We start from the raw sequence: 57,671 nt of genomic DNA on the forward strand, positions 1-57,671 counted from the left end.
CCCAACCACTGACCGCATTGACCGCTTCATCGAGGGAAAGCCCCGTTTCCCGCCTGGCGGTAATCGCTTCACCGAAGCCCACGAAGAAATCCAGCGCCGATGTCGCCGATGATTTCCAGCAGTTGCTTGTCGCGCTCGGCCTCGGCCTGCCGGAACGCCTTGCCGATCAGTGCCTCGAACATGGCGATCGCCGCATCCGTAAGGGCGATTTCCATCTCCAGAAGAAAGGCTGCGAGCGTGGCATATCGGCGTCCTGGCCGCATTTGCTCGAAATTCTGGGCTGTCAGGCGGCGGCCCTCCTGGGCCATGCGGCTCACACGATGGAGCGGGACAGCCTGAAGTACATCGCTGGTAAGGCCGACATGGCGCACGGCCTCAAGCCGATCGATCAAACCCCGCATGGCTGCTTCCCCGGCTTTTCCGGGCGGCTCACGTAACCAGGAGACCCCACTTTGGCGGACGCGTGGTCCGATACCGAGCAGCGCTTCCATTCTGACGATGATGTCCGGCGTCAGTCTTCCGGCAATATCCGCAAGCAGTGCTTCCTCAGCCTCGGTGCATGCCTGCCCGGCCATCCGTTCGATCACGGTGATGCCGGGAATGACGATACGCCGCCGGCGCATCTCATCTGCGAGAGCGGCGACGACGAATTTGTCCTTGGTCGAGGCGATCGCCACGCCGCGCGCGAAGGCAAGCAGATCGGCGCGCAAAGGATGGCTTAGCTCGCTGAACCCGTAATTCTGGCGAAGGATGGCCAGTTGCTCGTAGCGGGTGGGGGCTCGTCGTGCGAAGGTGGCGAGGGCCTCCGGGTCGATGTCGATCTGCTCGGCCAGAAACGCGAGCGCGGTTTCCGGGATGACCTCTCCGCGCTGGATGAGACGGCCGGGATAACGGAGCGCGCAAAGCTGAAGGGCGAGGCCAAGACGGGTGTCGTCGCGCCGGCGTGTTTCGAGAAGACGATGGTCCTCATCATCGAGGCTCCAATGGCGGATCAGAGTGTCGTCGTCTGTGGGCAGGGCGAGGAAATCCTGCCGCTCGGTATCTGTCAAAATCATGCGGCGAGGCATCGGCGCTCCATATGTCACAAAAAGACTGGAGATAACCGTTTGTGGAGCTTACTTTGCAAGACGGGTTATGTGACAATCTACAGGCTTTGGCGCGGCCAAATTGAAATTGTCACGCAGACGGACGTATAAATGACAGCTCTGATCGGATATGCGCGGGTGTCGAAAGCTGATGGCAGCCAGGTTCATGACCTTCAGCGCGATGCGCTGGCTCAGGTTGGCGTTGAGGCCGGCAATATTTATGAGGACGCCGCGTCTGGAAAAAGAGAGGATCGCCCCGGTCTGGCTGCCTGCCTGAAGGCGCTTCGCCGCGGCGACACGCTCGTTGTCTGGAAACTCGACCGCCTCGGTCGCGATCTGCGCCACTTAGTCAACCTCGTCGATGATCTGACGAAACGGAACATCGGTCTGAAGGTGCTGGCCGGCGAAGGCGCATCAATCGACACGACGACTGCCAACGGCCGACTTGTGTTCGGGATATTTGCAGCGCTGGCCGAGTTCGAGCGGGCGCTGATCGTGGAACGGACGAAAGCCGGACTGGAAGCGGCTCGTGCCCGTGGTCGCAATGGCGGGCGCCCCTTTAAGATGACGCCGGCGAAACTGCGCCTCGCCCGCGCTGCCATGGGCCAGCCCGAAACGAGGGTTGCCGATCTTTGCGCCGAGCTCGGCGTCACCAGGCAGACCCTATATCGATTTGTTGGCCCTAAAGGCGAACTGCGAGCCGACGGTGAAAAATTGCTCGCCCGTCACAAGCGCGGAATCTGAGTTATGCGGGTAGAGAGCTTCGCGCATTCTCCGGCCGCTCTCGACCCGTTGCTGTCGTCGCGAGTGCGCATGGCCGCAGCGGCGCTAAGGTATTCCGAGGGTGTAGCGCCCGGGGGGAGCCCTTCCCCCGAAGGGAAAGGGGTACAGGTTCATTTCATCAAGACAGTATCAGCCCTCGGAAGCCACCCCGCTGGCGATCCCGTCGAGAGTGGCTACCTGCGCGGGCGACAGCACCAAATCAGCTGCCGCAAAATTCTGCCGCAAATGATCCACGGACGATGTGCCAGCGATCACCAGGATATTCGGCGACCGCTGCAACAGCCAGGCCAATGCCACCTGCTTGGGGCTGGCTCCGAGCTCGTCGGCAACGCTCGACAAGAGCGAAGATTGCAGCGGTGTAAATCCTCCCAGCGGGAAATACGGGACGTAAGCCACGCCTTTTGCAGCCAATTCGTCGATAAAGGCGTCATCGCCGCGACGTACCAGGTTGTACTCGTTCTGCACGCAGACGATCGGGGCCATTTTTTCCGCCTCTGCAAACTGCGCAGGCGAAACAGTGCTCAAGCCGATGTGGCGGACCAGACCCTTTCGTTGCAGTTCGACCAGAACACCCAAGGGCTCGGCGACCGAGTTCTCATCGGGCCCATGCGGGCCCCCCAAGCGAAGGTTGACCACATCAAGCGCTTCCAGGCCGAGGCTTGACAAGTTTTCGTGCACCGCGCGCCTGAGGGTCTCCGGTGTGCGATCCGGAAACCACGAGCCGTCCTCTCCGCGCTCGAATCCAATCTTGGTGACAAGGGCCAAGTCGCTTGGATATGGCGCGAGGGCTTCGCGGATGAGCTGGTTTGATACGTGCGGGCCATAGAACTCGGCAGTATCGATATGGTTGGCCCCAAGCGCAATCGCTTCGCGCAGCACTGCCAACGCGGCATCCTTGTCGCGCGGCGGGCCCCATACGTGCGGGCCCGGAAGCTGCATCGTGCCATAGCTCATGCGCTTGATCTGTAACGACGTACCGGGAAGAGTGAACGTGCCGCCAAGGCGAGATGTTGTCATGATCTTTTCTCCTTATCTTGCGGAGCACAGATAAGCGTTGCCGAAATGCGTGATAAGCCGGTACAATCCGCACAGGCTGTACGAATTGGCGAACGATGAAGGTTGACCTAAGTGATCTGAATGCTTTTGTAGCGGTGGCGCGTACCCGCGGGTTCCGCGACGCCGCGCGCCAAAGCGACGCAAGCGCGTCAGGCTTGAGCGAAGCGGTACGGCGTCTGGAAAGCCAGCTCGGGGTCAGGCTGCTGCACCGAACTACACGCAGCGTCGTGCCGACCGAGGCCGGAGCGCGCCTGCTCGAACAGCTTGGCCCCGCCCTGCGCGAAATGGAATCGGCGCTCGACGTGGTGAACGGCTTTCGTGACAGGCCGGCGGGGACGCTGAAACTCAATGTGGCGGTCAGTGCAGCGCGGCTGGTGCTGCCGCAGATCGTCCCGGCATTCCTCGCCGCCTATCCCGACATCCGCCTGGAGGTGATCACTGAGGATAGCTTTGTCGACGTGCTCGCGACCGGGTGCGATGCCGGGATACGTTACGAGGAGCGGCTGGAGCAGGACATGATCGCGGTGCCAATCGGCCGCGCGTACAGCGGTTTGCCACCGCTGCCTCTCCCGCCTATCTCGACCGGCACGGCCGCCCCGAGCATCCGCGTAATCTGCTTGACCATGCCTGTTTGCGCCAACGTTTTCCCAGCGGCGTGATGCCACCATGGGAATTCGAGCGCGACGGCGAGAAGGTGCAGATCGATCCGACTGGTCCCTTGGTCGTGACGGCCGGCGGAGCAAGCGACCTCGCCGTTGATGCGGCGATCGCCGGTCTCGGCATCGTCCGCCTGTTCGAAGACTGGCTGCGTCCGCATTTTGACAGCGGCGCCCTCGAGCCCGTTCTCAAGCCCTGGTCGGAGCGCTTCTCGGGACCGTTCCTCTATTATCCGGGACGACGCCTGGTACCCACCCCGCTGAGGGCGTTCATCGACTTCATCAAAGCGTCGGTTGGCCAATCCTGACGTTCGGTGGATGAACAGAGAGTGAACGCCCACCCTAGGGCCATCATAGTCCTGAATGTCGCCGGACCCAAAAGGTGGCTGTCAGCTACTACACATTGAGCGTCGGCCGCAACACCCAGAAGATGTCGTTCAGCACGCGACGGTCATCGACACGCTGCACACTCCTTGGCTTGTTGGGAAGCCGCGACTTGATCACGCGCCACTCGAAGTCGGCCAGGTCATATTGGCTAATGCCAGAGCTGAATCAGAATTTGGCATCTGCCAGTCACGTCACACTGGGTGGGAACGCGCGACGAACGGTCAGGCCGTTCGTCGCGATGGTGATTTAAGCGGCCGACGTGTCGAGGCGGAAATTCTCCGCTGCCCATGCAGCAAACGTCGTCGGTGTCTTGCCCGCCACGCGATTTGCAAGCGCGATTTCATGGTCAAACGAGTGTGGGCCGAGGTAGGTATAGTTCTCGTAATAGGTCAGGTTCTCGGCAACCGCAGCAGCTCCCGGGAAGAAGCCCGCAAAGACCTCTGTCGGTACCTGCGTGAAGGAAAACTGATGACCCTGCTGGTTCAGCGTGTTCACGATGTCGCCAAAGCTCAGAAAATCACCGACGAGCGGGAGATACACGCCTTTGCCGGTTTCCTCGGGGTGAGCGAACGCACCGGCCACAATGCGGCCGAGCTCGCCAATGTCACCCATGTGGAAGCAGCGTACGCTCGGGTCGATTGGCAAAACCCAGCCATATCCGCCGTCCTGCTGCTTTTGTGGGCGGACCGGTCCCGAAAAGTTCTGATAATAGGCAGGGGGTACAACAAAGGTGTGGTGCGTAAATCCGGCCGCTTCCACGATCAGATCGATTTTCGCCTTGCCCGTGAATTGTGGAAGGCTGATCTTACCTCCGCTTATCGCTTCCACATTGGGGAGGGTGGACCAAACCATGTGGTCGACACCCGCCGCCTTGGCGGCATCGATCGCGGACGTCGCCTGCTTCATCTCGTCGGTGCCATCCTGCCAGTAATTGGTGACCAGGAAAACGCCGTGCGCGCCTGCCAGCGCCGCCGCCAAGGTTTCTGGCCTGTCCATATCTGCGGCGATCACTTCGTCAGCAGGGCCTTGGTACGTGTCGGGCTGACGGGTAAGGGCTCGCACCTTGAACTGGCCATTTGCCTTGAGGGCTCGCACCACACCGGCGCCTTGATGGCCGGTTGCACCAAACACGGCGATCGTCTTCTTGTCGCTGGAATTCATCTTACTCTCTTTCAGGTTTTGCCGGGCCACGCGCACGCGAACCCAGTCATTCTCAAGCGCATCTTGCACTTGAACGAAATCCGGTACAATTCATCAGATTGTGGCATCACCTGCTAGGATTTGATCCAAATGTCCGAACCCGTAGAAACATCCGAGATGGTGGCGTTCACCAAGACCGTCGAGGCGAAATCCCTCTCACGCGCCGCTGCCGGACTGCGCGTTCCCAGGGCAACATTGAGCCGTCGCCTTGCCCGCCTCGAGGATCGGCTGGGCATGCGTCTGCTTCGTCGCACAACACGTAGCCTGGCGCTGACCGATGCGGGTGAGTTGTTTTACCGCCATGCGTGCATTGCGCTGGAGGCGGTTCGGCAGGCCGAGCAAAGTGTGCGAATGACGAACGACGTGGTGCGCGGCGATCTGCGTGTGTCCGTACCGCCGATCATGAGCGCCAGTTTTAACGCTGCCGTGTGTGATTTTGCTGCCTCCTATCCAGAGCTGCGCGTCCACATCCACACCTCCAATCAGAGGGCAGATCTTCTCAACGGCAACTACGACGTTGCATTACGTGCCAGCAGCCAAATCGAGCCGGGCCTTGTCGCGCGCACTCTCTTGCGCGATCCGATGATTACTGTTGCCTCACCGGACTACCTCATAGCTCGTGGTACTCCCCAATCACATCTCGATCTGAAAAACCATCGATGTCTTCTTGGATTTGCCAGAGGAGAATTGGCAGAAACGCACTGGCCTCTCACGTCTGGAGGCAAGTTTAAGGTCGAGGGCGCATTCTACGCGAATGGCATCGAACTTTTGTGTGACGCAGCCCTGCGCGGCCTCGGTATCGCGCTCCTGCCGCAGGGGTTGGTCTCAGCGCACCTTAAGAGCAGCGCGTTGGTGCAGGTGCTCGACGGCGCAATCGGTTCAGAGATGCAGATCGCGCTCGTTTATCCCGAACGCACGTATATGAAGCCGCAAGTGAGAGCCTTCATCGATGCGATCGCCGCTTGGGTCAAGGGCGAAGTCGATGTAGATGCGGAGTGACAGGGAATGGGTGTCGCCACCCTTAGCTGGTGCAATCCATTGGAAGTCGGCTCCATTTTGCGGTTTGCCAAATGCTGCCTGTCAGGAAACCACCCATGCCGATCATTCCCTTTTATCGGTTCACGACCTAGCTAGGCGTTCATCCTTTGCCCTCTACCGTATATCTGTGCCCCTTTAATGTTCGGGGGCCATGTATGCAATCGAGACACGACCCCAGCGTCCGGCCCCTTGGGTCGCTATATAGTTGTCGATGTCTTCTGCCTTCAAATCCTTGAGCCGGTGGCTCGACTGTTCGCACCACAGCAAGAATCTGCCGGCTATGCGCCCCCATTGTTCCACCGTCGACGGTGTCAATCCGCGTTCGTCGCGCATCCAGCCAACATACCGGTCGAGTTGCGCCTGGTACGACAATATGACAGTGGGCTCACGCCACCAGCCAAGGAACTTCAGCCAGGGGCGCCCGATATCGACGACGCGACGTGCAGCGGTAGCCGCACCGTGAACATTCTGCCGAGCCTGCGCGATCGGCAACAACTCCGCCATGCCGACGCCGGCCGCAGCCTCTGGACCGAGATGTCGCGCGATCCACAGGAGTTCGTTGCGTTTGACCCTGAGAACTTCGGGTCTCGCTCCGAGTGTGGCGCAGTGATGCAAATAGCGGTTCCGCTCGTCAGCAAATGGCACTTCGGTAAATAGGGCATCAGCGGCTTGGTCGGAAAAGGAAGGGTGATCCATGTCGAACCTCCAAACGAGAAAAGGTCCGGCAGCCAAACTTGCGATTTATGTTGCGTCAAATCGGGCCCAAATACTCAGATGACAAAGGGTATAGGTCAGCAGGGCCACATATGGACGGCCGCAACATAGCCCCCGATATGTTCGGCAGAACATATTGGCGGCTACAATCCGCTGTTCAAGGTAGACCGCGATCCGGGGCCGCTGACGCAGGCGCTCTGCTGGTCGCACGCGAGGCGCAAGTTCTTCGTGCTGGCCGACATCGCCACGAATGCCAAACGCGGCAGCCGCGCCGCACCGATCTCGCCTATGGCGTTGGAGGCCGTCAAACGGATCGATGCCCTGTTCGACATCGAGCGGCAGATCAACGGGCTTGCCGCAGCGGAACGCCTGGAGCGCCGTCGCAAGGACAGCCTGCCGCTTGTCGGCGAACTGCACTGCTGGCTTCAAACCGAACGGGCAAAACTGTCGCGCAGTTCTCCAGTCGCCGAGCCGATCGACTACATGCTGAAGCGCTGGAACGGCTTCACGTCTTTCCTCGACGACGGCAGGATTTGTCTCACGAACAACGCGGCCGAACGAGCGCTGAGAGGCTTTGCTCTCGGGAGGAAGTCATGGCTCTTCGCCGGATCGGATCGAGGTGCCGATCGCGCCGCCTTCATGGCGACACTGATCATGAGTGCCAAGCTCAACGACGTCGATCCGCAGGCCTGGCTTGCTGACCTCCTGGCCCGCATCGCCGACACGCCAATCAGTAAGCTCGAGCAATTGCTTCCGTGGAATTGGCAGCCGCACGGATTGAAAGCTAAAGCAGCCTAACCTGCGGCCTTCACCGGATGCTTACCCTACAGTAAACTGACTCGTAGCATTGCACCAGGTTGGGTCCGCCGGGTGGCGTTCAACGCGGCACATACCCCTCCAAATCCGGCAACAGGACGACGCTTTCCTGCTCCTTCGGGTCGGTGCGGGCGATGACCGCTGTCGCCGGCCGGTCGCTGAGATTGGCGGGAAGATGCGGAACGCCAGCCGGAATATAGAACATCCCACCTTCGCGAACGATGACGTGTTCTTCCAGCTGGTCGCCGAACCAGCAATGCGTCTCTCCGGAAATCGCATAGATCGCTGTCTCATGCGAGGCGTGCAAATGCGGCCTTGGCGCGGGCGCCCGGCGGTATGGTTAAAAGATGCATGCAGATCCCCGTCGAGCCCACTGTCTCTGCCGCAATCCCTTCGAAATAATTGAGACCCTGTTTTCCGGCATAGGTGCTGCCGGGCCGCACGACACGGCAGGTGGGCTTCGATGAGACACTCGTGGTAGTTATTTTCGGGGATGGCACGGATTTCTCAGTGATCATTTTGACGCGAAACGTTGGTAGTTTGGGAATATGGCAGCAGGGATGAGCTCATTTGCCCGGGGGGCGACTTGACAACTCGGTGTGTGCCCCCCTAGTTTAGCTATCATCGCGACAAAGTACCTGAGCCGGTGCGATCCCGATTCATCGAACGGTCGCAAATTTCGGCTCTCGGCGAACTAAGGTTTTCCCTATCATTCGACGATCGCGATTCGTGCAATTCATTCAACCTGGATCCACCGCCATCATGAACGTGGCGATCGTCGCCGACGAACCCGGATCCGGCTTGATGGACGACGGTCATATCCGATTCGAGCGGCCCATCAAGTTCGTTTCCAAGATGACTGTTGGTATTTTCCCGCTGCGACCGCGAGGGGTTAGCTGAAGGGTGCTGCCAAGCCTGTTTATGGAGGGCACGTTCCGCTGCACGTAATACTTGAGCCTCGAGTTCGCGTCCACTTAATGTCTTCAATTCTTTACCGACCGTAACTCCGAGGATTTTTTTGGAGACCTCTTTGATTTCGGCGTTCAGGTATGTCGCTTCCGCTTTGTATATCTTCCCAAACGTGTGCTTGCTGCTCTTTAGCTCCCCTGTAGCGTCATCGTAGACGGCTGAACGCTTGTTGAGGAGGCTTCGATGTGCGGAGACATCCCGACCTAACTCGTGGCCGTCCTTATCCAGCCGGGATCTATATGATTCACTGAAAGCTCCGCCAAGCTTGCGGATACTTGTTCTAGATGTTTGTCGATCCGGTGCCTTTTGTGAAGACATCGAATAGCCCATCCGTTTGCTTTCAATGAGCTCCAGATTACCCTTGTCATCGCGTTCGAAAGTCTTTTGTTGGGAGCCCTCCCGACGCGTTAAAACGCGATAAAGCCTCTTCTCCAGGCCACTCTCATAAGGACGTCCGATTTCCTCGGAAATGGGATGCAACGCCCGTCCAGTAAGTCTGCGCCGATCGATGTATCGGGTGCGCATCAGTTCACCGTTTTCGTCCCGCTCCCATTTTTCTTCGAAGGCACCGGCTTTGCTTTTGATATGTTTCTCGCTCAACACGCCGTTCTGGTCGTAGTCATAGCGACGGACACTATTCCAGTCAGACCTCTCGTAGTGAATAAGCCGAAGGGAGCCAGTTGTTTGATCTCGAATGAAAACCTTCTTCTTCTTTTTTATGAGACCCCGACTATGGGTCAATTCTCCATTGCTATCGACCCGCAGTTGCTCGCTGCGAAACGGCTTGTGAGCGATCACACCACGGAAATCTGCATCGAGCTTATTGAGGAGTTGCAGTTTGGAGGCATATTTTTTCAACGCCGGCGGCGCTTCAAGTCGCGCGCGCCTTTCCTGCGCCTCGCGTTCCACAAGGTACGCCTGCCCTAACTGATCAACCAGGCGTTCATCAGAATTGCGCGTGGTCGCTGTAGAAGATTTCTGCGGGGCTTTTTTATTTATACTGACCATTAGGTGGGCCTTCCCTGTGCACGCTTTATCGATGCTCGTTTAAAAATTCGCTCGTCAACCAAGTGCTTTCTTCGGAGAAATAATCGAATATTCAGACCAAGTTCTACCGGCTGAGATCAGAATTTGACCTCCCTCGCGGTGCCCGGGTTAAGTTCGCGCGAGCATCGCGGTAAGCCTTCTCAATCGATCCAGCGATTCCTTCCGCTTTTACCATCTGGTCGTGAGCACTGAGAGTTTCGGGAAGGAGCTCAGTGCGGATTTTTTGTTCGATCTGAAGAATGTCCGTGGCCAGTTGTTTATTGCTCCGCTCGTGCGGACCTTCGGATGTCGACGCAAGCCCCAAATGCTCCTGCGCATGGATGCGTTCGTCGGCGTAGAGTCTCGCAAGCTGGGGTCTCTTCGCCATTGCATCGAAGATTTGTGACTTGTGTTCGAGTTCCAACTGGTTGTGCGCCGCTGCAATCGCGTAGGCTGCATAATGGCGACTGTCGTAGTTGATAGGCCCGTCTACCTTGAAGTATTCAATTGCTCTGTCGATAAGGCGTCTCTTGTCGGCCCTCTCGAGGTCACTCAAATGGGACGTCATCGACATAATCGCCTCCGCCTGCTCACCGCCTTCCGACATATTGAGAATGTGATTGCCTATCGCTGTTTTCCTGGCGGGCGATTGGAACTTCAAAGTTGGACCAATTGCCCTGATGCGCTGGCTCGCCAGCGCAAACTCGCCAGCAGGGTCCGGTTCCGGATAGTTCGGATACTCGGCAAAGCCGTTCCGGGGTACAGCCAGGTCATACAATGCCTTGCTTGAGGCACCCAGTCGATTTACGCTTCGGTGGAACGTTCCGACATCGCTCTGATCGACCGATGCCCGAACCGACGGGCTCGCAAGTTTAAAGCTTGTGAGGTTGGCTGCCGTTTCGACTGGATCGTCGGTCGGCAGATGTTTGGCAACTTCCACCAAAATGTCATTCGGTAAGGTGGCTGCACTTTCGGTCTTATCACCACCGAGGACCGAAAGCTCGCGTTCCTGCATTTTCTGGCCGTCTTCGAGCATAACTCACACTCCAACGCGGATCAAGGATATGCGAAGTCTAACACCTGCGCTTAAGGCGTTGAATGGACATCGTGTTTCAACTGAAATTCAGGCCCTGGCGATCGATTGCACTACGGCGCGTTTTTTGCGGGGGATTTCAAAGAGTAGCAGTACAGCCTGCGGTTCAAATGCTGAACCATCATTTTTAAGCATCGATACAAAGTCCGCTAACGATGGTCATCTCCAGCTTTGTCACCGTTGTAATGCTTTGTCCCGACCGCGATCGCGCGGATCATAAACCCGTCGTTCATCAAACTCGTGAGTTGCTTTTTCAACTTCTGCGCTCGACGATTGGGCTTTCAAGGGTGAAGTGCCTATTGAGGCGGCAGTCCGGTTCAACGCGGAAACAAGCGCAGCTTTTTTCTTCCGCAACCCAAGTGTCTTGGCCTCCAGGTCCTTCTTGACGTCATAAAGGGCTAAAAACTCTCGATAGACTTGCTGCTCACGCTCGCGTGTTGGCCATCTTCCTGTCAATGCTGTTTCGCGAGCGAGTACAGCTTCTGTCTGGCCACGTGGCCCAAGGTGCAACAATTCCGGAGCTTGCTCTTTACTGGGCGGAGAAAGTACCGGATCGCGGCTTACCGTATAGTTGTAGCTAGTAGTCGCGACCTGAAGCGGCATGATAACCCCATCTGGCGTTTCGCTCTGCAGCCCGTCGTTAGCGAGCTGGTGTGCGTAGCCTAGCTGGTTTAATTGATACCCGTTTGACGCCGTTGCACCTTCCGTGGACGCAACAGGGTCCGATAGAGTTGCCCTTTGATCCGAGCGGTAACTTGCGTCATCTGGCCAGCCGCGCCCCACCAGTCGGGTCCGCCCCCTTCCCGTACCAACATGTTGTCGATGAAGTTCCTTGCATTCGAGATAGGCGGGCATAGGCCTTTCCAGCCGCCGGCCCTCTTTGGTCGAGCGCAGGGTATCGTGGACAACCTTGAACCCGAAAATATGCTCCGACTCGTATTTCCCGGTCTCGGTCGCAAGCCGAGCTCGTTCGTTTTTTCGACTTCCATAAGTGCCGATATTGTCGCTTCTCGAGCAAGCGGCTTTTTCTGGCTGAGTGGACTGAACCGTCAAACAACCCTCGTGAGACGACAGTCTTTCCGCACTTGAAATTACGTCATAGGCCGTTGCTTTAGCGCCTCGACGGCTCTTGGCACCCAGCCGTTTAACTTTGCTTACCTCGTCAAGGCGATTACTGTCGGCGATGCTGGCGGTTTGGTCTGCATCCCTCCCAGAGGGCCCGAAATATAGAGCACGTCTTGCTTCCAATTGTGCGCATGTCAGGTTTTGCACGTGAGTCGGCTGTTGTGCTGGCTCACGTGCGAGACTAGGCGAGCGCGCTTCCGGTTGATCACCTAAACTGAGGCGGGACTTATTGGTCGTGCTTGCTTGCGACAGAAGACCAGTCGCCCCGCCATGCTCAGACGGATCATGTTCATCGGGAATCCAGGCCGCCGGGTCGAGCTCTGCCAGGCGCGCGTTCACCACCAGATTTTGCCACCGCGGCTGGGCTAGCTGCCTCCACCGTCCGTACGCCTGACGCTCCGCATCCCCAAGCAACATTCCCTCGTATAAAAAGACTGAGGAAGATGTCTTCCCGATCATCCCATTCGAAACGGCATCGCCTTCGATAGCAGCTTGGCGCGCGACTATGATAAGATCTTCCCAGGTGGGCCGGTCCGGCCTGTTCCAGCGATCATGCGCAGCGCGCTCGGCTGCTCCGAGCGCCACTCCATCGTACACAAAGAACGCACGCGACACCTGCTCGGCGTTAATTGGGACGCCCGAGATGCGCCCGGACTCGTTGGAAGAAACGTCGTTGCCTGGTTGGTGTTCGCACCACGTCGGAGCAGACTGGTGCAATTCCGCAACGCGTGCGTCCACAACCAGGTCTTCCCATCCTGGTTGCGCGGGCTCGAGCCATTTTTCATATGCTAGCCGTTCCCCCTCCCCAAGCGGGACGCCTTCGTACTCGAAGACCGAGGTGTCATTTGATTCGTTGAGCCAGGTGGAGGTGTCGATTGCGTGAAGACGGGCGTCAACTATCAGGTCTTTCCAGGATGGCGGTTGCGGTTTGCTCCAATTCTCATATGCTTCGCGCTCAGGCGAGCCGAGTCTCATCCCATCAAATTCGAATGGTTCAGGGAAACCGTTCTTTTGACCAATGGAGCTTGTCCGCTTACGCTTAGGTGCCTCCGATCGGAATTCCTCTTGAAGGGGACTACACTCATTCGGAATTGCAGCAGAGGTGTTTAGCTCTTCAATACGCGCGTTCACAACGAGTTGTTGCCAACTGGGCTGTCCCGGCTCCACCCATTCCTCGTAGGCACGCCGTTCCCCTTCCGCCAGAGGAACACCCTCATAAACAAAAGTTGAAGAGGTACTTTCTCCGACATCGACATTCCAAGCGAAACTGTCAATCGCATTCAGGCGAGCGCTCAGTATCAGGTCTTTCCAACTCGGCCGGTCCGCTCTATCCCATGTCTCGTACGCGGACCGCTCGGCTGCGCCCAGTCTCATTCCATCGTAAGCGAATTGCGCAGATAAATTTTGCCGGTGATCCATTTGGCCGTCAATTGGGGAGCAAGCAAAACCGTTCCAAGGCTCTTTGGGATGAAGGACAGGCGTAACCCCGGCGCGAACCTGGGGCGAGGATCTAGCCGACCCGGCGTATCCAGTTTTTGAGCTTCCCGACGGTTTCATGGCGATGTCTCATCAATTGGCAACCTTCAACGTTGGAAATGCATTCCCGAAACGGGACATCTGACGGCGCTAACAAGACTCGATCCGAAGCGGTATCACATCGAGCTTCAAGTGCCGGAAGCTGTTCTACCTCGCAGCTGGAGCGAAATGATCTGGTCGAGGAGTTCGCGCTGCGCCAAAAGAGCCGGAGCAATTTCCGGAAGCTTCTCAGAGGTTGCGGCGTCCGCGCCTTGGTATTCCCGCTCGTCATCAACTTCGTTTGAACGGGGACGAACTTCTATTGGCATTACTCCATCAGCCACAGTTCTGTTTTGGGGGGAAACGACTTCCCCATGGTCGTTCTCTTCAATCTGCACCGGCTTTTGCGAAGTTGTATCGGCTGTTCCCTGGTCGAGCTTGCCTTCAACGAGGTTTGTGTCTCCCGGCAACATCAAAGATGCGGGCTCGGGAAGGGAACCGTGTTGGCTTTCGAAAATTCGCTTCAATATGAGATCCGAATAATATCGCACTTTTCTCAGTTTGAGGGGAGGTTGGCCTTTGATAAGGACTATTTCATAATCGTCGTCGAGTAGGCGGACTTGTTCGGCGCGCAAAAGCGGTGCTCCTTGGTCGGAGATTTGGATGTTATGATCAAACATGCGCGCTTGGCTGTACGACGTTGAGCGAGCCTGGAATGTGTAGTCGCCGATAGCTTTGGAAATGTAGTTGGGCGTCTCGTCATCAGCAGTCGCCATGAATACCTGCACACCCGTATTGCTGAGAAAATTTTGCTTACCAGCTTCATCATAAGTTCCTGTCAAAGCCGAAAGACTCTGAATAATAAACATGAAGCGGCCCTTGTAGCCGGCGATCGTCGTAATTGCCGTCTCCACAGCTTCCAGCTTGCCCAAGTGCTTGAACTCATCGAGGAGAAACAGAACTTCGTGCCGTTCATCTCCAAGTGGCAGCGATCGCTGCAGGATTGATACAACCTGCTGGAAGAGAAGACGCATCAAGGGCGCTATGACTTCGAGATCGTTCGGGCTGACACAAAGATAAATACAAGTCCTCTTCCGCCGCAGATCGTAGACGGAAAAATCCGAGGTGCTTGTAGCCGCTTTAACGAGTGGATCGGCCCAAAGATTGAGTCCGCCGTCGCCGAGCACCGATGTGTAGGATGTCAGGATTTTGGTGTCATTCCCCGCCATATTGTCGAAGATACGCTGAGCCTCTTTGTTTTGTGTTTCCTCCGCGAGTTGCGCAAATAGTTTGTACTTTTCACCCGGCTGAGCAAACAGATCGTAAACGGCACCGATCGTTGGTGTGCCGCGCTCAATGCAACTCAATATGCCTGCTACGAAAAGATCCCGTGCCCCGTCGATGAAACCTTCGGCTCCCTTGCCTTTGGCGGTGATGAGATTCGCAGCGAGGCGGCGCGTTTCTGTAAAGCGCCGTTCGGGCGGCAACGCGGCAATATCCAGCACGGGATTGTAACAATGCGTTCGCCGCTCTGGATCTAAGGGCGAGAACTTGAAAACCGCGTCACCACTTGATTTACGCGCCCTCGATGTGAGTTCAAATAGCTCGCCTTTCACATCCAGAGCAATTACTGAGCCCTTGAAGGTTAGCAACGTCGGGATAACGACGCCGACACCCTTACCAGCGCGAGTTGGCGCGACAACAAGGCTGTGAGGTTGTTCTCCGTTACTTAGGTAGCTGCCAAACCAACGTGGTCCACATGTCTTGCCGAAGATGGGACCCGTGACGTGACTGTAGCGCCGGAGGTACCCGGCGTGCCGCATCTCGCCGGAGCCGGCCCAGCGAGCAGTGCCGTGATGTTCGCGCTCGCGCATCGATAACAGTAGTTGGCATAGCAACACGAGCGTTGACGTCGCAACGATGATGGCTAGTCCGCGATAGAACGTAGGACTTGCGTATCCCAAATAAGGCGGTGTCTCGTACAGGAACGCAAAAACGTTGAAAGTCATCATCGTTTCGCCCGTAAAGCCATGGCGAAATGTGACATAGAGACTGGCCGCACAAAACCCCACGGCCAGTGAACATGCTATGCTCGCAGCCAGGCCTATTGGCGTGTACTTGCCTGAATTCATCACGTGACCACGCTCCGTTTATCCTATTGGACGGCTGTTTGCTTTACGGGCAGCTGGATCTACAGCCCATACCTTTCGCGCACGCGCGGTTCCAAGGTTCTCTTACCACCCTGCGCGTCACGGCCGTCCCCGTTCCGGCCCATCGACTGATCTGCTAACCGGTCGGCCTGTTGCGCGCGATCTTCGTTTCGGCCGTCAACAGTTTTTGCGTTTGAAGTTCCAGGTTCCCGCAGGTGGTCGTGGACAGGAGCGGGACGTAGGAACTCGATGAAAAGGTTTTCGGCGCCGTTCGCAACCTTGGAATTATAGGTTTTCGGCGTCATGTAAGCATTGGCTGGCGATTTGAGCCAAACATTTTCCGCGCCATACGTATTCGTTACTGTCGCAAGCTTTTCCAGCCTGAGAAGTTTTGGCCAAAACGCGAAGAAGGTTCCGCTATGATGCTGAACCATCACCTCTGGATTATGCACGCCTGCCTGCCGCGGGAACTCATAATCATGTTCACTTACCCGTGGTCCAGCAGGTGTATCATAAAAATATTTGCTATCGGACTTCAATCCGCTGAAGGTATTATCGGATAGACCGAGCGCTTTCATTCGTTCGTAATACTTTTCGGATCCGAGATGCAAGAGCAGCTGATTTCGGGGCATATAGGATCGTTGCGCGCTATCCGTTTTGACGAGGATCACACTGTTTTCCAACTCCTCCGCAGTCGGCCACTTCTGCAATCTTTCGAAGAGCTGCTTGCCTGTTTCAAAACGAACAACGTGCTCCCAGGGGTAAGGCCACCGCGGAACTGGCTCATTCCCGATGAGCACTTCGTCACCAAGCCGTTCAGCATCGAAAATCGCTTCCGTCGGCATGCGTCGCGGCTGGTAAGCATAGGACGCGCCAGGACCTTGCTGAATCTGATAATCTGACGAGACTTTTCGTTTCCCTTTATCCGAAACATCTCGCCGTATATCGGCACACGACGCCTTCCCGATCCGCAGTGGACCCGCAACGTCCGAGCCAAGAAGTTCCGTATGGGTAGCCTGCGGCAACCTAGGTACTCCGCTTTCGAGCGTGATAGGTGCCGCCCTGGCGGCGCTTGTTCCCGAAACGGTAGTGGGCGAGCCCGCCTCCTCGATAGCCTCGTTCAGTTTGAGCCTATGAGATTTTCCCCCGACAACCTGCTCGGAGCGAGATCTCTTCGAGCGCGGTTCAGAGATTGCGTCAATCCTTACCAGATCCTCGTCGGTCAACTCCGGCAAGCCATCGAACTTCATCTCTGATGGGCTCGGGTCCTGCCGAGAAGCTTCCTCATGGAACGCAGGATTCGTATGCCGGCCGCCGCGGCCCACGGTATAATCTTCGGCTGAGAAAGCATCGTCCAACCTGACTCGCTGAATAGTGTTCGCACCTTCCCGCCCCGTAGTCGGGCGGGGTCCAGAGAGTGCGTCGATCCGGGCTAAGTCCTCTTTGGTCAATTCGGGGAAGTCGTCGGACTTCATTTCTGATGGGCTCGGGTCCTGCCGAGAGGCCTCCAACCTGACCGCATGAATAGTGCGTGCAACATCCAGCCTCGAAGTTGAGCGGGCTTCGGAGAGTGCGTCGATCCGTGCCAGGTCCTCGTCGGTTAATTCCGGGAAGTCGTCGGACTTCGTTTCTGATGGGCTCGATTCCTGCAGAGAAGCCTCCTGACGGAACGCAGGATTCGTAAGCCGGCCGTCGTGGCCCGCGGCAAGATCCTTGCGTGAGAAGGCATCATCCAAGCTGACCGCATGAATAGCGTGCGCAGCATCTCGCCTCGAAGGAGAGCGGGCTCGCGAGAATGCGTCAATCTGCGCCAAGTCCTCGTCGGTCAACTCGGGAAAGGCGTCGAAGCGTTCCTCCGGTGAGCCAAGCGAACGAACTGAACCTTCATGGATCGATCCTGAAGCTGTTTGGCCACCGGTTTCGGTCGCGTCGTCGGAATAGGCACTGTCGGCGAGGATTTGGGTGCTTTCGACGCTGGCGGACCCTGCCTCAGTGCTTAAATTCGTAGCGGCTACGTCAGGAGGAACAACCTGAGTACTGAGCGGTGAACTGCTGTCGGCGAGCAAATCAAGGTCATCTAACCCTGGCCAAGATAAGCCTTGTTGGATCGACGGAAGGCTATTGGTCTCGCTATCCCCGCTGTCTACCATCCAATATGGTGCGCCGTCGAATGTTTCTTCAGGCTGGCCCTCTCCAGGAATGATCACATCATGACCTGAACCAAAAGCGCTTGTGGCAATAGGTTGTGTCGCAATTTCGTGCTGAGATTGCGTACGGCTCTCTCCAGTCCCTTCGATATTATCCAGCTCCATCCCAGACCGGTGCGGCCCTTGCGAAGCCGGCGTCGCGGTCGAGCTATCTTTCATAGCCAAAGACGCGGCAATAGTTCCCACCTGCATTCCCGAGCTGGTACTCCGCTTCGCCATTGATTCACTTTGATCACCGGTTTGCTCGTGTTCGCTCAGCTGCTTTCTTTCCCCCTTGCCAAAACGTGACGACGACGTCGCCTCGTGGTCCGCCCTGGCAGTGGACTGCATTTCAATCTCCCGCAGGTATTGCATGGCCGTACGAAAATACCCTTTGCTCCTCGGTAAGACCGCTGATTGGCCTGCCGGAGCTTCGGCTGATCTCGCCGGGAGCATCTCTGCGGTATTCTGGGCATGGGTTGCAGGCCGTTGATTTCCGGTGGAAGTATCTGCAAGGTCGCGGGTCCCACCAGGAACTAACGGTCGTAAGAAACCAGTCCTTATCGAGGGTTCTCTTCGGTTGTGTCGGATAGCGGTCGATAGCGGTGTGGCCGGGATTGGGACGCTTCTGGCCACTTCGTTATTCGAGTTCGCCGAAGCGGAGCGGCTGAAGTCTCGACGGGTTTCTTCGTCTGCCATAATCGATCCTTTTCTACCTTCTGTTTCCCTCATCCCCTTGGCTGCGCCCGTCCCTTGACCGCTTGCGAATGCTCGGCTCGGCGTCATCATCACGAGCACGCTTAGAATTTGGCTCTCCCTGCTGCGGGCGATCGGCTGTCGGAGGCAATGCGTCCGTAGCGATGCTGGTCTGTCCCGGGTCATGCAACGGATTTGGTCCAGGGGGCTGGATCGGCGATGTAATCGGATCGTCCTGGGCAACCGGTACGTCGCTGATTGTCACTCCCGTCCGAACTCCGTTTACCCTGGTCAGTTTTGCGCCGCTCTGCTCTTCCTCATCACCGCGAGGCCGCTTTCGATGGGGCCGTTGCCGAACGTCATCTTCGCTTGTTGTGTGCGTGACGGGTTCGGTTGCCAAACGATGAATGCCGGAACGGCCTTCAAGATCCTGGCCGTCTCCGGCGATGGTGAGAGGGCCGTTCCTCAAATTGTCATCGTCCATAAAGGCTTCACCGCTACCGGATTGAGAACGGGAATCGTTTTCTGATGGTACACGATCCGGCGTCACGCCGTTGCCGTTCGATCCGATTGGTGCCCGGGAACGCGCTTCAGACACCGGTTGCAGACACTCGTTTCGTTCCGAACTTACTGACACGTTTTGAGGCGGCTCACCGTGCGAAGAATTGAAAGATTGATCCGGTTCTCGGTCGTTTCCCCCAGGCGAGAATTCTTCGAACTCAGGATCCTCGAAACGAATTTGATTGGCCTGTTGTCGCTCAAGGCGTCGATACTGGGCAAAAGTCATCGGCCGCTCGGTGATGCCGCGCTCAGCTCGCCTGGTCGCCTCGAGGACGACGCCATGGCGAAGTGAAATCTCGGACATTTTAATGCGCAAGGCGTCGTAATTCAGTTGGGGGTGGCGCCGGGATATTTTCAGCCAGCCGTGCCCCAAAAGTTCGCGACGGTTGACGACCACATGCAGATGTGGGTGATCGCGATCGATGTGAAAGGCTGTAAGATAGTTGTATCGGCCTCCCCCTGCGCCTGACCCAAACATCTCGGCTGCCCACTCCCGGCTCGCTGCATAAGCTGCTACCTGACTTGTACCGGCAGGGAAGCTTACAATAATGTGGGTGGTCAAATCCTGTTGCCTTTCCTCGTCTGGCTGACTTTCGTGATAAGTCCCGGTTTCTTGAAGCCAGCTTCGGGCGAGCTCGCGGATTTCATCCGGTGGTACGAAAATATCGAGATGCCGGGCCGAGCGCTGCAGCTCCAACTTGCCCTTCCGGGATAGATACTCAAACTGATTGATAATCTGTTGGAGGGTCTTCGTCCCACCTCCCGGCACAATGCGGATGATGACTTGAGACCGATCGGGCATCCAACAGATTCCCCCAAGTGCTACGTTAATGCTGCAAGGCGTCCGCCAGCATGGAGCAACCGTCGATCCGTCGCCGTGATACGGACAAAATGGAACGGAGCAAACCGTCGAGGTCAGCGAACGATTTACCGAAAGCGTTTCGTTCAGCTTGCAGAGCGCCCAAATCCGTTGTCGGATTTTCAGCATAGGCGCACAGCAGCGCGGCGATGTTGTTTGAGAGTGCTCCTATTGAATGAAGAATGGCTTCCATCATCTGACGAGTCTCTGCATCGATTTCGAGAAAGCCGGCAATGCGGCGAACCGCAACTCTTATGGCCATGCTGTCGGAGAGCCCTAGCAGACGGGCTTGGCGAGAGAAGCTCTCATATTCCGCCGATCGCAAACGAGTGCTAACGACCTTGAAACCTTCAATCTTCGGGCCTTCACGCCGGTCGACAATGTCACTTGAAGTGGATTTTTCGCTTTGCGACATGGCTTGCTCCATAGAAAACGGAATGATCTGGATTTGTTCCGGAGTGGAATTCTCCAGTTGAGACTGAGGGAGCCTAGCCGCCAACAGAATAAATTCAAGAATATACTGTTCATATTCGGATCTATATAGTTACATTTGCAACTATCCTTCAATGCAAATGAAATATACTCCTGATAATTTCGCTATACAGACAGTCACACATACAAACAATGATACAGACGCACTTTCGTTCACAACGTCGCCAGGATAAACTCATGAGACTTCTGACATTTTGCTCATTTAAAGGAGGCGCCGGCAAAACCACGGCGCTCATGGGCCTTTGCGCTGCGTTTGCAAGAGACGGCAAAAGAGTGGCTCTCTTCGATGCGGACGAGAACCGGCCGTTAACGCGATGGAAAGAAAACGCGATGCGTAGCAACACCTGGGATACATCCTGCGAGGTGTACGCTGCAGAAGAAATGTCGCTTCTTGAAGCGGCTTATGAGGACGCCGAGCTTCAGGAATTTGATTATGCGTTGGCCGATACGCATGGTGGTTCGAGCGAGCTCAATAACACAATCATCGCTAGCTCAAACCTGCTTCTGATCCCGACAATGTTAACGCCGCTGGATATCGATGAGGCACTTTCGACATATCGTTATGTTGTCGAGCTGCTGCTGAGCGAGAACTTAGTGATTCCGACCGCCGTGTTACGCCAGCGAGTCCCGGTTGGCCGATTAACCACGTCACAACGCGCGATGTCAGACATGCTGGTGAATCTGCCTGTCGTACAATCTCCAATGCATGAACGAGACGCGTTCGCTGCAATGAAAGAGCGTGGCATGTTGCATCTCACATTGCTGAACACGACAAATGATCCGACGATGCGCCTCCTTGAGCGGAACCTCAGAATTGCGATGGAGGAACTCGTAACAATTTCAGAATTGATTGGCGATACCTTGGGGAATTGAAGATGGGGATCCGCAAACCTGCTTTGTCTGTCGGTGAAGCAAGACGGCTTGCTGCCGCGCGACCGATCGTTCACCCAATCCCAGCTCTTTCCTCGCAAAACTTGGCGCCTTCGCAATTACCTGAAAGAGCCGGAAAGGAAAAACGACCAGCGCCTCCTATCGCCGCCAAACGTCGTGACAACTTCGATCGGCAATCAATGCTAACGGCGGACGCCTTGAGTTCGACTGCGCCGCCGGAAAAAGTCCAGGTCTTTCTTTCGGCACGCCCCCCCGCTCCTGAGGTATCGAAGATATATGACAACTTGATTCTGCAGTACAGCGCTACCAAGGCGCTGCAGATGATCTTGCGCCGTGCGCTCGCCGATTTTGAGAACATGTTGGCGGACGGATCATTTAGCACGGGGCCTCAAAGCTACCCGATCTCAAAAGTAGTCGAAAAACCTATCGTTGTCCTGACTTCTCGCATGTTCCCGGTATCGCTGTTAGAAGTCGCACGCAATCACTTTGATCCATTGAGATTGGAGACCGCCAGGGCTTTTGGCCACAAACTGGCTACGGCCGCACTTGCATCTTTCTTTGCCGAAGAGAAGATAAGAAAAGAACGCTAATATGATGAGGCCGGTCACTTGACGGCGGTATTGTATTCGACAGCAGGCAATGAGGCAGCCCCTACCCAGCTACAACACAGCCAGCTCACTCTAGGCTGTGTCCCCATAACGGGGTTCATGTTGATGACGTTGTGTGATTCAATTTCCTGGAAAGGAGATTGTTATGCGCCGTCACGAACTGACCGACGAGGAATGGGCGGTTATCGCCCCTTTGCTGCCGACCAACAGCCGTGGAGTTGAGCGCGTGGATGACCGCCGGGTGATCAATGGTATCCTATGGCGTTTCCGGACAGGTTCATCCTGGCGTGATGTACCGGAGCGCTATGGTCCGCGCACGACGCTCTACAATCGCTTCTCGCGCTGGCGCAAGGCAGGCGTCTGGGATCGCCTTCCCGGCGCTGTTTCAAGGCATTATGCCGGAGAGATCGTCATGATCGATTCTTCCTGCGTCCGCGTTCACCAGCATGGTGCAAACGAAAAAAAGGGGGATCTGCCGATCCTTGCATGGGACGTTCGCGTGGCGGCCTGACGACAAAGATCCACGCGCTCGTCGATGCTGATGGTTTGCCGGTTCGACTGGCATTGACCGCCGGTCAGGCCGCCGATGCTCCTATGGCCGAAAAGCTGCTGAGTGACATTCGGCCCGGAACGACACTGCTTGCCGACAAGGCCTATGACACCGACGCGATCCGTAACTTCGCCAAGCAACGCAAATGCTGGGCAAACATCCCCGCCAAGGCCAACCGAAAACAGACCTTCAGTTTCAGCCGTTGGGTCTATCGCCAGCGCAATCTGATCGAGCGTTTCTTCAACCATCAAACAGATGCGTGGTCTGGCAACACGATACGACAGACGTGCTGACAACTACCTTGCCGGGCTCAAACTTGCCGCGACGAGAATCTGGATCGCTTCAATTAACGAGTCCGCGTCCTAGGATCAGATCGAAAAAGGCATATGCGTCGCTGCTTCAGGCCGCCATCAGACCTCCATAGGAAACATCCACATCAGCGTCGAAGAAATAGCCGGCACCCCTGGCAGTTTTGATCAAGTTTGGGCTCGCTGCATCCTGCTCAAGCTTTCGGCGGAGCCTCAAAATGAGAACATCAATGCTTCTGTCATATACTTCCTCCTCACGCACTCGGCTCGCGATGAGGAGCTGTTCTCGGGAAAGCACGTCGCGTGGCTTTTCCAGGAAAGCGACGAGCAGATTGAATTCCCCTGCCGTAAGCTTCACCTCGCCATTTTGTGCGGATACCAATCGCCGCTGTCTGAGACTAAGTGTCCAGCCGGCGAAACAAAATGAACGCCGGTCTTTGGTTCGCATGACATTCGGTCGCACGCGTAATGCGACACGGATGCGTGCTAGGAACTCGCGCGTTCCGAAAGGTTTCGCGATAAAATCCGTTGCTCCCAGCTCGAGCGCCACCACTTTATCCGCCTCATCAAGGCGATCACCGCTGATGATTATAATTGGAACATCGGATTTTGTGGCGAGACTGCGAACGATCTCAAGTCCGTCTTCACGCCCTAAATTGAGATCCACGACGACGACATCGACCGTCTCTGATGCAAGTACCCGGTTGAATTGCTGGCTATCTGATACCGCGGTGACCCTTAAGGCATGAATCGTTAAATACTCGGTAATAAGATGGCGCATCGCGGCATCGTCATCGATGACAAGAACATGTTTCACCAGTTCGCCTCCGTATGGGATTCTGCAGAATCGATAGATTCGTGCAAGCAGAGGATGTACGTCTCAGCCTCAACCTGATCATTTTCTCTCACTATGAGGGTAGTTCGGCAAAATTTCGGCCAAGCCGTGCATGACAAAAATGCTAACGGAAGGTTTCAGATTGATGACAGGAGTTGCTGCAGCGCGCTACACTTGTAACGCTTTAAAATCTGCGCGAGCAGACCTCCGTGCGGCTCTATTGCTGGTTTAGAAGATCCCCTATCGTCTCACCGCGTCGGCGGGCATCGGCGGCGAGCCATACTTCGCCCACTTCGTAAACATCGCCGTAAGCACGGAAGGGAACAATGACATCGATTGCCGTTGCCAACATGTCAATCAGTGTGCGATCTTCCAAGCTTGCCCCCTGCACACTGCTCTTCACAAGTGAGAACAGCTTTTTGAAGCCTTGGACGGGATTCGCCCCATGTATGGTTGAAATCGATCCGGGGTGGCCTGAGACCACCTCACTCAGGTACGCCCACGCCGCGTCGTCGCGCATCTCACCGAGCAATATTCGGTCAGGCCGCATCCGAAGGCTTGCCTGGAGCAGCTGTTCCGCAGTCACTGCACCTAGCCCTGCCCCACTCTTGGAGTAGAGCAGTCTGACGTGGTTCTCATGTGGAATGACGAGTTCGAGCGTATCTTCAATGGTTATCAGCCTTTCTTCCCGCGGAATAGCACTGATCAAGGTCTTGCTCATCGTGGTCTTGCCGCTTCCGGTCGGCCCACAAAGCAACATCGTCCGCTTACCGATAACACATGCACGTAAAAATGATTCCAGATCGCCATTGTCGTAGTCGCGCAGAATCGCTTCGTCTAGTTGATCTCGTCGCTGCGTCCGGATTTGCCACTGATTCCATCGACGAACATCGTAGCGAGCCGAGACTTCCCCCAATTCAGAGACACGATTGCTCGGTCGTCGAATTGTCAAGCTCACGGTGCCAGAGGGTACCGTTGGCGGCAAGCAGATTTGCATCCGCTCGCCACCTGGGAGCTCGGTAGCGCAAAGAGGGTTGCGGGGGCCGACATCTTGTTTTCGCAATGCCCCTGCTAGAATGGCGATGTCTTCGAGATCATCATAAGAGAACGGTGCGGCGAACCTCGTGAAGACGCCACTTTGGCGTACAAAGGCTTCTCCCGGTCCGTTTATGGCAACTTCTTCAGTCCTCGGGTCATCGAGCCATTGCAAGACTGGGTTAAGAAGGGCGCGCAATTGCGGATTTACTTCCATTGGATGCATCTCGCAGCTTTGGCTATCTGTGCATTAGCGCAGATGCCGACGTTTCACCGATCCACCAGTCATATGAAGCTGGTAGATTCCTGAGAAATCCAAATCCCGCGCGACGAAGATCGAGACCGTGTCACCCTGATTTTTTTTCAAGGTTGGGGGAATGTTTATGGCCGCCCTTAGGGCCGTATCGGCCGCTTGTTCGCCATTGTTTTGGAAACTATTGAAGCTGGTCCCGCCGGTCGAATTCCCTGCGTAGCTACTTGCCGCCTGGACTGCGCCCTGGACGACACTCAGGAGCATGGCCCCGCTAAAGCGTTTCCAGAAATGATTGTCGACCGTACCCGGCAGTCCGGAACGGCCGAGTTCGTCGGCCCCCGGGGAGGAAAGAGAGACGACGGCGTGTGAGGGCGTCTCCGCGCGATTCCAGAGAACGAAAACGCGGGCGTCTCCCTGCTGCAGTCCACGCTGGATTTCGCCGACAACTGTCGTTCCGCGATCCAGAAGCACAACATTTCCGGTTGCTCCGCGTATGTCTTGAGGAAGTACACATTTCACATACCCTGCCAGATTTGTATCAATGGCGGTTTGCAGTATGCAGGGAATGATCGTTCCTTGCGTAACAGTGAAATCTGGGTGCGGCAAAAGTATAGCGAGGCTAGGCTGCAACACTGTCGGTTTCAAGCGCACAGAGAGATCGTTCTCAGCAGAATCCTCCGACGCGGCTAGGGAGTTGGCGTTTATATTGTCTTGGCCACCGTTCTGAATATCAGCGTGTGGGGCGGATTTGACACCATTCTGATCACCTCCGCTGTAGGCAAAGATCGGTGTTTCTTCGGGCCTCAGTTCGTTGTGTTCTCGCTGATGTTGATCCGACGGCAAAACCGTTGCTTCCGCAGCTGGCGGTGTCATTGCAGGTTTGGCGGGAATATCAATCGGGGCCGGCCGAAAGGGCTTCGTGTTGGCATCGATCATTGTGTTTGGTGGAGACGGCTCGGTCCTTTTCTTTGAACGCGCCCCGAGCCAAATGAGGCTCAACGACAGTACCAGGACTAAACCCGCAACAAGGAGCTTTTGCGACCCCGAGAGGCGCCGGCCATGAGGATCGGTGACGAGGGATCCGGGCGCGTCGATACCTTCTCTGGATTGGGCATTCACGTCCTCCATCACCTCGTCTCCTTCAGCACGCGCACTACATCGGGTCTGACTGTGCCAGTGCCCGGCTTCCGTCCGACGGCGTCATATGCCTTATTCCAGATGCAAAGTACTGTATGGCCGTCCCGCAGACGCCATTCCCTGGAAACTGATGCTACTTCAACGTAATCTCCCTTAACTGAATAGTTGGCCGTGGCTTCCTTGCCATCTGGGTTAATCACGTAGATTGAAGGTACACGCACGTTTCCGGGAAAGCGAAATGTCGTGGAATACCCGTTGTCGAAAACCTCGAGCGGTAATAGCGAGCGGTCTCCTTGCGCGACATAGCTCCAATTTTTCGCATCTGTGCTGCCACCTGCTGGCGGACGCTCGAGCAAGTCCTCGGCTCGACGCTGATATTGTGCTTGCGCCCGCATCCGATCCGCAAGATCTCTCTGCTCCGCTTCTTTTCGGCGAGCAGCGGCAACGTCGGCAGGATAAGTGAACTGTACGCTGTAGTAGAGGTCAGGCTGCTCTTTATCGAGCCGAGACATCGTTCTGGTCGCGAGGCTGAAAACATAGCGCCGCATTCCTGCGTCGCTTGCGGTAAGGACGATCACAGGCTGCGGCTGCAGCACTTTGCTGGCCTTGAAAAACAGATAATTGCCGCGTGGGAGCGCAGCGAGATCTTTGCTGTTGGAAACGGCGACGGCTGTCACCGCTTCATTGGGCCCAAATGTTACGACCAATGTGGCTCCAACAGCGGTTGAAAGGTGCACAACCTCATCGGGATTGTAGGCGAGATAGCGCATACGTGGATCCAGTTTGCCTGCCGCTGGCGTGTCTTCCGCGTTCGCGCCGCTGGTTACAAAGAGGATACAAACCAGGCCCAGAAACAAATTCTTGATCATTGCTGGCTCCGCGTCGTGTTCGAAACGGTATCTTCCGAAGTTTGATAGGAGGTAACGATTAAGCCGCCTGGATTTGTCAGCCTCAATCGGCCGGGCAAGTTAGTTACCGTTTCATAATGTACCGTTGCGGTCCAGGTGGTTACTATTGGAGCTTGCCCTTCCATGATGAGAGTGCGTTTGTAGCGGATCTGCTGGACGCCAGGCATAAGTTCGTTTGAGCCGATGTGCTCGGCTTCCAGCTTTCCGCGCTTACCAATGATGGTTTGGGGGGAGCTAGGACTGGGGTAATTGAAGAACTGCTGATAATCTTGACGCACCGTTGGGGCACTGAAGCTCGAGACCAGATCATAGGCGTATTGGGCTGTATCCGCCGAGTAGCTCTCCCGCAGACGAACATACTCCCATAGAGACGCATTCACGACCGCTTGCTCCTGCGTCGCCGGCAACCGCGAAATAGATACCTCACTGTCAACTGTACCGTCTGGGCGCACCCACAGATATACTGGAACAAGTTTGTTCAGCGGAAGCATGACGGCGATAGCGAAGGCCTGCGCCACGTTTCCTGCGACTGCAATGACAGCCAAAGCAGCCAAGGCTCTAGAGATTCGCCGAGCTGATCTAGCACGTGCAGACTGAAATGCTTCTACTTCCTTATAGTGGTCCGCCAATGCTTCCCGCTCTACTAACAGCGCGTATTCAGAGCCGTTCATTAGCCTCTCCTGCGTTGGTAGGCTGAAGGTCCGACTGAGCAGGCTGCCATCGCCCGACGTTCAGCGGAAAAATAGGCCCCTTACAAGTCGCCAACTGATCGCTTGTCTGACAAGACGCCAAGCCGATGATCAAAAACAATAGAAAGTACTTCAAGGAAATCCTCCATTTGTGAAGCTGGGACTAACGGCGGATTGTCCGGGCGAAATGGCGATTTAAGCTACCGGCCGTTTGCGTCGCACCGCTCCAATAGCTCCCTCCAATATTCCCGGCGATTGCCGGAAGAGCGACGATCAAGGCGTCGCCGGTCAGAAAGAACATGTCGAGTTCATAGAGGCCTATTATCTTGGCCGCCGTTGTGCCAGCAGAAGTGATAACCCCGAGCATTAGCACGAGTGCCGTCGCTTCCGTCAGAACCACGATAGTTGCCACTATGTTTAGAAGAAGCAGAAGTATGCCATAAGTGACGAGCTGGCCGATCCATTTCGCGGCCATGTCTCTAGTGCGATCGAAGAGATAGCCAACGAGCATCAATGGACCGATCGCCAATAGCACCTTGGTGAGGATTCCGACGGCATCGTAGATTCCAAACGCAGTCCAAAGCGTTCCATAGAAAATCCATTGTGCGCCTTGAAAGGCGAGGATGTCTTGGTCGTTCATCGGCCCAATTTCAGAAGCAATCTTCTGAAAGGCTACTTGCGTGAGTGAAAACATCGTGTCGAGCTGAGCAGGAATCGTCTGCAAAGGAAGCCCACTGATACCGAACTGTTGAATGAAATTCGGAATCGTATCCTCGAAAACCGAGACAACGTAATCATGATATTCCGCCTGCTCAACGATAAGAGCAACAACTACCGATACCATGATTACCCGGGTGATTCCGCCCCGTGCGTCCATTTCCCCACGCATTACGAGGATGCCCTGGACAATGATCCATAGCGTCACGCAGGCCACGAGAGGAGCGCTGACTGCCCGTTGAATGTCCCCAAGCAACGTGTCCAGCCCGACGGTGAAGGCGAGGTCGAATATCGTATGTATCGCCGTAAAAGGCGCAGGAATGCTAAAATTCATTGCCCTTACCTGGATTTAGCTTCGATTTTCTACGGAGAAAGAGGGCCCTGAATGAACAGTAGCGGATCAGTGCAGTTGAGCGGCGCCAAATATAAGCGCAGTTGCCTGATGTTCCTTTCGTTGGGTCGCCGCCTCCTCCGCCTCGTGCAGCCCCGCCTGTGCGGTGGTCATCGTCAACAGGCTGGTCGCCTGAATGTTTTGAATAATTGCGTCATGGATCTGTTTGAGAAGCAAACCGTTGGTGACGGTGGCCTGCATGATATTGCGTGAGCGGGAGAGCTGGCCCGATGTCTCAGAATTTGCCGCAAGGCGCTTGTCCATTGCATCCAGATTGTCAGCCGCGACACCGGCAGCATTTGCGGCGCCTGCAATCTGCTGTCGCAAAAGATTTCCTTCAGCGTCGTCGCCCACGACTGCGCGATCGGCATCTAAGGTAATTGCACGCGCAGTTGTCGAAGCAGGCATCTGCGGCGAAAACATTTCCTTGTCGAGTTGGCCGGCAGAGGGATATTGGTTTTTCTGGTCGATCGCTGATAACATGCCGGTGACGCCAAAGGGCGAGGTCAACATTGTCACCATCGTGATCAATTGCTCGAGGTTCGCCGCAGTATTGATCGCTGTCGTCAGCGTTTCGGCCTCCGTTGCAGGGTCGCTGACAACAAACTGCGCCTTGGCAGTCCCCGACAGAACAAGGCATATGAAAAGTGCGTTTATTGCGAGCTTCGTAATATTCATGACTTCGAACTCCAGATCAATCCTGTGCCTCATGGTAGCGCGTCATGAATTTTTCCAGCCAGGCAGAGGGTTCCTCTCCATGGGTCTCGCGCAACTGCTGGGCAAAACGCACCGTATTGGCACGCCCGGATAGTACGGCGACGTATTCCGGCATGTCGCGCAGATCGAATTCGCACACAACACTTCCGCTCTCGCGCTTCAGCAGAAACTTGCGGCTGCCAATCGCCATCTCCTCGCGAATAGCCTGAAATTCTCGCTCGGTGCACTTCAACCCGTCTATGTAAGCAGAGCGGTCTGCAGTGGGTGATGGGTAGAAGATTTTGGTCATACATTGTGCTACGAGGCTTGCGCCCAATGGTGAATCAAGTACGTGCTCGGGTTGCTGCGTCGCAAGAACTAACATTCCGTTGTTCTTCCGGACGGTCAGCAGGAACTTGTCGACGACTGCTGCGAATTTCTGATTAAGCAGGTAGGAACGAAACTCATCGCAGCTCATGACGAAGCGTCGGCCATCTACCATCGCTCCTATTCGATGCAAAAGGTATGCTGCGGCCGGCGCGCATACCTCCTCATATTCGAGGAGATGGGTCATATCGAAGCCCGTAATCGAAGGATCTAACTTCACTTCGTCCGATTCGCCGTCAAACGCCCAGCCAAGAGCGTTGCCTCGGCACCACCGCTGCAATCTAGCTCCCGCACCTTCGGAGGGCCCGTGCAATAAGAACTCCCTTAAGCCCGCAAGGGATCTCATGTTAGGCTCAAACGAAAGTTGCCGTTGGATACCGCGCTCTAAGCGGCGATTTTCCTCCGGCGAAATTCCCCCCCTGCCGTCGCTTTCAATCAGCGCCACGATCCACTCGCGGAGAAAGTCCCGCGCCGCTGCCGTATCCTCTAGGCCGCGCAAAGGTGCAAGGCCGCTTGGGACACCTCGTCGTAACGTGAGGTACGTGCCCCCGGTGGCGCGCACAAGCAGTTCACCGCCACGATCCTTATCGAAAAAAACGATCGTCCCGCTGCGGTCAACCACGCTCTGCTCAAGCATCGCCAGGATGAAGGTCATAAGTGTCGTTTTTCCCCTGCCAATCGGCCCGAAGATCGCGGTCATGCCCACGTCGTTTTCGTGCGGAATATAATCGAAGGGCGTCCCGCCGTTTGTACGGAAACGAGCAACCGCACCTCCCCAATGGCCCGACTTCCTTCCGATAGGGAAGTTCTCGAATGAAACCAAGCCGGCAAAGTTGCGTGAAGTGATCGCTCCGGGACGGGTACGCCATCTGTGGTTTCCTGGAAGCTGAGACCAGTATGCAGCCTCCATTCCAATGCTTTCCTGCACGATAACCGCCCCCGCGTCCGACAAGCTCGTGCGGGCTCGCGCACCATAGTCGGCAAGGGTATCGAGATCATCGCCGTAGACACAAAGGCTGAGATGATGCGAACCCATGACGAATTCGCTACTGGCCAATGAATCTTCTGCTTGGGCGAGTTCACCGATCTGGGTGACCGCCTTGTCACCGGAGCTAGTCATCTGGTTCGATTTGAGGCTGAGCTTGGCGTGAGCCTGTGCACGTGTGAGGAAAGAGAAACTCTGGCTCAAAACGAGCGGAAAACTTGATGACAGGAGTGTGTTAAGCATTCCGGGCCGCGTCTTTGCCGGGTACTCGCGGAATGAAAAGATAGATCCAACGTAACGATCTTTCGGCGCTCTAATCTCGAGGGCACGCTTGCCGCAGATGACCCGGTCGGTATAAACTGAGGCGCCGAGGGAGCCGCTAACGACCGGCACCGGTAAAAAACGACAAGTCATTATCAGGCGAAGGGCTTCACCAATTTCCGTGAAAAGCACCTGATTTTTTTCTCGGATGCCAAGTCGACGAAGTCCATACCCATCAAGCGTGCCAGCGACAACGTTCCAAAGATCCTCCAGATGTCGGATCTGATGCGCAAGATCGCCTGGGTTCTTCCCATAGCGCCTGGTGAATCTGCTTCCCACTTTACCGAGAGCGGTGCGAGGAGAGACAATGAGCGTGAGGAAGTGGTCGTTTCGAAACAGTTTACCAGACAGAACACGCCGCTCGAACGTTTCGCTTAGGCTTGACGCGAAGGTGCTGCGAAAATGGCGTACCGGCGGTACTGGCACATCGTTGTGACGGACGAGATGGGCATATACTGAGACGTTATCATCGGCAATATTGCGAAAGAGCGTGTTAAAGGCACGGCAGCGCGCATTTCGGACCTCTACTTCCTCCAGTTCGAAGGGAAGGCCACTGATATGCGCCATGGTCAAGATGGAACCGTCCTCTAGAAGAACGACATGGTCGCTGAGGTGCCCTACGTAGGGCAGGTAGATTTCCCCAGATCTCTCGGTCCGTCCGCTTGCTCCGAACATTACGTCATTCCTCTTCCTCGCGACGCCACTCTGATGGGGTTGGGACTGACGCTCGCGCCGCCCCACGCATGGCCGTCAACGCTTCTCCCTGCCGTCTGGAGAAACAGCAAGACCACGCTTGCCGCGTTATAGTCCCGCTCTACGATGAGCCGCGCTCCAAGCCACAGCGGCAAGAGAACAATTTCATAGAGGGGGTTCTGCACAACAACGATGAGAAACCCCGCCAACATCATGAAAACTCCAGCAAGCGTCAGCGGTACCCCAAAGAACAATGCAGGTCTCGTTGCCGCCAAGTAGAGTGTGGCTTCTTCAAGATCGGCATTCATCCCCCGCCCCCTGTCAGTGTTTGGCCGAGAAAGCTGGCTCCAAACATGATAACGATCCCGCCAACAACACCTGCTACCAGACCAAGGGAAGCTCGGCCGAACATCCACGATACCCCGATGGCTACGATACCAAGAACGGCGAGCGATTGACCAAACGGACCGAGAATAAACGTGCAGATATTGTTGACCATGGTGGCGGGGTCAGTGCCCCCAGCGGCCTGCGCGGCAGCTGGCTCGCAGAAAAACAAGCTCCAGCCGATCGCGCCGGTGACGCTCGGCACGTGCGGAGCCAGCAGGCGCACAGCTCTGTGCCAGAGGCCACGGAATTTCGACGGTGCGCGGTATCCTTCAAGCCATGCCATTATGGTGCATCTCCATCATTCGGTTCGAAAACTTGATCTTGTTCGGGGGATTTGCGCTCATTCGGCTGCTGCGCCTCTGGCGGCGCGGACGAACCGACTGCTGAGTGGGAGCGGTCGTATGAACCCCAGACGTTCCAGGGTTCTTCTGGACTCCGCTCATCACGGTCGCCTTTTTTCCCCGACTGAGCCAGCGGGGGGACGAGTAGCTGAGCCGCCACTTCGACCCTCCGCACATAGCCGTTCGCGAAGCCGCGTGTCGGGTTGCCGGTATTGTAAGCCGAAATTGCTCGCCGGATGGCAAGTTGTTCTGACTCTACCGTGTCGCCGCCACTATAATGCCGTACGAGCAGGTCCGCCGCCGCCGACAGGGACACGCAAGGGTTGATTGCATTGCCGGCAGTCAAGCCCAAGTTCGCGAAATTTTTCGAGTTCACTTGCATTAGGCCTACATCGACTGAATGCCCTGCTGCGACGCGATTGTTTACGCTTTGCGTAGCATCCGCCGGATTCTTGCCATGTAAAGTTTCGCCGGTGGTATTGTCATGCAGCACGAGCGGATCAAACTGACTTTCAACCTTCGCAATCGCTCCAAGCGTCGATGGAGCGACTGAAGGTGCGCATTCGCGAGCGAGTTGGTTAAATTCAGCGAACGAGAGCGGCGCAGCTTTGCTTGGCTGGACCATCAGAAAAATGATCCCGAAAGATCCTGCCGTCTTCCGCATTGTTTATTCCCCACTGTATCGCAATGATCTTGGTCAGCATGAAATGACTCGATCGCTAACAGTCGCGACTATGGGAGGTGTCTGTTACTTTCTGATTTTATTATCTTACCTCTCGGTTTCATTTGAAGCATCGAAGCGAAGCCGTTTGATTTCTTGAATCGAGGGAATCGGCGGCCCAAGCGGTGATCCCTAGGCCATGAGAGCGAATTCACCATAGCGGCGGTTTTCGAAAATTTTCGCAGGCTGGCGCGGAGGATGGTGCAGCCGCAGGAGATTTCGCAAAGCGCCCCCGAAGCGGAGATCGGCACCGACTGCACCCTAGACAGGGGGCCGTTCCTCACGTCTCCTAGTGCCGCGCGGCAGATACATCAAGTCCGTTGCATGAAACGCGATCGCAGTATTGACCTGCGAGACCGATGTCCTAGGATCACAACGAGATCTTTTTGAGGTGTTGTGTTGCAAAAGCTCGAACTCGTTTTTTTTGTTTGCGGTCTGTTGGCTTTGGGAACATGGCTTTATTCGAACGAGTATTGGGCGTATGGCGCACTTGCGACGATTTTCCTTCTGATGATCGCTTCGATCCATCTCCTCTTAACATCAAAAGAGCAGGTTTACCGGTTTTTCGCCTGTATATCACTGGCGGTGATTGCAGCCGCAACCGGAGTTGCGTTGTTGCGGATGTCGGGACTGACCGGCTGATTCCGCGACTGGGGATTAAATTAATAAGCAATCGCGTTGTGCGGCCGGCTTCTGTTCAGAGGGAGTATCGGTTTATGACGCAATCACGATTCCGCTGCTATTCGAGCCGACCATTCGTTCAGTTCTGATATTCGCACGAACGACATAGGCGAGAGTCTTTGCTGAAATCGGCTTTTCCAAAAAACGGGCAGATCCCTCGCGATCCGCAGAAAGGGGAACATTTTTCTGGTTTTCGCCAATAATGATGATGGGCGCTTTTGCTAGCTTTGAGATTAAGGACCCTGCACCGTCTCCATCCAGCAAAGACGGTTGATCAATTAGAACAAGATCAGGTTCTTTTCCTTCCAACACCCAGTCGATTAAACCATCCAACGTGTTAAAGCCGACTGGCTCATAGCCCAGCGCCGCGATCTTTTCCTCGTACATTTCCAGCGTGGCTAAGTCGGGTTCGACCACCGCGACAATCTCGCCGTTCCCAAGCGGGATTCTTCCAGGGTCAAAAAAACTCTCTGAATTTACCGGCTGCTTCGACGAAGGTGGCAAGTAGACGTCGAAGCGCGTACCTCTGCCGACAGTTGATACCACGTCGATGTAACCAGCCATCGCGCTAACGTGACCGTGAACCGTGGATAATCCCAGGCCCGTGCCACCGCTGCGGGCGCGGGTAGTAAAAAAAGGCTCGAAAATGTGCGATAATACCGCCTCTGTTATGCCTGCGCCGTTATCCTCAACTGAAAGAAGGATATACTCGCCGGTGGGAATAGTACCGTTTGTAAGAACCTTGTGTTTCCGTACGACAGACCTCCTAACGCTGACCTCCACACGCCCTAACTCTCGGCATGCTTCAGCAGAGTTTTTGCACAAATTCATCAGTATTTGCTCGACCTCAAGTGAGTTTCCTTCGATAACCATTGGAGCGCTCTGATATTTGAAATCGAGCTCGACGCCCGGAGGCAACGCAACACGTAACGACGGCGCGATCACGGTCACTAACTCCGAAAGATCGAATGGTTTTGTTGTTCGATCCCGCTTTCGACTAAGGGCAAGGATCTGGTTGACAATCAACCGCGCTCGATTGCCTTCAGAAATGATGTGATCGATGTAGTCTCGAGCATGAGTACGACGGCGCAGAACGTTGTGTGCCATTTCCGCGTAACCCAGAACTGCACCCAAAATGTTGTTAAATTCATGCGCAATGCCGCCGGCAAGCGTACCAACTGCTTCAAGCCGTTCCGCATGTTTCAAACGACGTTCCAGAATATCTCGCTGGGACTGCTTGCGCCGAATGACCGCATAGTGGCTAACACATGCAGCCGCTAGTTCCATCAGCTGCATTTCACGTGCGGTCGGCGTCTGTAGATGCTCTCGATCAAATCCCAGGCCAAAGACAGCGACTATTCGATCGGATACCTTGAACGCAAGCAGCACCCACAGAAATGGAGAGTCCTCACCGAAGCAGCTCGCTTTTCGTTGAGGATAGGCTCGGAAAATCCGCCCGCCGTCCTCGGCCCCTACCGTGGAAACAATTTCGCGCACCCGTTGTTCGTTCCACTCTGGCGCAGGAGTGCTTCCAAAAAAGGTGACGCCAACGTCATTCTCATTGATGTTGACCAGTCCCAGCGCGCATTGATGAGCTTCAAAGAATAATTGGATAATTCCCAACGCGGCATTCGTTGAGGATTCCAACGACGGTTTTGCTTCTGAAGCATCTTCGAAGCAAAGCCCAATCTTTTTGATCACTTCTTCGAAGTCCAGTCGTCTCGTCAACACCTTGGTTCGCAGATGTAACCTATGGACTAGGGAAATTATGCAAAAGCAAAAGAAAACCGAAACTGCGCCGAGGAAGACCCGTACCCGCTGTTCACCCGCGCTGGCCAAGCTATAAGCTTCAAGGTATGCTCGCTGCAACTTCTTCGTGTTGTCGATGGTTTCAGAAGTTTGGATCACTCCAACGGTGTCTTTCAATCGCGGCAGTAGAGTCAGGATAATCCTCCCACTGCGAACGATCTCCTTGACGCCTGCCTTATCCCCGTTAGCCGAAACCTGAAGCCGGTCGAGACGTTGGTTGATTTCCCGTGCAAACTCGAAATTTGGCTGAGACGAAAACTGGAGCATCAGATAGCCCAACTCAGCGACTTCTAGCGAGTTCAAATCCCTCGTATCCAAAGACCTCGGAAGCGAAGCTATCGACTGGTTAAAGGTCGCCAACGAATCCTGGAACATTACATTTTGCGTACCGAACGCTGCAACGGCTGCGTCGGTCGCATCTACTGAGCTCTTCACCCGCGCCAGCAATTCAGAAAATTCACCGGCCCCGTCGAGGCCCGCCCGCCTAAAAAGCTGCTGTAAATCTGCGACGCTCGTGCGCAGTCGCCCCAGAGGGACGATAAGAGGATGGTAATTCCGAAGAAGGCCGGCGTGAGCACGCAACACATTCCGCTGCAGCATCGCGCAATCCACGTCGATCGATTGCAGCTCTGTCAGGATCGCTTCGTTGCTTTCGTTGTCTTGCCAAGATCCTATGGCCAGAACCGCAAAAGATATCGAGGCAATTACCAGTACCAATACAGACCACGATTTGATATCAAGCAGAACCCTTCGGGAAGGTGATAAATGATCCCAAATCATGCGGTCACCTCTCCTTCTGACAGCCAATCCAACTAAGCAGATTTCGCGGAATCAACGGAGCCCAGTGGTCTGACCCAGTTTCTCATTACTCCGCATCCACGGTGAAAAACACCGACCGAACAAACCAAGCTGGTCCGACAAGAATTTGGCGGCGACTCCTATGCGCTTTCTTCCCATCAGCCAACGAGAGAAAGCAACTCGCTTCAATTTTCTCGATTGAAGCCAACTCTCATCTCCGCAATTCGGCGCACACCTCCATGACCCTGTACCGCCTGCCATTCACCTTCAATCGAGAGATTGGGAGCATGTCTAAGCACCGTAGCAAGTCCTTCTTGCAATTCCAAACGAGCCAACGCTTCCCCAAGGCATCGATGTTCACCGGTGCCAAATACCATATGCCAGCGCATCTGCTTGCGATGAATATCGAAAAGTTGAGGGTGGACATAGTGTTTCTCGTCTCTTAGCGCGGACATGGTGCAAAGTGCGAGAAGACTATTTTTGGGTAGTATGAACCCGTCAAGATCAATATCTGCCAGTGTTGAACGGGGATAGGATCCGACTGGAGGCTCAAAGCGCAGTCCCTCCTCGACGGCGGCGGCCACGAGAGTACCATCGTTCAACAGTGCGTCCCATGCCTGTCGATGTTGCAAAAGCTGTCCGGTCAGTGCAGTGAGGCCGGTTTTGGTCGTGTCAGTTCCAGCCAAGATGATAAGCATCAGCTGGGTTAGGCCTTCGACGGGCGAGAGATCCTCCGCTTCTCGCGTTGCGTTTATGTAGGATGAGAGGAAGTCATCACGCGGATCCGTTCGGCGATCGTCAATTACCGCTTGCACGTAGTTCTTAAACTCGACCGCTGATTTTTCGATGTCCGGAAAGTCGGCATCCCGCCATGAAGGGCTCAGGCAGCGAGCAACGCGATAGACGAGTTGAGTAAAATAGGGAATGTCGCTTGGCGGGAGGCCTAACAGGCTGGCTATCGTAACGGCTGGGAGCTTTGAAGCATATTCCCCCACGAAATTGAAGGAACCAAGCTCCTTCAAATCTCGAAAAAGGATCTCCGTCAATTGCCTTATTTGCGGACGTAGATTTTCAATCATCCGGAATGCGAAAGTCCGAGTAAAAGGAGAGCGACGCCTGCTGTGGGTTTCCTTGTTTGAAAAAAGCATGCTGTAGCGAACGAAGTCGAAGACCGCTCCTTCGTTGACCCCCCGATTGAGCATCAGTTCCGTCTCTATCTGACGGGTCCGAGGGTCACTACTTAAGCCCAATACATCGTCCGCCCTAAGTACGAGGTATACGCCGTCCTGCCTGCGGAGGAAGGGCCGCTTCGGCCGCCATTCTTTAAAAATAGCGTGGCCGAACCGATCTAAGTCCGCGATACTAACGTTGTCTGGGTCGATCGACGCCGATATCATTGGCCCGGACTCTTCCGACACTTTTTGAGAAACTCTACCATTCATAAAATAACCTCTGGAGGATACGCTCTTACGAGCAATTCGAGCAAAACTGCTGAATGCGGCGGCAGGCTTCCTCGAGAAGCGCTTCCGACGTCGCATAGGAGATGCGGAAGTTCGGGCCGAGGCCGAAGGCCGAGCCGTGAACGACGTCAACGCCTTCCGATTCCAGAAGCTCGGAAACGAAATCCTCGTCCGTCTCGATGACCTTGCCCGACGGCGCCGTCTTGCCGATCAGGCCGGCGCAGGACGGATAGACGTAGAAGGCGCCTTCCGGCACCGGGCAGACGATGCCCTTGGCCTGGTTCAGCATGGAGACGACGAGGTCGCGGCGGCCTTCGAAGATCTTCTTGTTCGCCGGGATGAAGTCCTGGGTGCCGTTCAGCGCTTCGACAGCCGCCCACTGGGCGATCGACGTCGCACCCGAGGTCTGCTGCCCCTGGATCATGTCCATGGCCTTGATGAGCTGGAGCGGGCCGGCGGCATAGCCGACGCCAGCCGGTCATTGCATAGGCCTTGGAGACGCCGTTCATCGTCAGCGTCCGGTCGTAGAGGCTGGGCTCGACTTCAACGGGCGTGACGAACTTGAAGTCGCTATAGGTCAGGTGCTCGTACATGTCGTCGGTCAGCACCCAGACATGGGGATGCTGCATCAGCACGTTGGTCAGCGCCTTCAGCTCCGCATGCGTATAGGCCGCACCCGTCGGGTTGGACGGCGAGTTGAAGATGAACCACTTGGTCTTCGGCGTGATCGCCTTTTCGAGATCCGCCGGCTGAAGCTTGAAGTCATGCTCCTGGGTGGCCGAAACGAAAACCGGCGTGCCGCCGCAAAGCGCCACCATCTCGGGATAAGACACCCAGTAAGGCGCCGGGATGACGACTTCATCGCCCGGGTTCAGCGTCGCCATGAAGGCGTTGAACAGGATCTGCTTGCCGCCGGTGCCAACGATCGTCTGCTCCCAGGAATATTCCAGACCGTTTTCGCGCTTGAACTTGGAGGCGATCGCCTTGCGCAGCTCGGGGATACCGGACACCGGCGTGTACTTCGTTTCGCCGCGGTTGATCGCGTCGATGGCGGCCGTCTTGATATTGTCGGGCGTATCGAAATCCGGCTCTCCTATATTGAGGCGGACCACGTCCCTGCCCTCAGCTTTAAGCTCGCGAAACTTCTGCGAGACAACGATAGTGGCAGAAGGCTTTATACGGGAGAGAGCATCGGAACGCACGAACATGACAGGCTGACCCAAACGTTTCAAAAGGAAGTCTTCCCGATGTTTTTATGTTGAACGCGCTTCGGATTTCAATCGACGCGTGGTCCCCTGTTACAAATGAAATCAAATTTGACGTCCTCAGCGAAGCGCGCGATTTGAAGTCGTTCAAAGCGGCTTGGTATGCCGCCGCGTCTGCGATCGGCAATTCTGAAAGCCGCCCCTGCGAAACTCGTCGCTTTAAGAGCCCGAGTGGTCCTCGATCAGCGCATCAGTTTGCCGAACGGATTTGCAACTTTGTGAGCGTTACAGATGAAGCTCGATCCGACGTTTCAGCTCTGTTGAGATCATGAGATAAGGCCTCAAAGAAACGCCTGCATCATCAAAGAATTCTTCGACCGGTCAATTTTCCAACGCCGTTGCGAAAGCCTTTGTTGCGTTTTAAACGATGCGGGAAAAGGAGGCTGGGGCTCCGAAGAGCCTGTTGAAATCATGTCCGCAGAAAGCCATCCGACCGAATCCCAGATGACGCCGAAAAAGCTGTTCTATCTGACGCTGGGTTCCATCGGCGTCGTTTACGGCGATATCGGGACCAGCCCGCTCTACGCCTTTCGCGAGGCGTTGAAGCCGGTGGCCCATGACGGGCTCACCCGTTTCGAGGTCATCAGCCTGATCTCGCTGATGATCTGGGCGCTGACGATCATCGTCACCATCAAATATGTGCTCTTCCTGCTGCGCGCCGACAACGAAGGCGAGGGCGGCACGCTGTCGCTGCTTGCTCTTTTGATGAAGACCGCCAACGGCCATACCGCCATCCTGATGCTGCTCGGCCTCTTGGGGGCTGCGCTTTTCCTCGGCGACGCGATGATCACGCCGGCGCTGTCGGTGCTGTCGGCGGTCGAAGGCCTGAAGCTCGTCACGCCCAGGCTCTCGGAATATATCGTGCCGATCTCGGTGGTGATCCTGGCGCTGCTCTTCGTCGTGCAATCGCGCGGCACCGGCGCCGTCGCCAAATTCTTCGGCCCGATCACCGCCGTCTGGTTCCTCGTCATGGCCGCCGCCGGCATTTCGCATATCTCGGACGATTTCGGCATTCTTGCCGCCTTCAATCCTTACTATGCCGTCAGCTTCCTGCTGCATGAGGGCTTCTACGGCGTCGTCGTGCTCGGCGCCGTCTTCCTGACGGTGACGGGTGCGGAGGCGCTTTATGCCGATCTCGGCCATTTCGGCCGTCGCCCGATCCAGTGGGCCTGGTTCCTGCTGGTCTTCCCGTCGCTGACGCTGAACTATCTCGGGCAGGGCGCACTCGTGCTCGGCAAGCCGGAGACGATGTCGGATCCCTTCTACCTGATGTATCCGCAATGGGCGCTGCTGCCGGTTGTCATCCTGGCGACCGCGGCGACGATCATCGCCAGCCAGGCTGTTATAACAGGCGCTTTCTCGATGGTGCGCCAGGGCATCAACCTTGGCTTCCTGCCGCGCAGGGAAATCCTCTTCACCTCGGAAACCAATACCGGGCAGATTTTCGTGCCCTCGGTCAATGCCGTGCTGTTCATCGGCGTCATCTTCCTGGTCCTGAGTTTCAAAACCTCGGACGCGCTGGCGACCGCCTATGGCATCTCCGTCACCGGCGCCATGGTCGTCACCTCGATCATGGCCTTCGAATTCGTTCGCGCCCGTTGGAACTGGTCGCTGCCGGTTGCGGTGATCGCGCTGGCGCCGCTGGTCATACTCGAATTGATCTTCCTCGGCGCCAATCTTTTGAAGATCCACGACGGCGGCTATATCCCGATCCTGATCGCCACGGCCTTTACCGTCATCATGTGGACCTGGCGCCGCGGCACCGCGATCCTGATGGAAAAGACCCGCCACACCGATATTCCGCTTGCCTCCTTTGTCAGCTCGATCGAGCGCAAGAGCGAACATTCGCCGGCGCAGGTTCCCGGCACGGCGATCTTCCTGACCAGCGATCCGGAATCCGCACCCGCCGCCCTGCTGCACAATCTCAAGCACAATCACGTGTTGCACGACCGCAACGTCATCCTGACGATCCGTACCGTCAACAAGCCGCGTGTGCCGAGTCAGGACCGTTACAAGGTCGAGCAGATTTCCGAGCGTTTCTCGCGCGTCGAACTGCTGTTCGGCTTCATGGAATCGCAGAACGTCTCACAGGCGCTCGCGACGCTGCGCAAGGCCGGACTGAAGTTCGACATCATGTCGACCTCATTCTATCTCGGCCGGCGCAAGCTGGTGCCGGACGCCAATTCAGGCATGCCCTACTGGCAGGACCGGTTCTACATCCTCCTTGCGAATGCGGCCTCACTCCCATCAGACTATTTTCACCTTCCTGCCAACCGGGTTGTTGAACTGGGATCGCAGATTATCGTTTAGACGCGGCCCCTGACGGCGACCGGCGAGGACCACTCTCGACAGTGTTTGGCAAACAAGGGATTGTCCCGACTTTGCGAGCAGGTTCGGACCAATATCTGCCTCTAATGCAGAGCGAGCCGCATTCATCCAGCCCCGTTGGATTACAGCTGAAACTGACCTTCTCCCACGGCAAATCATTTTAGCACATTCAGATTGCATAGGGGGTGAAAGCTGTACAAGGAGACTGAACCATGAGCCTGAACGAAAAACCAGGTACTGCAAACAGCCGCTCGGATCTGGAGCCGGCTGGTGTCGACGGCACGCAATCGACAGGATTGCCAACCGCTTCAGAGATCGAGGGACCAACCGTTGCGCTACAAAGATCATTTTTTCAACAGTTGCTCTTGGACTTTGCCTACGGATGTGAATTTTTTTATCCACTACAGCAATATGAAGCTTTCACTTCGAAAGCAAAAGACGATGATGAGAACTGATGGCGGCCACTCGCCGAAGGAGTTCAAGGCGGCGACGCTTGAATCGGTTCTCGTTTACGAATGCGCCGCGCCTGACGCGGATTCAGATCAAATGTTCCAAAGCTACCCGCACCCCATTGCCAATGTCGAGAGATGACGACTTCCAACGACGCCTTGGCGCCTCAAAGCGGTATGGCTTGTCGTGATACAATAACCGACTGCAGAAATTGCCATGTCAATGCGGTGGGAGTGGGCGACTGACCGGGGGAAAGCCGTTTGGTACATACATCTACGTCTTAATCCGAAACAAAGTGCACTCGAATTTCCTGAAGTAATGAGAAGCCAACGTAGTTTTTTCGGTATGACATCCAACGGCAACGCGTCCGAAGGCAATGCTTTACATTTGTAACACGATTGACATTTAACCAACCTCGAAGGAACGCTAGAAGTTCCAGTACACCAAACGAGCTGAACTCAACGGTGGACAATCAGAACGATTGGGCGGCCGGCGGAAGATGCATGAGCAGGCACGAAGGCCGGAACAAACTGCCCCGCTGGCCACTCCGCGAACAGCGATGCTTCCAGTCCTCCCCAAGATCAACATTCAACTCGCCCACGCACATCCAGGGAGTAATTCAGTATGTCGAATTTTTGCTTAAAGTCTGTGCAGGTAACAGCAATCGCATCGACTATAGCGCTCGTGCTGGCCGCGAATACCTTGGCACAAGAATCTTCCACCGCCTCTCCATGGCCGGACACACCAACCGCTCGGATCGAGGCGCTCGCAGTTCTCCAGACCTTGAATGCAAATCTCCTGGGAAATCCTAGCGCCACCTTGACGCTCGATCGCTGGTGTGCCGCGCACAAACTCGCCCCGGAAGACTCCAAGATCGTTGCCCAGCGCGTGCGCGTACAAGACACGCCCGCCGATAGCAGTATCCGAGAACTTCTTGCCGTGGGATCAGAGGAGCCTATCGCTTATCGCCGCGTTCGCCTGGTTTGCGGAAATCGCGTACTATCAGAAGCCGACAACTGGTATGTTCCGGCGAGACTGACAATGGAAATGAATAACGCGTTGAGCACCAGTGATATAGCGTTCGGCAGGGCCGTTCAGTCTCTTAACTTCACCCGCACCAACCTATCTTCCAATCTGCTTTGGTCTCCTCTACCAGAAGGCTGGGACATGGGAAATGAATTAACTGCGAACCGGAGAGGACCACTGGTCCTGCCACCGTTTCTTCTCGAACATCGTGCCGTGTTGAAGCTGCAGGACGGCACACCATTCAGTGCTGTGGTAGAAAAGTACACAAACAAAGTGTTGGATTTTCCGGCTCCGATAGCAATCCAAGGCTGGCTATTGGGACGCACGACCCGAGCGTCGGGCAGCACGCCCACGCGCTCCTGTTCTACATCTCCGGTCGAGCCTTGTCCTATGTCAATCTCACGATGAAAGCCCCTACTGCGGATTGCGGCTAGCGTTTTCCCCTTGGAAAAGCCGTTCCGGGTGCCAATCAATCCTCATTCCTCGGACCAGCACAGCTTGCAACGAGGCCGATGCCGATTGACTGCACCAAACACGAATGAAACCTGGAGCACAGCGGGGACAAGTCACTTTGTAATCCCTCCACTCACGCCAACACGGAACGGCTGCCGAGAGTTACCGTGACAATGCCGATCTGTCCCGATCGCGGGAGGATGAATCGAATTCGGCGCGCGTACGGGTGTAGGCATCACCGACGTTCTTGACGAAACTCTCGTGTGCCGTCAGAAGGCCGATAGCATTTGGCCCTCTCGTCACGACCGATCGACTATATCTTTCGATTATGTCAATCACCTCGTCGATAGGTTTCACCTCCGGTTCTTTCGCGTCTTGATACCTGCGGGGATGCGCCGCCATGTTTTTTTCAATCTCAAAGTCTGCGACAGCCCGGCGGAACAGGCGCAGCAGCTCCGGGCGATTGTTCCTCTCGTGTTGTACCCGAGTTTTTTGGTCGTCGTTTAAGTGCTTCTCGCCCTGGACCAATACGTCTGCGGCGGGGCATTTCTGACCCTGGTTCCAAGTAAGAGGGGGATCAAGCTGCAAGATTTCGATCGAACGTTCGATTAAGCGCGTCTTATTGACTTCCCCAAGATCGTCCAGATGCTTTATCACGCTCAGAATTGCGTCGCACTGATCAGGCTGAGGGAGGTTCAGGATGTTGGTTGTGAATCGTGCTTTTCCAGCCTCAGATTGAAACTTCAGAAGTGGTCCTACCGCCCGCGTTCTTGCCGTTTCAGATGGCCGGTTCACCTGCCAATCAGGCAATTGCTCCCCAGGGATGATTGTATCGAAGACTGCTTTTGCCGATGTACCAATCCTTTTCACGCGAGCGTGATAAATTCCGATAGGGCCTCGACGTAAAGCTTCGCGACCTGCGGAGCCAGTTCGCTCTAGATTTCCGAGATCTCGTGCGGTTTCGACCACATCCTGTGGTTGGAACGTAGGTAGCAACTTTTGCAAGTACATCGGAAGGTAGGTTTCGGTTTGGTGACGCAGGATCACTCTTCACCCGAGCAGACTCAGATTCTCGGGGAGGTGTTCGTTGGCTGCTGGACGGCATGAGAAGCTCCATTTTTCTTCAATCACGCTAACCTTACTCAGATGAAAAGGGCGTCTCCACTGCTAATCTATTACTTTTGCAACACTTGAAATGCAGGTTGGCTGCATGAACGAGCGCCAACGCTAGCGCCCCTGCCAGCCCAGCGGATCAAATACAGCCACCCTCTTTTTCTCCAACTTTGCGAGGTGACGCTACTTGTCGCGATCTAAATGTCGCTGATGGTCGAGGGAATAGGCCCCTCCCGCCGGCGCAGAGATTGGCAATCTTACTGGACACGGCGCCATATCACGGCAATCGGCTTCTTCAAGTGCATTGCAGAAAAACGAATGCGCTGTTGACGGATCTGCTCATGAACACGGCAGGCGGGATTAAGGATCACAAACGCGCCACCTTCTCAACGATGCTAGATAAAAGGCTCCGCATGTACGGCCACGATCGCGCGAGCTAGCCTTCATCAACACAGCCGGCGAGTCGGCGCATATATCCCGCTATTTTTCTTCGGCTATAGCCGGTCGATAGGTCTTAGGCTAACGTCGAATCAGCGGCAAGGTCCGCAAAACGTGACATCGCGCCCTCGATATCATCCCACGCAAGGGCATCTTTCCGATGTTTCACCTGCACATAGATACGGATGCCATCGAGTTGGATTTCTACATCTTCGTCGCTTTCGACAGCGATCTCCCGCGCAGCGATGGTTGCGGCTGACAACAAACATTGAACCGCATAGAGGTGCTGGAATAAGTAGCCGCGATGCACGGCTTCGATCCGACGCAGTTGCGCTGGGTCCAGAACACTGTTTCCTGAACGGCCTAACTCACCCAAAGCAGCGCATCCTCTTTTATCACAGCCTTCGTTTGCGGTCCCATTCTCTTTCCAAGTCAATGCAGGAACGGCATCAGGATGTTGCCCATACCGCGCCGTATCTCGATGCAGTCGCTGCACAGGCGCAGGGAGGGTACGCCCGGCATCGTCTGAGCGCCATTCGCAAGACGGTAGGACATGGCTGGCCGGTCGCCGCATGACGAGCAGACTTCCGAACTTCCTTCCGCCGTGACGACCATGCGCGACAACGCGGCCAGCTTCGGTTCGACGCGATCAACGACCGAATACCAATAGGCGCTGTGCGGCTCGATCTGCTCCAACTGTTTCTTCAGATCGTCAGGATAGTGCTTCAACAGCCACGCACACGCGACCTCCCTGCGGATCTGATCGTTAAGCACAAGAGTTTCGTACAGGTCCACCAACAGCCGGAGGGATTGACCGCCGTGCTGGGTCTCTAGCATCTGCAACTGTATGAGGTTAATGGAAAACCGCACGCCTCCGCTGTAAGCCTCGCTCACTGTACCTATGCAGTATTCACGTATGTCGGCCATCTGCTCGGGCGCGGACATCGTTGCGATTAGGCTCTGGTCGTAGCGCCAAGGGTGAGCCGCTATTTCACCGCGCCACAGATCAAGGTAGCCGCTCTCGCGCAGAACCTCTGCAATCTCCGGATCAGCCTCAGGGCGAACCACGAGTAAAGCATGGAGTTCGTTTAGGCTCTCCAAGTCCGGAACGAACGTACGAGCGACGTCAAGAATGGCTTTGTGGGCCTGATGTGTATCTCGGATCGGGTTACGATTGGTTTCGAGCCAACGCCATTCTTCCTCGGACACGGCTTCGGTCTCTATCGGGATTTCCACCAGCAAGCGACTACGTCGTAAATCCTCCGGCGAGCAATAGTCTGCGTCCGGCACAAGATTGATGCCCGCGTTTCTGTAGACGCGGGCCACTAAACGAGAGCAATATTGCCGCTTCGATCTCGGCTTTCGGACAGCAGCGACCGACCGCATGGCCTCCGGCACAGAATAACGCGCACCGATCTCGGCCCGCGCGAAATCGATTACATTTGAAAGTACCTCGCGGGGGAGAGCTTCCTTCAGGCGGAAATGGAAAACCTGCTCGTCATCCTCGAACAACTCCCGCTGCAGGTTACGCGCCTGTACCCCGTCCGCGGTGGAATCGATAAACGAACCATGCTGCACGCAGATCATCGCGTGTGAAACGATGCCCCCCGTGCTGAAGCGGATCGATTTGCTTATCTTTCCCGGTCGAGCTGTGAAGAGAATATCTCCAGGCTGAACACTTTTGATACTAATGCGCTTCATTCCCCTCCCCCGAAGCCGGCCGGCATCTATTGCTGCTAGTGCGGCCAGGACAATTGATCGCGCGGCAAACGATTGTCTGGATCGTGAACATGCACGTCATCATCTGGGATGAGATTGGCAGAAAAAATTACAAGATTAGTTCCGCCAGCGTGCCTTAGTGACGGAAAGAGCAGCCCCCGAAGGCCGGATGAAATGACTTTGTCTGCCAACTTCCAGGAGGGAGGGACCTTTTTGTCGATGCGAGCGATTTTTCGCCATGCACAATCCCATTGAGACCAAGCTGCATCCCAAAGAAGCGGATCGAAACCTTGCGACAGATCGGCTACTTCGCTGAGCGTGATCTTGTACGCTGCAAGCGTCGCCGGCGGTGTGATGCTCGCGCCCTGTCGATATTCTTCGAGCGCGGTTTGGGGGGCCTCGGAAAGATAGAGAGCCTCGACGCCGGGTCGATTGAAGCGACCGCCGTCAATAGCGGCTCCGGCGCCGCTGGTTGGAAGAAACGCCCATTTAGGTGTTAGATACCGATGAAAGACTGCGTTCGGGCCGATGCGGGTAATCTTCACCCGCGCGCTCCATTCTCCAGGTCCCGAATATAGGCAAGAACAGCCTCTATCTCACCATCGGCAACAAGCTCCGCGGCCGTGCGATGGCCATAATCGGCAATCGGTTCATTTCGATACCAGTAGATTGCCTTCGCAAGATCACCAGTCAGCTCGGCGGCCGCAGAGATCGCCTTGATCATTTCCCGCATCCTGCCCTGCAAGCGTTCGGAGGAGGGATTGCGCAGGGTGTTGCGATGGACACCGGTCAATTCTGCAAGGTTTGCGACTTTGACGCCGAGCGCCTTTGACAAGCGAGACGGCGAAATATAGGGCGTCCGCGGTTCCTGAAGGCTATCAACAAAGCCGGAAACAACTGTGTATGAATGTACTGTCTGAGCCTGCGCCATGCCTAATCTCCGCTCAATCTTATGCACAATATATGCACATTTGGATGCACATCAAGGTTGGCTAGTAAAAAATCACGCCTGCTGCGTTCTTGAACGACATTCCACGTTCACGCCTCTGCCTATCAAGCGCCTGCGTCTACTCTTCATCGATGAGCGTTTTAGTAGTAGCCGGTATAGTCAGCACCAAGATCGAAAGCGCTGGCCAGTTCCTCGAGCACGACGAGAACGATGGAAAGCAGCATTTTCGTACGCTCCGGGCTATCGAAGCCGTCGGTACTGCTCTTCCCACCATGAAAGAGGTTGTTACGGACGGTCTGGCAATAGCCGATAACCTGCCCAAGCTCAGAAGTACTGGCGGGAAAACCCACAGATCTAAACGCCAGCATTCCATCGTCGCCAATGATCTGCTTTTTCGGGTTAGCCGCGATCAACGCCACAGCGGCTTCGCTGCTTTTATAATCTCCTTCCCAGCGCTCTCGAAATTGTCTCCACCCAGCCTCCGCGGGCTGACCTGGCTCTGTTTTCTTTAGGTAACCGTTGGCCTTGAGCGCATATTCGAAACGCGCAAAAAAATAGAGAAAGTCAAAGGCGAGAGACACTAGGTCCTCCCCAACCTCGTCTCTTCGCATAATGCCCACCGTTCCTAGGAGATCCGTAATGCATGAAAGCCTGATACATTCAATGCGTCAGCATCGGGAGTAGCGACCTCCAAAACTATCAGGACAACGGCGGTCGCGCACCTGTCACCGAAGGAAAATTCCATCGATATAGATGTTGCGAGAAATCTTCTTCCGACCTGGATACATTCGCACGCCGCCGCGAGGATGAGCTCGAAGGAAGTCCGCAACATCGTCCAAGGTATTAAGGGGTAAGGGATCCACGTTTGATCCGAAATGATGACAGGCGTAGTAGCCGTCGGAGCCGCGTTCGACACGTTCGATGACCAGGCCGCCGACAATTCGCTCAACTCTCGTGACTGGCATCGTTACAGCTCCCCAAGGGCCGATCAACATAATCGCGAAATCGGTCTCCAGTTCCGAAGCAAGATGATAATCGAGATATTCTGTTACATCCGCGTTCGTAGACCATTTTACACCCCAGGCTGCGACTGAAATCAATATCTCACATTATCGCCGTGAAGGCGGCCGTCATTGATACATTTAGGCCATAATGAAACGCCGCAGCTTTCGGCGAAGAAGCGGTAGTGTCATTTGCTCATCAAATCGAATCTCGACAAGTTGGACGGCATTTTGTTCACAGAGACTTCTCTTTAAGGCGTCGCGTTCCATGTTACGTTTTAGCGCCATTTCTCCTCCAAATGCAGTAATGGCTCTGTAGTGCTGCTCACCATGGTGTTCCAGAGCAAGGCCGATGGCGGGCAGATACACGTCAAATCGTTGGCGCCCCAGCCATGGGGGCGACGCCTCCCTCAGGATAACTTGGTCGGGAAATAGCTTTTTCACCAGACTGTACATTTCTGCCTCCCTCGTCCATCGGCGAAGACCAAGAGTGTACTGGACTTCGGAACGCGCAGTGGACCTGTCCATTCCAGGCATCAACATCAGCTGATCGATATACGGCGTGATAAACTCCCCAATATCATCACCGTAGAAGCTGGCAGCAGCCTCCGGTCCCGAGCGACGGGCGATACACAGGTGGCATATTTCGTCGATGTAGGTCGCATCCGACAACAATCGAACAACCTGATGGGTCCATGCGCCTGAATGAGATGCAATCCTTATAGCCTCTGACATCATCTTTTCATGAGCTAGGCGAGCGCATGAACAGAAACAACGCTTCCCGGTAACTAAATGATCGAATGCAACAAACTCAAAGCCCTCGATCCCAAACTCATAGCCTTGCGTACGCGGACCAGGTCGAGGGTTCGCGACCAGCGGCTGCTCAAGGCAAATCGCCTCCATCATTTTCTTGGTTTCAAGAAACGTGCTGGGCGGAATCGTCACGTGGTTCAAACGCAGGATGTGATTGGTTTGCGTTTTTAGCTGCTTCGACCAAAGTCGGTGTGTGATCAGCCCTGCAGGGCCATAATTTATGGGACTTAGGTGCAAACCCTGTGTGTCAATCTCAACGCCGTCAACCATGTTCTCTCTGGTTGTGGAAAAGGCCAGTTCGGCATACGAGGTGTCGTACCCGATGTCCGCAAGCCGCGCTAAGGATGCACAGCGCTCCTTGAAATACATCGAATGAAGCTTCACCGAGGGGATCTTCCGGAGCGCCAAAGCTGTTTGCTGCCGAAGATTTTCGACGAGAATTTGTGTGAGCAGTTGTTCAACGGCATCTACCGGCCTCGTGCCCACGGTAGCGACCCTGGGTGCCAACGCTTCGGCAAATTCCTTCTCGGAAAAACCGATGGAAATGCGGCTACGCCTCACGAATCTGCCTCGCTTGCAAGGGCCCAATCGCAAATCCGGAGGACACCGACCAGCTAGATCTCATTCGAGACCTCGATGTCTTGGTTCAAGACGGCGCTTTCAACGAAGTTTCCGAGCGCACGAGCTGTTGAATCATAAATCGACTTCTCTCCGTCCGCGCTTGAAAGCGTGAGCACGAACGCAACTTCTTGCGCGCCCGCTTGGCTGTGATGCGTCCACCCAAATTGGTAGAGGTCACGCATGAACACGCGGGCGTAAAGCCGCAGGTATGGTCCGGAAAAGCCAAGTCCGCTCCCTTTTGAAAAGTCTCTGCAGTGCCGTCTGATAGGCTGCCATTTGCGAAGTTCATCGCGAGCGTCGTTTTCCGGAAGCGTCGACTCTTTCATTGAGCCAAGTAGCGACGGCCACCTATCCGCTCCCGACTGATACGCCAGAGATGTCTCCAAGCGGGAAGCGAAGTAGTTAGCGCCGCCAAACGGCGACACGAGAGGCCGCAAAACAGCGGTCAAGCTGGCGCGTCCGAACAATTTTCCGTCACGCACCAGCTCGGGAGGGATGGGAATATCGTTCCAGTAGTATGCGGTTCCTGGCTCGAGTTGTGCCCGCCACGCAAGCGTGACACTGCCGGGCGCGCAGGTCCAAGGGAGGTGCCCTTGATACGGGGTTCCCCAACCGAGGTTGGGATCGTGCTCACTTCGCTCGGCTGAATTGATGAGGAGAGCCTTAACCAGATCCGGCGTTGGTTCCCGTAAGCTATCGAAGGTGTGGGCTGCCAAAGACGATACCAACGGCGTTGCGTAACTGCTTCCCGTATCCACGACCCCACCCAGCATCCTGAGATTCGAAAACCACGACAGGTCCGGTTTCATCATCCCGTCAGGGCCGGGACCTGGTAGGCATGCGGGGCAACTGTCACCCGGCGTACCGTCAGCAAGCGCCTGACGGCCCCCCACGACAATCGCCGCCTCGCAATCTGCTGGGGGATTAGGTCTTGAATTGTTATCTGGGGTAACATTTCCGACAGAGATGACGGGGAGGAAGCCCGCCGATCTCGCGAGAAGGCTGATTTCATGGCCGAGAACGCTGACCTCGGTGGGATCCAAACCGGCGCCGTCCTGATTGGCAGAGATGTTCCAGACGCGCGCTTCTGGATAAAGACGCGCAACCTCCGCCAGATAGTCGACCAACTCCCGCTCATCAAAGCGCCGATTGGCGTTCCGATGGGGGACGGCCTGAACAGTTCCGATACGGCAGTTTAGTTGAGGCAGCGAGCGATTTTTGTTCCAGGCGTGCCCATGGATAACGAGGGAGCTAACGCTATTTCCGTGAGGCTTGTCGGCTTGGGCGTTCGTGACGAAAGGTGTCGCCCTGAAAGCTTCAGCTGCGGTGTAGCTTCGCGCATGCAGACCGCCATCGACGACGGCAACGATTGGAGCATTCTCATCGATTACTGGTGCAGGAGGCTCCGCTCCTTCGCCAGGTGCTGCCACTCTGATCGGCCGCACAGGATCAATGCGATAAGAAGCGCCTGACGCAATGAGCTGTCTCAACCCTTCTTTATTCGGAATTCGAACTGTAGCGCGTCCGACGCCGGTGTTTCGATAATCTCGCATTGCCCTTGCAATGCTGGATTGTCGTGGTGTCGTGAGAGAACGCGGTTCTTCCGATTCCTCAGATGTTCCGAGCGTGAGCCGCACGCTGGTAAATGTCGGCATGACCAGCCTCTCATTGGCAAAGCGCTGGATACGCTCGAGGACTTCGGCCTTGGCATCTCGATCGCGGAACGGCGCAAGCCAAACAACGAACAAGCGTCCGTCATCATCTTCCGGTGCGGAATTCCAGAGCTCATTGAACGATCGACCGCGCAGACGACTTTTCGCATCAAATTGTCCGAGAGACGAAACACGGGATATGTCGGCTTGCACCGCATAGCCGATTGGATGTTCGATTGCGCGAAGGAGGCGAGGCAATTCTTTGACTTCAGCCTCGATCAAATAGCCGCCAGGAAGAGGAGCAACTAGCCTGCATCCATGACGCTGCGAGAACAAGTCATCGGGGGTGTGCGTTGGAGCAAGGGAATCCTCACTGAACATCCGAACGACTAGGTGCGTCAAACCCGAGTATGTGGGCAACTCTGTACGGTGTTCATAAATGTCGCGTGTTTCGCTCGCGAGCACGTCCTGCTGCCGGCCGAGCCGCTCCTTGACGATGCTGTCGATGCCTTTGCCACGCCCCGTCGGACTCCGCAGCGCCGGATCCATCTGAAGGCTCAGAACGGGATAGAGAAGAGGTTGGTCTCTAGGCTCCACCATACTACACCTCCCCTTCCTGTTGCTTCAGGTAAGCGTAAATGGCTTGCCGCGACACTCCGAGAATGCGGGCGGTATCCGCGCCCCCAATGGCGTACTTCTCCTTGAGGGCTATTGCAACCTGGCGTTTCTGCTCCGCATCCAATGGCTGCCGCTGTACAGGGACAGTACGGCCTGACCGCGGCTCCAGCAGAGCCACAACGACGGCTCCAAAATCAATGTCACGCGACTCATGAACGGCATGACGCCGCGCCGACAGACTCATCGTTTCGATATCGGCCCCCGACAACCCTTCGGACACGACGGCGAATAGCTCGGCGCGCCTCTCCTCATCTTTGTCCTCGAAGAGAAAATGGCGCCAAAGGTCAGCGCGAACGCTTTCATCCGGAAGACCGAGTTCAATTTTATAAGGAAACCGCCTCCATATTGCAGGATCAAGAAGATGCGCATGATTGGTTGCAGCAACCACGATCGAGCTCGGGTCTAGCCCGTCCAACGCTTGAATGACGGTATTGACAACGCGTTTGAGCTCGCCCAACTCGTGACGATCGTCACGCAGCTTTGCGACTGCATCCATCTCATCGAGAAAAAGAACGGCGTTTCGCGCCGGCACGAAATCAAACACCGAGCGGATATTTTTGGCGGTGTCCCCGAGCAAAGAGGAGATGACCGAGTCGAGCCGGACGACATATAGCGGACGAGACAGTTGCGCAGCGATATGGCCGGCAAGGAGAGACTTGCCTGTTCCTGGCGGGCCAGAGAGCAGAAGCCCAAGACGTGAGGCCAATCCTTTGGCGCTCAAGTCATCAATGCGCCGAGCATCCGCGATGAAATCGCTGAACACATGCCACCCGCCTTCGTTGAGAAAAATAGGCGTATCGGGCCAGGTCTGCTCCTCGACAAGCGGCAAGCGGGATTTCGAGTCCACGGGCAGCGATTCCACGTAGCCAGACGCCTTCAAAGGCACCCCCCTCTTGCGCACCAGGGCCTTCAGCTCCTTGGCAATGGAAGTCTCACCATTCTTGTCGAGATCTCGCGCAAGCGCATTCGCAGCTCTGCGTACGCGCGTGTAGTCAGCGGAAAGTGCCGCGTCGGCCAACTCCAGCACATTTTTCATCTCAATGGTCATGATCACTCCATGCGTAAAAGTTCGTCATCCATTCGTAAACCACAATAGCCATATTGACAATTAAATTTTCATTAATGTAAACTCTTACGGCACTCAAGAAAAAGGATTCTGATGCAATGACAAGGAAGAATCAGCATGTGGTTCCCCATAACGGCGAATGGGCCGTGCGGGGCGCTGGAAATCAGCGAGTGACCTCCACCCATGGAACGCAGGCCGACGCGGCTGCCGCTGCTCGCAAAATTGCGATCAACCAGCAGAGCGAAGTCGTCATCCACCGTCCCAACGGACAAATCCGGGACAAGGATTCCTACGGTCGCGACCCGTTCCCGCCGCGTGGCTAAAACCTGAGGCCGCCTGGTGTGAGACGGCCTCTTCATCAAAGGAGAGAAGAAATGCAGTTTGAAGGCGCATTAGTTCGCGAGCAGGGCGTCACCTTCGCCATAGTCATCGTTAAGCCGCACGTTTTGAACAGCGGCCATCAGGCCGACGACGTCGCATATAGCTTCCAGCCAGCATTCCCGGGCGTGCCGATTGTTCTCATGGCACAAAACAGCAGGGGCGTACCGACATATCGTGGCCGACGTGATCTTGTTAATTTTCTGTCGCGGGTGCCAATGCAGGCGATACCCTGGAAGCGCTACACCCTGAACTGATCGGGAAGACTAGATAGATGCTAAAGACAGATACCCGCCAAGCGAATTGGCGGCGATGCTCATCACGATCAATACGACGAGCCATTGAACGTCCGATGGCTATGCCGTCGCCATCACACCAGGCTTCACCACTACGGCGAGGACCTGTTTCCCATTCGGACTTCGCCTTAGAAGGTCTCTCGGACGGACCATTGGAAGACAGCACGGTTGTCCAAGACGAAATTCTGCAGTTTGCTCCCGTCACAGCGCCTTCGTCCGGGTCGCAAATGCAGAAGTACGCTGCCCTCATTCATTCAATGAACATTGCCTCCCCTTCAGTTGGATCGAAGGCGACATCATCTTGAACGGCACGTCTGCTCAGCAAGCCGGCGTCCTCCAGCGCTTCGATATTGGGAAGGTCACGCAACGTCTCCATACCAAAGACCGAAAGAAAGTGTGAGGTCGTTATGTAGGTATAGGGCGCGCCTGGCGTCGGACTGCGTGGCCCGGAGCCGATAAAACCCGCCCCGCGCAGATTACCAACGACGTCACGGCTGACCTCCTTCCCAAAGATCTTTGACAGCTCGCCGCGGGTAATCGGCTGTAAATATCCCACCGCCATCAGCACCATCGCCTCGAACTCGGAGAGTGCCGCCGCCCCTCCCCTTGTCGGGGCCGAAGACGCGCGAATCGTCTCGGCAAACCGCGGCCGGGTGCGATGCTGCCAGCCGCCGGCGACCGACACCAGCTCGTAAGGCCGATCCCGCAACTCCTCGACGAGATCGTCGATCAACAGATCAATGCTACAATCCTTTCCCACCACACGCGCCAGCGTCTCGCGGCTGACCGGCTCAGCCGAGGCAAAGATCACCGCCTCAATACGCAGCATCCATTCCCGCCAACGAAGTTCTTGCGGTAAGTCCTCGAGCTCGCGATCATACAGGACATCTTGCTGTCGGTCTTTTGCCCGACGCAGTGTGGTTTTTGTCGCGCTCGCTCCCCTCATCATCATAATCCAAAGATGCGGAAGGAGGAGCGGCCGGACAGCTCGCGCACCGCTTCAAAACTCTCGAGCCGATCGAACAGCCGGTTCGCCGCCCAGCGCGACAGCTCGCTTCCTGGGACCGACGCCAGAATAGCGTCGTCGGACAGCAAACGCCGGATCACCGGCTCGGCGCCCCTGGTACGGAGCTTTGGTGCCACAGCCAGCAACCGCGCTGCCCTTCGATCGATCTCCACGGCAGATCGCAGCGCCGCCGCCACACCATCCATCAAAGCCAGGCAGATCGCCCTTGGATAAGCCGCTTCGTCAGACCGGACGCGACCACGGCCGCCGATGGTGCGGAACGCCTCGCCAAACCGCTCGGGGATTAGCAGCGGTACGGGTTTCGGCCAGTTCAGCATTTGCGCCAGAACGATCTCGGCGAGCCCAAGCGCCAGCACCTCGGTGTCCGGGCGAATGGTCGTAATCGCCGATACAAGCTCGGCAACTGCGAGGGGTGCCGCGCGCCCGGACTGGATCGCCGTATCGACAAAATCCGGGACGGAGACAAGAGCATCCTCCCAGCCAATCCCCAGCAGCGCGCAGAGCTCCTTAACGAATGGCGTGGCAATCGTCCCGGATTGGCGCGTCAGCATTCGTATGGCAAGAAACAGCTTTCCGGCCGGCCCGGGATCGTTGCCGGGCGCGGTGAGCAAAATCGCGTCGCGAATGGCGGTTTCCTCTTCATTGCGGCCAAGCATTCTGGCGGCGACGGCAGCTGATTTGAGAGCAAGGCGATCGCGCCAGCAGCCAATCCATTGCGGGTCGGCGCGGATCAGATCGTCAAGAGATTTCAGGGCGATACCGGCGCCGAAGGCAGCATCTGTCTCATTGATGTCGCGACCACGCGGCAGTGCCCATCCCGGCATGCGGGGCGACCAGGCGGGGGCGGTTGGAGCGGAGGGGTCGAACGAATCCATGCGACGGAGTGTAGATTAGGTGAGCGGTTTAATCCAGCATTATCCGCCTAAACCGCACCGCTTGTCGCGGATATATAAAGTCCGATAATCTTGCATTATCGGACATTTTGTTTTCTATAGAAGGAATGGCCCGAATCGTTGAGCAGACCAGCGAAAATCAGCTCCAGGAGACCTCCGCTCCGTCTGAGAGCACGACCGCTCGCGACGCTATTGCCGCGCCGCAGATGGCGGTCGGCATCTCGACGGCCAGCGCCGGCCTCCCCTCCCCTCTTCCGGAGGCGCGGGCCTTGCCGGCGCACCTCGAGCAGCTCGCCGAACGCGCCCGTGCCTATGTCGAGGCGGCGAGCGCCGCCAACACCCGCAAGGCCTACGCCTCCGACTGGAAGCACTTTTCCGCTTGGTGCCGCCGCCAGGGTCTCGCGCCCCTACCGCCCGATCCGCACACCGTCGGCCTGTACATTACGGCGCTCGCGTCCGGCACTGCTGCGGCCGATCGCAAGCCCAGCTCCGTCACGACGATCGAGCGCCGCCTTTCGGCGCTGACCTGGAGCTACGCCCAGCGCGGCACGCCGCTCGACCGCAAGGACCGTCATATCGCCACCGTAATGGCTGGCATTCGCAACACGCACGCCGCCCCGCCGCGGCAGAAGGAAGCCCTCCTGCCCGAAGACCTGATCGGCATGCTGGAAACGCTCGACAGGGGAACCCTGCGCGGCCTGCGCGATCGCGCCATGCTGCTGATCGGCTTTGCCGGCGGTCTGCGCCGTTCCGAGATCGTTGGGCTCGATGTCGGCCGCGACCAGAGCGAGGACGTGCGCGGCTGGATCGAGATCCTCGAGAAGGGCCTGCTCGTCACCCTGCGCGGCAAGACCGGATGGCGGGAGGTGGAAATCGGCCGCGGCTCGTCCGATGCGACCTGTCCGGTTCTCGCTATCGAAACCTGGATCAAGTTCGCCCGGATTGCCAAGGGTCCGCTGTTCCGCCGCGTCCGCGGCCAGGGCAAGGATGTCGGACCGGACCGGCTGAACGATCGCGAGGTCGCCCGTCTCGTCAAAAAGGCGGCACTGGCCGCCGGCGTCAGGGGCGACCTCAACGAGGCCGAACGCGCGGCAAAATTCTCCGGTCACTCGCTGCGCGCCGGTCTGGCCTCCTCCGCGGAGGTCGACGAGCGCTATGTCCAGAAGCAGCTCGGCCATGCCAGTGCGGAAATGACGCGGAAATACCAGCGCCGGCGTGACCGCTTTCGCGTCAATCTCACCAAAGCCACAGGGCTTTGAGGCCCCTCCCCTGCTCACTATGAACTCGTTGGGGCAAATTGCGTGTCGGATTTTTAGGTTTCCGCTTCAATTGAAATTGTTAGCTAAAAGCCACACAGCGCATGGGCGACAATACGCTCCGGGCGCTGACCTCCGATCTCGCCTATTTCGAAGCCTGGGGTCTGGCGGCCTCCGGAAAATCTCTACCCTGGCCGGCGCCCGAAGCGCTGCTCCTGAAATTCGTCACCCATCACCTGTG

General features: G+C 56.1%; 47 protein-coding genes and 8 pseudogenes (2 of these 55 running past the window's edge). 15 read left to right on the forward strand and 40 right to left on the reverse strand.

Annotation, left to right across the window (positions count from 1 at the left end):
- A pseudogene (locus PH605_RS11585) lies at nt 1-1,067 on the reverse strand (Tn3 family transposase) (it extends 1,901 nt beyond the left edge of the window).
- Between the two features lie 129 nt (nt 1,068-1,196).
- Here PH605_RS11585 and PH605_RS11590 point away from each other — a divergent pair.
- Complete coding sequence (locus tag PH605_RS11590; protein WP_010900196.1) at nt 1,197-1,829, forward strand: recombinase family protein; 633 nt, start codon at nt 1,197-1,199, stop codon at nt 1,827-1,829.
- A gap of 168 nt (nt 1,830-1,997) precedes the next feature.
- Here the strand turns inward: PH605_RS11590 and PH605_RS11595 are convergent, their stop codons facing one another.
- Complete coding sequence (locus PH605_RS11595) at nt 1,998-2,885, reverse strand: aldo/keto reductase family oxidoreductase (RefSeq protein WP_142845025.1); 888 nt, start codon at nt 2,883-2,885, stop codon at nt 1,998-2,000.
- Nucleotides 2,886-2,980: 95 nt separating this feature from the next.
- Between PH605_RS11595 and PH605_RS11600 the strand changes: the two are divergent.
- Nucleotides 2,981-3,888, forward strand: a pseudogene (locus PH605_RS11600) (LysR family transcriptional regulator).
- A gap of 106 nt (nt 3,889-3,994) precedes the next feature.
- Here the strand turns inward: PH605_RS11600 and PH605_RS11605 are convergent.
- Nucleotides 3,995-4,120, reverse strand: a pseudogene (locus PH605_RS11605) (IS5/IS1182 family transposase); the annotation flags it as partial.
- A gap of 93 nt (nt 4,121-4,213) precedes the next feature.
- Nucleotides 4,214-5,197: an NmrA/HSCARG family protein gene (locus PH605_RS11610; protein ID WP_237680921.1), complete on the reverse strand. Its 984-nt coding sequence runs from the start codon at nt 5,195-5,197 to the stop codon at nt 4,214-4,216.
- Nucleotides 5,198-5,257: 60 nt separating this feature from the next.
- On the opposite strand from PH605_RS11610, the gene PH605_RS11615 reads away from it, so the two are divergent.
- Complete coding sequence (locus PH605_RS11615; protein ID WP_142845026.1) at nt 5,258-6,166, forward strand: LysR family transcriptional regulator; 909 nt, start codon at nt 5,258-5,260, stop codon at nt 6,164-6,166.
- Between the two features lie 174 nt (nt 6,167-6,340).
- Here PH605_RS11615 and PH605_RS11620 read toward each other — a convergent pair whose 3' ends face one another.
- Nucleotides 6,341-6,901, reverse strand: a complete 561-nt coding sequence (locus PH605_RS11620) for a hypothetical protein (protein ID WP_176453670.1) — start codon at nt 6,899-6,901, stop codon at nt 6,341-6,343.
- Between the two features lie 144 nt (nt 6,902-7,045).
- On the opposite strand from PH605_RS11620, the pseudogene tnpC reads away from it, so the two are divergent.
- Nucleotides 7,046-7,717: pseudogene (gene tnpC, locus PH605_RS11625) on the forward strand (IS66 family transposase); the annotation flags it as partial.
- A gap of 79 nt (nt 7,718-7,796) precedes the next feature.
- On the opposite strand, the pseudogene PH605_RS11630 reads toward tnpC, so the two are convergent.
- From PH605_RS11630 to virD1, 8 genes and pseudogenes are all read right to left on the reverse strand, one after another.
- Nucleotides 7,797-8,253 (reverse strand): annotated as a pseudogene (locus tag PH605_RS11630) (cupin domain-containing protein).
- A gap of 103 nt (nt 8,254-8,356) precedes the next feature.
- Entirely contained in the window at nt 8,357-9,712 is a 1,356-nt protein-coding gene (locus PH605_RS11635) for a hypothetical protein (protein WP_010900362.1), read from the reverse strand.
- Between the two features lie 103 nt (nt 9,713-9,815).
- Nucleotides 9,816-10,766, reverse strand: a complete 951-nt coding sequence (locus PH605_RS11640; protein WP_142845027.1) for a hypothetical protein — start codon at nt 10,764-10,766, stop codon at nt 9,816-9,818.
- A gap of 231 nt (nt 10,767-10,997) precedes the next feature.
- Nucleotides 10,998-13,505: a virA/G regulated protein gene (locus PH605_RS11645; RefSeq protein ID WP_142845028.1), complete on the reverse strand. Its 2,508-nt coding sequence runs from the start codon at nt 13,503-13,505 to the stop codon at nt 10,998-11,000.
- Nucleotides 13,506-13,612: 107 nt separating this feature from the next.
- Nucleotides 13,613-15,595, reverse strand: a complete 1,983-nt coding sequence (gene virD4, locus PH605_RS11650; protein WP_010900359.1) for a type IV secretion system ATPase VirD4 — start codon at nt 15,593-15,595, stop codon at nt 13,613-13,615.
- A 59-nt stretch (nt 15,596-15,654) separates the two neighbouring features.
- Nucleotides 15,655-18,150 (reverse strand): virA/G regulated protein, encoded by a 2,496-nt coding sequence (locus PH605_RS11655; protein WP_193559575.1) that lies wholly within the window; start codon nt 18,148-18,150, stop codon nt 15,655-15,657.
- Nucleotides 18,151-18,511: 361 nt separating this feature from the next.
- On the reverse strand, nt 18,512-19,858 hold the full coding sequence (locus PH605_RS11660) for a T-DNA border endonuclease VirD2 (protein WP_010900357.1): 1,347 nt from the start codon (nt 19,856-19,858) through the stop codon (nt 18,512-18,514).
- Between the two features lie 25 nt (nt 19,859-19,883).
- Entirely contained in the window at nt 19,884-20,330 is a 447-nt protein-coding gene (gene virD1 / locus PH605_RS11665) for a T-DNA border endonuclease subunit VirD1 (RefSeq protein WP_010900356.1), read from the reverse strand.
- Between the two features lie 254 nt (nt 20,331-20,584).
- On the opposite strand from virD1, the gene PH605_RS11670 reads away from it, so the two are divergent.
- The 3 genes and pseudogenes from PH605_RS11670 to PH605_RS11680 all read left to right on the forward strand — a co-directional run bounded on the left by PH605_RS11670 (nt 20,585) and on the right by PH605_RS11680 (nt 22,749).
- The gene (locus PH605_RS11670) at nt 20,585-21,280 is read left to right on the forward strand and encodes a conjugal transfer ATPase VirC1 (RefSeq protein ID WP_142845029.1); all 696 of its coding nucleotides are present in this window, start codon (nt 20,585-20,587) and stop codon (nt 21,278-21,280) included.
- A gap of 2 nt (nt 21,281-21,282) precedes the next feature.
- Complete coding sequence (locus PH605_RS11675; protein WP_010900354.1) at nt 21,283-21,888, forward strand: conjugal transfer protein VirC2; 606 nt, start codon at nt 21,283-21,285, stop codon at nt 21,886-21,888.
- A gap of 163 nt (nt 21,889-22,051) precedes the next feature.
- A pseudogene (locus PH605_RS11680) lies at nt 22,052-22,749 on the forward strand (IS5 family transposase).
- Between the two features lie 106 nt (nt 22,750-22,855).
- On the opposite strand, the gene PH605_RS11685 reads toward PH605_RS11680, so the two are convergent.
- From PH605_RS11685 to PH605_RS11740, 12 genes are all read right to left on the reverse strand, one after another.
- Complete coding sequence (locus PH605_RS11685) at nt 22,856-23,581, reverse strand: response regulator (RefSeq protein ID WP_142845030.1); 726 nt, start codon at nt 23,579-23,581, stop codon at nt 22,856-22,858.
- 235 nt (nt 23,582-23,816) lie between these two features.
- The gene (virB11, locus tag PH605_RS11690; RefSeq protein WP_010900352.1) at nt 23,817-24,851 is read right to left on the reverse strand and encodes a P-type DNA transfer ATPase VirB11; all 1,035 of its coding nucleotides are present in this window, start codon (nt 24,849-24,851) and stop codon (nt 23,817-23,819) included.
- 33 nt (nt 24,852-24,884) lie between these two features.
- Nucleotides 24,885-26,015: a type IV secretion system protein VirB10 gene (gene virB10 / locus PH605_RS11695; RefSeq protein WP_010900351.1), complete on the reverse strand. Its 1,131-nt coding sequence runs from the start codon at nt 26,013-26,015 to the stop codon at nt 24,885-24,887.
- Complete coding sequence (virB9, locus tag PH605_RS11700) at nt 26,015-26,893, reverse strand: P-type conjugative transfer protein VirB9 (RefSeq protein WP_010900350.1); 879 nt, start codon at nt 26,891-26,893, stop codon at nt 26,015-26,017. Before virB9 ends, virB10 begins: the two co-directional genes overlap by 1 nt.
- The gene (locus PH605_RS11705; RefSeq protein WP_010900349.1) at nt 26,890-27,603 is read right to left on the reverse strand and encodes a type IV secretion system protein VirB8; all 714 of its coding nucleotides are present in this window, start codon (nt 27,601-27,603) and stop codon (nt 26,890-26,892) included. The genes virB9 and PH605_RS11705 overlap by 4 nt, the downstream gene beginning before the upstream one ends.
- A complete protein-coding gene (locus PH605_RS11710; RefSeq protein ID WP_010900348.1) occupies nt 27,590-27,757 on the reverse strand; it encodes a type IV secretion system lipoprotein VirB7 in 168 nt (55 codons plus the stop codon). Before PH605_RS11710 ends, PH605_RS11705 begins: the two co-directional genes overlap by 14 nt.
- A gap of 27 nt (nt 27,758-27,784) precedes the next feature.
- Complete coding sequence (locus PH605_RS11715) at nt 27,785-28,672, reverse strand: type IV secretion system protein (RefSeq protein ID WP_010900347.1); 888 nt, start codon at nt 28,670-28,672, stop codon at nt 27,785-27,787.
- A gap of 66 nt (nt 28,673-28,738) precedes the next feature.
- Nucleotides 28,739-29,407: a pilin minor subunit VirB5 gene (gene virB5 / locus PH605_RS11720; protein WP_010900346.1), complete on the reverse strand. Its 669-nt coding sequence runs from the start codon at nt 29,405-29,407 to the stop codon at nt 28,739-28,741.
- Nucleotides 29,408-29,423: 16 nt separating this feature from the next.
- Nucleotides 29,424-31,793, reverse strand: coding sequence for a VirB4 family type IV secretion/conjugal transfer ATPase (locus PH605_RS11725; protein ID WP_142845031.1), 2,370 nt, complete (start codon nt 31,791-31,793; stop codon nt 29,424-29,426).
- Nucleotides 31,793-32,119, reverse strand: a complete 327-nt coding sequence (locus PH605_RS11730; RefSeq protein WP_010900344.1) for a type IV secretion system protein VirB3 — start codon at nt 32,117-32,119, stop codon at nt 31,793-31,795. The genes PH605_RS11725 and PH605_RS11730 overlap by 1 nt, the downstream gene beginning before the upstream one ends.
- Nucleotides 32,116-32,481: a pilin major subunit VirB2 gene (gene virB2, locus PH605_RS11735; protein WP_010900343.1), complete on the reverse strand. Its 366-nt coding sequence runs from the start codon at nt 32,479-32,481 to the stop codon at nt 32,116-32,118. The genes PH605_RS11730 and virB2 overlap by 4 nt, the downstream gene beginning before the upstream one ends.
- On the reverse strand, nt 32,481-33,203 hold the full coding sequence (locus tag PH605_RS11740) for a type IV secretion system lytic transglycosylase VirB1 (protein ID WP_010900342.1): 723 nt from the start codon (nt 33,201-33,203) through the stop codon (nt 32,481-32,483). Before PH605_RS11740 ends, virB2 begins: the two co-directional genes overlap by 1 nt.
- Nucleotides 33,204-33,659: 456 nt before the next feature.
- Here PH605_RS11740 and PH605_RS11745 point away from each other — a divergent pair, with 456 nt between their 5' ends.
- Complete coding sequence (locus tag PH605_RS11745; RefSeq protein ID WP_077768110.1) at nt 33,660-33,902, forward strand: hypothetical protein; 243 nt, start codon at nt 33,660-33,662, stop codon at nt 33,900-33,902.
- 72 nt (nt 33,903-33,974) lie between these two features.
- Here the strand turns inward: PH605_RS11745 and PH605_RS11750 are convergent, their stop codons facing one another.
- The 3 genes and pseudogenes from PH605_RS11750 to PH605_RS11760 all read right to left on the reverse strand — a co-directional run bounded on the left by PH605_RS11750 (nt 33,975) and on the right by PH605_RS11760 (nt 39,216).
- Nucleotides 33,975-36,530 (reverse strand): two-component system VirA-like sensor kinase, encoded by a 2,556-nt coding sequence (locus tag PH605_RS11750; RefSeq protein ID WP_010900341.1) that lies wholly within the window; start codon nt 36,528-36,530, stop codon nt 33,975-33,977.
- Nucleotides 36,531-36,733: 203 nt separating this feature from the next.
- The gene (locus PH605_RS11755; RefSeq protein ID WP_234886495.1) at nt 36,734-37,990 is read right to left on the reverse strand and encodes a cytochrome P450; all 1,257 of its coding nucleotides are present in this window, start codon (nt 37,988-37,990) and stop codon (nt 36,734-36,736) included.
- A 25-nt stretch (nt 37,991-38,015) separates the two neighbouring features.
- Nucleotides 38,016-39,216, reverse strand: a pseudogene (locus PH605_RS11760) (pyridoxal phosphate-dependent aminotransferase).
- Nucleotides 39,217-39,684: 468 nt separating this feature from the next.
- Between PH605_RS11760 and PH605_RS11765 the strand changes: the two are divergent.
- The 3 genes from PH605_RS11765 to PH605_RS11775 all read left to right on the forward strand — a co-directional run bounded on the left by PH605_RS11765 (nt 39,685) and on the right by PH605_RS11775 (nt 43,485).
- Nucleotides 39,685-41,583 carry a potassium transporter Kup gene (locus tag PH605_RS11765; RefSeq protein ID WP_012476026.1) on the forward strand — a complete coding sequence of 633 codons (1,899 nt, stop codon included), beginning with the start codon at nt 39,685-39,687 and terminating at the stop codon, nt 41,581-41,583.
- A gap of 230 nt (nt 41,584-41,813) precedes the next feature.
- Nucleotides 41,814-42,056 carry a hypothetical protein gene (locus tag PH605_RS11770; protein ID WP_142845032.1) on the forward strand — a complete coding sequence of 81 codons (243 nt, stop codon included), beginning with the start codon at nt 41,814-41,816 and terminating at the stop codon, nt 42,054-42,056.
- Nucleotides 42,057-42,675: 619 nt separating this feature from the next.
- Nucleotides 42,676-43,485 carry a hypothetical protein gene (locus PH605_RS11775; protein WP_010900336.1) on the forward strand — a complete coding sequence of 270 codons (810 nt, stop codon included), beginning with the start codon at nt 42,676-42,678 and terminating at the stop codon, nt 43,483-43,485.
- A 207-nt stretch (nt 43,486-43,692) separates the two neighbouring features.
- On the opposite strand, the gene PH605_RS11780 is transcribed toward PH605_RS11775, so the two are convergent.
- The 10 genes from PH605_RS11780 to PH605_RS11825 all read right to left on the reverse strand — a co-directional run bounded on the left by PH605_RS11780 (nt 43,693) and on the right by PH605_RS11825 (nt 53,562).
- The gene (locus PH605_RS11780) at nt 43,693-44,577 is read right to left on the reverse strand and encodes a hypothetical protein (RefSeq protein ID WP_161987871.1); all 885 of its coding nucleotides are present in this window, start codon (nt 44,575-44,577) and stop codon (nt 43,693-43,695) included.
- A gap of 580 nt (nt 44,578-45,157) precedes the next feature.
- Entirely contained in the window at nt 45,158-45,457 is a 300-nt protein-coding gene (locus PH605_RS11785; RefSeq protein ID WP_077768112.1) for a hypothetical protein, read from the reverse strand.
- A 56-nt stretch (nt 45,458-45,513) separates the two neighbouring features.
- On the reverse strand, nt 45,514-46,782 hold the full coding sequence (locus tag PH605_RS11790) for a YiiX/YebB-like N1pC/P60 family cysteine hydrolase (RefSeq protein WP_010900333.1): 1,269 nt from the start codon (nt 46,780-46,782) through the stop codon (nt 45,514-45,516).
- Between the two features lie 35 nt (nt 46,783-46,817).
- A complete protein-coding gene (locus PH605_RS11795; RefSeq protein ID WP_077768113.1) occupies nt 46,818-47,345 on the reverse strand; it encodes an RES family NAD+ phosphorylase in 528 nt (175 codons plus the stop codon).
- Nucleotides 47,342-47,731 (reverse strand): hypothetical protein, encoded by a 390-nt coding sequence (locus PH605_RS11800; RefSeq protein ID WP_010900332.1) that lies wholly within the window; start codon nt 47,729-47,731, stop codon nt 47,342-47,344. Before PH605_RS11800 ends, PH605_RS11795 begins: the two co-directional genes overlap by 4 nt.
- A gap of 158 nt (nt 47,732-47,889) precedes the next feature.
- Nucleotides 47,890-48,330 (reverse strand): hypothetical protein, encoded by a 441-nt coding sequence (locus tag PH605_RS11805; protein ID WP_142845033.1) that lies wholly within the window; start codon nt 48,328-48,330, stop codon nt 47,890-47,892.
- A 144-nt stretch (nt 48,331-48,474) separates the two neighbouring features.
- The gene (locus PH605_RS11810) at nt 48,475-48,849 is read right to left on the reverse strand and encodes a hypothetical protein (RefSeq protein WP_142845034.1); all 375 of its coding nucleotides are present in this window, start codon (nt 48,847-48,849) and stop codon (nt 48,475-48,477) included.
- Between the two features lie 42 nt (nt 48,850-48,891).
- Nucleotides 48,892-50,124 carry a hypothetical protein gene (locus tag PH605_RS11815; RefSeq protein WP_142845035.1) on the reverse strand — a complete coding sequence of 411 codons (1,233 nt, stop codon included), beginning with the start codon at nt 50,122-50,124 and terminating at the stop codon, nt 48,892-48,894.
- 53 nt (nt 50,125-50,177) lie between these two features.
- On the reverse strand, nt 50,178-52,436 hold the full coding sequence (locus tag PH605_RS11820) for a S8 family peptidase (RefSeq protein WP_010900330.1): 2,259 nt from the start codon (nt 52,434-52,436) through the stop codon (nt 50,178-50,180).
- 1 nt (nt 52,437) lies between these two features.
- The gene (locus PH605_RS11825; RefSeq protein WP_010900329.1) at nt 52,438-53,562 is read right to left on the reverse strand and encodes an AAA family ATPase; all 1,125 of its coding nucleotides are present in this window, start codon (nt 53,560-53,562) and stop codon (nt 52,438-52,440) included.
- A gap of 116 nt (nt 53,563-53,678) precedes the next feature.
- On the opposite strand from PH605_RS11825, the gene PH605_RS11830 reads away from it, so the two are divergent.
- Both PH605_RS11830 and PH605_RS11835 read left to right on the forward strand, forming a co-directional pair.
- Nucleotides 53,679-53,903 carry a DUF2188 domain-containing protein gene (locus PH605_RS11830; protein WP_077768116.1) on the forward strand — a complete coding sequence of 75 codons (225 nt, stop codon included), beginning with the start codon at nt 53,679-53,681 and terminating at the stop codon, nt 53,901-53,903.
- A gap of 51 nt (nt 53,904-53,954) precedes the next feature.
- Entirely contained in the window at nt 53,955-54,215 is a 261-nt protein-coding gene (locus PH605_RS11835; RefSeq protein WP_162854303.1) for a hypothetical protein, read from the forward strand.
- A 289-nt stretch (nt 54,216-54,504) separates the two neighbouring features.
- Here PH605_RS11835 and scpB read toward each other — a convergent pair whose 3' ends face one another.
- Nucleotides 54,505-55,200 carry an SMC-Scp complex subunit ScpB gene (scpB, locus tag PH605_RS11840; protein ID WP_077768119.1) on the reverse strand — a complete coding sequence of 232 codons (696 nt, stop codon included), beginning with the start codon at nt 55,198-55,200 and terminating at the stop codon, nt 54,505-54,507.
- A gap of 2 nt (nt 55,201-55,202) precedes the next feature.
- Complete coding sequence (locus PH605_RS11845) at nt 55,203-56,156, reverse strand: DUF1403 family protein (protein ID WP_010900326.1); 954 nt, start codon at nt 56,154-56,156, stop codon at nt 55,203-55,205.
- Between the two features lie 125 nt (nt 56,157-56,281).
- On the opposite strand from PH605_RS11845, the gene PH605_RS11850 reads away from it, so the two are divergent.
- Together PH605_RS11850 and PH605_RS11855 are read left to right on the forward strand one after the other, a co-directional pair.
- The gene (locus tag PH605_RS11850; RefSeq protein ID WP_010900325.1) at nt 56,282-57,433 is read left to right on the forward strand and encodes a site-specific integrase; all 1,152 of its coding nucleotides are present in this window, start codon (nt 56,282-56,284) and stop codon (nt 57,431-57,433) included.
- A gap of 101 nt (nt 57,434-57,534) precedes the next feature.
- Nucleotides 57,535-57,671, forward strand: a pseudogene (locus PH605_RS11855) (tyrosine-type recombinase/integrase); it runs 846 nt beyond the window's last position.

The organism is Agrobacterium sp. CFBP 3001 (assembly GCF_027871605.1).
In the GTDB taxonomy this organism is placed as follows: Bacteria; Pseudomonadota; Alphaproteobacteria; order Rhizobiales; family Rhizobiaceae; genus Agrobacterium; species Agrobacterium leguminum.

What these genes read in the sequence shown, in the direction of transcription:
- PH605_RS11590 (WP_010900196.1), top strand. Translation starts at nt 1,197, where the DNA reads ATGACAGCTCTGATCGGATATGCGCGGGTGTCGAAAGCTGATGGCAGC.
- PH605_RS11595 (WP_142845025.1), bottom strand. Translation starts at nt 2,885, where the DNA reads ATGACAACATCTCGCCTTGGCGGCACGTTCACTCTTCCCGGTACGTCG.
- PH605_RS11615 (WP_142845026.1), top strand. Translation starts at nt 5,258, where the DNA reads ATGTCCGAACCCGTAGAAACATCCGAGATGGTGGCGTTCACCAAGACC.
- PH605_RS11620 (WP_176453670.1), bottom strand. Translation starts at nt 6,901, where the DNA reads ATGGATCACCCTTCCTTTTCCGACCAAGCCGCTGATGCCCTATTTACC.
- PH605_RS11635 (WP_010900362.1), bottom strand. Translation starts at nt 9,712, where the DNA reads ATGGTCAGTATAAATAAAAAAGCCCCGCAGAAATCTTCTACAGCGACC.
- PH605_RS11640 (WP_142845027.1), bottom strand. Translation starts at nt 10,766, where the DNA reads ATGCTCGAAGACGGCCAGAAAATGCAGGAACGCGAGCTTTCGGTCCTC.
- PH605_RS11645 (WP_142845028.1), bottom strand. Translation starts at nt 13,505, where the DNA reads ATGAAACCGTCGGGAAGCTCAAAAACTGGATACGCCGGGTCGGCTAGA.
- virD4 (WP_010900359.1), bottom strand. Translation starts at nt 15,595, where the DNA reads ATGAATTCAGGCAAGTACACGCCAATAGGCCTGGCTGCGAGCATAGCA.
- PH605_RS11655 (WP_193559575.1), bottom strand. Translation starts at nt 18,150, where the DNA reads ATGCAGTCCACTGCCAGGGCGGACCACGAGGCGACGTCGTCGTCACGT.
- PH605_RS11660 (WP_010900357.1), bottom strand. Translation starts at nt 19,858, where the DNA reads ATGCCCGATCGGTCTCAAGTCATCATCCGCATTGTGCCGGGAGGTGGG.
- virD1 (WP_010900356.1), bottom strand. Translation starts at nt 20,330, where the DNA reads ATGTCGCAAAGCGAAAAATCCACTTCAAGTGACATTGTCGACCGGCGT.
- PH605_RS11670 (WP_142845029.1), top strand. Translation starts at nt 20,585, where the DNA reads ATGAGACTTCTGACATTTTGCTCATTTAAAGGAGGCGCCGGCAAAACC.
- PH605_RS11675 (WP_010900354.1), top strand. Translation starts at nt 21,283, where the DNA reads ATGGGGATCCGCAAACCTGCTTTGTCTGTCGGTGAAGCAAGACGGCTT.
- virB11 (WP_010900352.1), bottom strand. Translation starts at nt 24,851, where the DNA reads ATGGAAGTAAATCCGCAATTGCGCGCCCTTCTTAACCCAGTCTTGCAA.
- virB10 (WP_010900351.1), bottom strand. Translation starts at nt 26,015, where the DNA reads ATGGAGGACGTGAATGCCCAATCCAGAGAAGGTATCGACGCGCCCGGA.
- virB9 (WP_010900350.1), bottom strand. Translation starts at nt 26,893, where the DNA reads ATGATCAAGAATTTGTTTCTGGGCCTGGTTTGTATCCTCTTTGTAACC.
- PH605_RS11705 (WP_010900349.1), bottom strand. Translation starts at nt 27,603, where the DNA reads ATGAACGGCTCTGAATACGCGCTGTTAGTAGAGCGGGAAGCATTGGCG.
- PH605_RS11715 (WP_010900347.1), bottom strand. Translation starts at nt 28,672, where the DNA reads ATGAATTTTAGCATTCCTGCGCCTTTTACGGCGATACATACGATATTC.
- virB5 (WP_010900346.1), bottom strand. Translation starts at nt 29,407, where the DNA reads ATGAATATTACGAAGCTCGCAATAAACGCACTTTTCATATGCCTTGTT.
- PH605_RS11725 (WP_142845031.1), bottom strand. Translation starts at nt 31,793, where the DNA reads ATGTTCGGAGCAAGCGGACGGACCGAGAGATCTGGGGAAATCTACCTG.
- PH605_RS11730 (WP_010900344.1), bottom strand. Translation starts at nt 32,119, where the DNA reads ATGAATGCCGATCTTGAAGAAGCCACACTCTACTTGGCGGCAACGAGA.
- virB2 (WP_010900343.1), bottom strand. Translation starts at nt 32,481, where the DNA reads ATGGCATGGCTTGAAGGATACCGCGCACCGTCGAAATTCCGTGGCCTC.
- PH605_RS11740 (WP_010900342.1), bottom strand. Translation starts at nt 33,203, where the DNA reads ATGCGGAAGACGGCAGGATCTTTCGGGATCATTTTTCTGATGGTCCAG.
- PH605_RS11750 (WP_010900341.1), bottom strand. Translation starts at nt 36,530, where the DNA reads ATGATTTGGGATCATTTATCACCTTCCCGAAGGGTTCTGCTTGATATC.
- PH605_RS11755 (WP_234886495.1), bottom strand. Translation starts at nt 37,990, where the DNA reads ATGAATGGTAGAGTTTCTCAAAAAGTGTCGGAAGAGTCCGGGCCAATG.
- PH605_RS11765 (WP_012476026.1), top strand. Translation starts at nt 39,685, where the DNA reads ATGTCCGCAGAAAGCCATCCGACCGAATCCCAGATGACGCCGAAAAAG.
- PH605_RS11770 (WP_142845032.1), top strand. Translation starts at nt 41,814, where the DNA reads ATGAGCCTGAACGAAAAACCAGGTACTGCAAACAGCCGCTCGGATCTG.
- PH605_RS11775 (WP_010900336.1), top strand. Translation starts at nt 42,676, where the DNA reads ATGTCGAATTTTTGCTTAAAGTCTGTGCAGGTAACAGCAATCGCATCG.
- PH605_RS11790 (WP_010900333.1), bottom strand. Translation starts at nt 46,782, where the DNA reads ATGAAGCGCATTAGTATCAAAAGTGTTCAGCCTGGAGATATTCTCTTC.
- PH605_RS11800 (WP_010900332.1), bottom strand. Translation starts at nt 47,731, where the DNA reads ATGGCGCAGGCTCAGACAGTACATTCATACACAGTTGTTTCCGGCTTT.
- PH605_RS11820 (WP_010900330.1), bottom strand. Translation starts at nt 52,436, where the DNA reads ATGGTGGAGCCTAGAGACCAACCTCTTCTCTATCCCGTTCTGAGCCTT.
- PH605_RS11825 (WP_010900329.1), bottom strand. Translation starts at nt 53,562, where the DNA reads ATGACCATTGAGATGAAAAATGTGCTGGAGTTGGCCGACGCGGCACTT.
- PH605_RS11830 (WP_077768116.1), top strand. Translation starts at nt 53,679, where the DNA reads ATGACAAGGAAGAATCAGCATGTGGTTCCCCATAACGGCGAATGGGCC.
- PH605_RS11835 (WP_162854303.1), top strand. Translation starts at nt 53,955, where the DNA reads ATGCAGTTTGAAGGCGCATTAGTTCGCGAGCAGGGCGTCACCTTCGCC.
- scpB (WP_077768119.1), bottom strand. Translation starts at nt 55,200, where the DNA reads ATGAGGGGAGCGAGCGCGACAAAAACCACACTGCGTCGGGCAAAAGAC.
- PH605_RS11845 (WP_010900326.1), bottom strand. Translation starts at nt 56,156, where the DNA reads ATGGATTCGTTCGACCCCTCCGCTCCAACCGCCCCCGCCTGGTCGCCC.
- PH605_RS11850 (WP_010900325.1), top strand. Translation starts at nt 56,282, where the DNA reads ATGGCCCGAATCGTTGAGCAGACCAGCGAAAATCAGCTCCAGGAGACC.